At 70.0% G+C, this 56830-nt stretch carries 49 protein-coding genes (1 of these 49 cut by a window edge); 20 read left to right on the plus strand and 29 right to left on the minus strand.

Annotated elements, in window-relative coordinates:
* Window positions 1-154 precede the first annotated feature (154 nt).
* The 5 genes from AVS7_RS07165 (at window position 155) to AVS7_RS07185 (ending at window position 6013) form a co-directional block, all read left to right on the plus strand.
* On the plus strand, window positions 155-922 hold the full coding sequence (locus AVS7_RS07165) for an endonuclease/exonuclease/phosphatase family protein (protein WP_020227753.1): 768 nt from the start codon (window positions 155-157) through the stop codon (window positions 920-922).
* Window positions 919-2127 (plus strand): cardiolipin synthase ClsB, encoded by a 1209-nt coding sequence (gene clsB / locus AVS7_RS07170; protein ID WP_024001097.1) that lies wholly within the window; start codon window positions 919-921, stop codon window positions 2125-2127. Before AVS7_RS07165 ends, clsB begins: the two co-directional genes overlap by 4 nt.
* 5 nt (window positions 2128-2132) lie before the next feature.
* On the plus strand, window positions 2133-3110 hold the full coding sequence (locus AVS7_RS07175) for a lysylphosphatidylglycerol synthase domain-containing protein (RefSeq protein ID WP_020227755.1): 978 nt from the start codon (window positions 2133-2135) through the stop codon (window positions 3108-3110).
* Window positions 3111-3175: 65 nt separating this feature from the next.
* Window positions 3176-4207, plus strand: a complete 1032-nt coding sequence (locus AVS7_RS07180; protein WP_020227756.1) for a hypothetical protein — start codon at window positions 3176-3178, stop codon at window positions 4205-4207.
* Window positions 4208-4240: 33 nt separating this feature from the next.
* On the plus strand, window positions 4241-6013 hold the full coding sequence (locus tag AVS7_RS07185; protein ID WP_020227757.1) for an NAD(P)/FAD-dependent oxidoreductase: 1773 nt from the start codon (window positions 4241-4243) through the stop codon (window positions 6011-6013).
* Between the two features lie 16 nt (window positions 6014-6029).
* Here AVS7_RS07185 and AVS7_RS07190 read toward each other — a convergent pair whose 3' ends face one another.
* The 8 genes from AVS7_RS07190 to AVS7_RS07225 form a co-directional block, all read right to left on the minus strand.
* Window positions 6030-6365: a YXWGXW repeat-containing protein gene (locus AVS7_RS07190; RefSeq protein ID WP_020227758.1), complete on the minus strand. Its 336-nt coding sequence runs from the start codon at window positions 6363-6365 to the stop codon at window positions 6030-6032.
* Window positions 6366-6461: 96 nt separating this feature from the next.
* Entirely contained in the window at window positions 6462-7331 is an 870-nt protein-coding gene (gene htpX / locus AVS7_RS07195; RefSeq protein ID WP_020227759.1) for a protease HtpX, read from the minus strand.
* 105 nt (window positions 7332-7436) lie between these two features.
* Window positions 7437-8186 carry a DUF3025 domain-containing protein gene (locus AVS7_RS07200; protein WP_020227760.1) on the minus strand — a complete coding sequence of 250 codons (750 nt, stop codon included), beginning with the start codon at window positions 8184-8186 and terminating at the stop codon, window positions 7437-7439.
* Window positions 8183-8983, minus strand: coding sequence for an NYN domain-containing protein (locus AVS7_RS07205; RefSeq protein WP_020227761.1), 801 nt, complete (start codon window positions 8981-8983; stop codon window positions 8183-8185). Before AVS7_RS07205 ends, AVS7_RS07200 begins: the two co-directional genes overlap by 4 nt.
* Before the next feature lie 193 nt (window positions 8984-9176).
* Window positions 9177-10229 carry a dihydroorotase gene (gene pyrC, locus AVS7_RS07210; protein WP_020227762.1) on the minus strand — a complete coding sequence of 351 codons (1053 nt, stop codon included), beginning with the start codon at window positions 10227-10229 and terminating at the stop codon, window positions 9177-9179.
* An 80-nt stretch (window positions 10230-10309) separates the two neighbouring features.
* A complete protein-coding gene (locus AVS7_RS07215; RefSeq protein ID WP_020227763.1) occupies window positions 10310-10621 on the minus strand; it encodes a hypothetical protein in 312 nt (103 codons plus the stop codon).
* Window positions 10622-10721: 100 nt separating this feature from the next.
* Window positions 10722-11231 carry a hypothetical protein gene (locus AVS7_RS07220; RefSeq protein ID WP_020227764.1) on the minus strand — a complete coding sequence of 170 codons (510 nt, stop codon included), beginning with the start codon at window positions 11229-11231 and terminating at the stop codon, window positions 10722-10724.
* Window positions 11232-11403: 172 nt separating this feature from the next.
* On the minus strand, window positions 11404-12366 hold the full coding sequence (locus AVS7_RS07225) for a LysR family transcriptional regulator (RefSeq protein ID WP_020227765.1): 963 nt from the start codon (window positions 12364-12366) through the stop codon (window positions 11404-11406).
* 110 nt (window positions 12367-12476) lie between these two features.
* On the opposite strand from AVS7_RS07225, the gene AVS7_RS07230 reads away from it, so the two are divergent.
* Both AVS7_RS07230 and AVS7_RS07235 read left to right on the plus strand, forming a co-directional pair.
* Window positions 12477-13649: an MFS transporter gene (locus AVS7_RS07230; protein WP_020227766.1), complete on the plus strand. Its 1173-nt coding sequence runs from the start codon at window positions 12477-12479 to the stop codon at window positions 13647-13649.
* 33 nt (window positions 13650-13682) lie between these two features.
* Window positions 13683-14738, plus strand: a complete 1056-nt coding sequence (locus AVS7_RS07235) for an aldo/keto reductase (RefSeq protein ID WP_020227767.1) — start codon at window positions 13683-13685, stop codon at window positions 14736-14738.
* Between the two features lie 10 nt (window positions 14739-14748).
* Here AVS7_RS07235 and AVS7_RS07240 read toward each other — a convergent pair whose 3' ends face one another.
* The 7 genes from AVS7_RS07240 to AVS7_RS07270 form a co-directional block, all read right to left on the minus strand.
* Window positions 14749-15741 (minus strand): tripartite tricarboxylate transporter substrate binding protein, encoded by a 993-nt coding sequence (locus tag AVS7_RS07240; RefSeq protein ID WP_024001099.1) that lies wholly within the window; start codon window positions 15739-15741, stop codon window positions 14749-14751.
* A 35-nt stretch (window positions 15742-15776) separates the two neighbouring features.
* Window positions 15777-17018, minus strand: coding sequence for an alpha-hydroxy acid oxidase (locus AVS7_RS07245; protein WP_020227769.1), 1242 nt, complete (start codon window positions 17016-17018; stop codon window positions 15777-15779).
* A 62-nt stretch (window positions 17019-17080) separates the two neighbouring features.
* Window positions 17081-18022, minus strand: a complete 942-nt coding sequence (locus AVS7_RS07250) for an SMP-30/gluconolactonase/LRE family protein (RefSeq protein WP_020227770.1) — start codon at window positions 18020-18022, stop codon at window positions 17081-17083.
* An 18-nt stretch (window positions 18023-18040) separates the two neighbouring features.
* Window positions 18041-19018, minus strand: coding sequence for a tripartite tricarboxylate transporter substrate binding protein (locus AVS7_RS07255; protein WP_234449982.1), 978 nt, complete (start codon window positions 19016-19018; stop codon window positions 18041-18043).
* A gap of 52 nt (window positions 19019-19070) precedes the next feature.
* The gene (locus AVS7_RS07260) at window positions 19071-20051 is read right to left on the minus strand and encodes a tripartite tricarboxylate transporter substrate binding protein (RefSeq protein WP_024001101.1); all 981 of its coding nucleotides are present in this window, start codon (window positions 20049-20051) and stop codon (window positions 19071-19073) included.
* A gap of 38 nt (window positions 20052-20089) precedes the next feature.
* Complete coding sequence (locus AVS7_RS07265) at window positions 20090-20788, minus strand: RraA family protein (protein WP_020227773.1); 699 nt, start codon at window positions 20786-20788, stop codon at window positions 20090-20092.
* Window positions 20789-20816: 28 nt separating this feature from the next.
* Window positions 20817-21791: a hydroxyacid dehydrogenase gene (locus AVS7_RS07270; protein ID WP_020227774.1), complete on the minus strand. Its 975-nt coding sequence runs from the start codon at window positions 21789-21791 to the stop codon at window positions 20817-20819.
* 87 nt (window positions 21792-21878) lie between these two features.
* On the opposite strand from AVS7_RS07270, the gene AVS7_RS07275 reads away from it, so the two are divergent.
* The gene (locus AVS7_RS07275; RefSeq protein WP_020227775.1) at window positions 21879-22805 is read left to right on the plus strand and encodes a LysR family transcriptional regulator; all 927 of its coding nucleotides are present in this window, start codon (window positions 21879-21881) and stop codon (window positions 22803-22805) included.
* Between the two features lie 5 nt (window positions 22806-22810).
* Here AVS7_RS07275 and uvrA read toward each other — a convergent pair whose 3' ends face one another.
* Window positions 22811-28579 (minus strand): excinuclease ABC subunit UvrA, encoded by a 5769-nt coding sequence (gene uvrA / locus AVS7_RS07280; RefSeq protein ID WP_020227776.1) that lies wholly within the window; start codon window positions 28577-28579, stop codon window positions 22811-22813.
* Between the two features lie 300 nt (window positions 28580-28879).
* Between uvrA and AVS7_RS07285 the strand changes: the two genes are divergently transcribed.
* Both AVS7_RS07285 and AVS7_RS07290 read left to right on the plus strand, forming a co-directional pair.
* Entirely contained in the window at window positions 28880-29992 is a 1113-nt protein-coding gene (locus AVS7_RS07285) for an ABC transporter substrate-binding protein (protein WP_020227777.1), read from the plus strand.
* 61 nt (window positions 29993-30053) lie between these two features.
* Window positions 30054-31184 (plus strand): ABC transporter substrate-binding protein, encoded by a 1131-nt coding sequence (locus AVS7_RS07290; RefSeq protein ID WP_020227778.1) that lies wholly within the window; start codon window positions 30054-30056, stop codon window positions 31182-31184.
* A 78-nt stretch (window positions 31185-31262) separates the two neighbouring features.
* Here the strand turns inward: AVS7_RS07290 and AVS7_RS24840 are convergent, their stop codons facing one another.
* The 12 genes from AVS7_RS24840 to AVS7_RS07345 all read right to left on the minus strand — a co-directional run bounded on the left by AVS7_RS24840 (window position 31263) and on the right by AVS7_RS07345 (window position 43310).
* Complete coding sequence (locus AVS7_RS24840; RefSeq protein WP_020227779.1) at window positions 31263-31424, minus strand: hypothetical protein; 162 nt, start codon at window positions 31422-31424, stop codon at window positions 31263-31265.
* A gap of 142 nt (window positions 31425-31566) precedes the next feature.
* Window positions 31567-32571: a porin gene (locus AVS7_RS07295; protein WP_024001103.1), complete on the minus strand. Its 1005-nt coding sequence runs from the start codon at window positions 32569-32571 to the stop codon at window positions 31567-31569.
* A 243-nt stretch (window positions 32572-32814) separates the two neighbouring features.
* Window positions 32815-34485, minus strand: a complete 1671-nt coding sequence (locus AVS7_RS07300) for an MFS transporter (protein WP_034690246.1) — start codon at window positions 34483-34485, stop codon at window positions 32815-32817.
* Window positions 34486-34868: 383 nt separating this feature from the next.
* Window positions 34869-35522, minus strand: coding sequence for a 2-hydroxychromene-2-carboxylate isomerase (locus AVS7_RS07305; RefSeq protein ID WP_020227782.1), 654 nt, complete (start codon window positions 35520-35522; stop codon window positions 34869-34871).
* A complete protein-coding gene (locus AVS7_RS07310; protein WP_034690248.1) occupies window positions 35519-35773 on the minus strand; it encodes a DUF1289 domain-containing protein in 255 nt (84 codons plus the stop codon). Before AVS7_RS07310 ends, AVS7_RS07305 begins: the two co-directional genes overlap by 4 nt.
* Window positions 35770-36273, minus strand: a complete 504-nt coding sequence (locus AVS7_RS07315; protein WP_024001105.1) for a YbaK/EbsC family protein — start codon at window positions 36271-36273, stop codon at window positions 35770-35772. Before AVS7_RS07315 ends, AVS7_RS07310 begins: the two co-directional genes overlap by 4 nt.
* A gap of 3 nt (window positions 36274-36276) precedes the next feature.
* Window positions 36277-37191: a hydroxymethylglutaryl-CoA lyase gene (locus AVS7_RS07320; RefSeq protein ID WP_020227785.1), complete on the minus strand. Its 915-nt coding sequence runs from the start codon at window positions 37189-37191 to the stop codon at window positions 36277-36279.
* Window positions 37192-37213: 22 nt separating this feature from the next.
* The gene (locus AVS7_RS07325; RefSeq protein WP_020227786.1) at window positions 37214-38134 is read right to left on the minus strand and encodes a glyoxylate/hydroxypyruvate reductase A; all 921 of its coding nucleotides are present in this window, start codon (window positions 38132-38134) and stop codon (window positions 37214-37216) included.
* A gap of 37 nt (window positions 38135-38171) precedes the next feature.
* On the minus strand, window positions 38172-40196 hold the full coding sequence (locus AVS7_RS07330) for an acetyl/propionyl/methylcrotonyl-CoA carboxylase subunit alpha (protein WP_020227787.1): 2025 nt from the start codon (window positions 40194-40196) through the stop codon (window positions 38172-38174).
* The gene (locus AVS7_RS07335; protein ID WP_020227788.1) at window positions 40197-40910 is read right to left on the minus strand and encodes a DUF4126 domain-containing protein; all 714 of its coding nucleotides are present in this window, start codon (window positions 40908-40910) and stop codon (window positions 40197-40199) included.
* 2 nt (window positions 40911-40912) lie between these two features.
* Complete coding sequence (locus AVS7_RS07340) at window positions 40913-41689, minus strand: enoyl-CoA hydratase/isomerase family protein (RefSeq protein ID WP_020227789.1); 777 nt, start codon at window positions 41687-41689, stop codon at window positions 40913-40915.
* Between the two features lie 13 nt (window positions 41690-41702).
* On the minus strand, window positions 41703-43310 hold the full coding sequence (locus tag AVS7_RS07345) for a carboxyl transferase domain-containing protein (protein WP_020227790.1): 1608 nt from the start codon (window positions 43308-43310) through the stop codon (window positions 41703-41705).
* A 131-nt stretch (window positions 43311-43441) separates the two neighbouring features.
* On the opposite strand from AVS7_RS07345, the gene AVS7_RS07350 reads away from it, so the two are divergent.
* The 9 genes from AVS7_RS07350 to AVS7_RS07390 all read left to right on the plus strand — a co-directional run bounded on the left by AVS7_RS07350 (window position 43442) and on the right by AVS7_RS07390 (window position 55030).
* Window positions 43442-44485 carry an AraC family transcriptional regulator gene (locus AVS7_RS07350; RefSeq protein WP_020227791.1) on the plus strand — a complete coding sequence of 348 codons (1044 nt, stop codon included), beginning with the start codon at window positions 43442-43444 and terminating at the stop codon, window positions 44483-44485.
* A gap of 78 nt (window positions 44486-44563) precedes the next feature.
* A complete protein-coding gene (locus AVS7_RS07355) occupies window positions 44564-45229 on the plus strand; it encodes a glutathione S-transferase family protein (RefSeq protein WP_034690259.1) in 666 nt (221 codons plus the stop codon).
* Window positions 45226-46836, plus strand: coding sequence for a GMC family oxidoreductase (locus tag AVS7_RS07360; RefSeq protein ID WP_020227793.1), 1611 nt, complete (start codon window positions 45226-45228; stop codon window positions 46834-46836). The genes AVS7_RS07355 and AVS7_RS07360 overlap by 4 nt, the downstream gene beginning before the upstream one ends.
* Window positions 46837-47003: 167 nt before the next feature.
* Window positions 47004-48200, plus strand: a complete 1197-nt coding sequence (locus AVS7_RS07365; protein ID WP_020227794.1) for an ABC transporter substrate-binding protein — start codon at window positions 47004-47006, stop codon at window positions 48198-48200.
* 128 nt (window positions 48201-48328) lie between these two features.
* On the plus strand, window positions 48329-49249 hold the full coding sequence (locus AVS7_RS07370; RefSeq protein ID WP_020227795.1) for a branched-chain amino acid ABC transporter permease: 921 nt from the start codon (window positions 48329-48331) through the stop codon (window positions 49247-49249).
* Entirely contained in the window at window positions 49249-51045 is a 1797-nt protein-coding gene (locus AVS7_RS07375) for an ATP-binding cassette domain-containing protein (RefSeq protein ID WP_020227796.1), read from the plus strand. Before AVS7_RS07370 ends, AVS7_RS07375 begins: the two co-directional genes overlap by 1 nt.
* Entirely contained in the window at window positions 51035-51757 is a 723-nt protein-coding gene (locus tag AVS7_RS07380; protein WP_020227797.1) for an ABC transporter ATP-binding protein, read from the plus strand. Before AVS7_RS07375 ends, AVS7_RS07380 begins: the two co-directional genes overlap by 11 nt.
* A gap of 1 nt (window position 51758) precedes the next feature.
* Window positions 51759-53387 carry a GMC family oxidoreductase gene (locus AVS7_RS07385; RefSeq protein WP_020227798.1) on the plus strand — a complete coding sequence of 543 codons (1629 nt, stop codon included), beginning with the start codon at window positions 51759-51761 and terminating at the stop codon, window positions 53385-53387.
* Window positions 53381-55030 carry an AMP-binding protein gene (locus tag AVS7_RS07390; protein WP_020227799.1) on the plus strand — a complete coding sequence of 550 codons (1650 nt, stop codon included), beginning with the start codon at window positions 53381-53383 and terminating at the stop codon, window positions 55028-55030. Before AVS7_RS07385 ends, AVS7_RS07390 begins: the two co-directional genes overlap by 7 nt.
* A 12-nt stretch (window positions 55031-55042) precedes the next feature.
* Here AVS7_RS07390 and AVS7_RS07395 read toward each other — a convergent pair whose 3' ends face one another.
* The gene (locus AVS7_RS07395) at window positions 55043-56437 is read right to left on the minus strand and encodes a PLP-dependent aminotransferase family protein (RefSeq protein ID WP_024001111.1); all 1395 of its coding nucleotides are present in this window, start codon (window positions 56435-56437) and stop codon (window positions 55043-55045) included.
* Between the two features lie 70 nt (window positions 56438-56507).
* On the opposite strand from AVS7_RS07395, the gene AVS7_RS07400 reads away from it, so the two are divergent.
* A protein-coding gene (locus tag AVS7_RS07400; protein WP_020227801.1) for a hydroxymethylglutaryl-CoA reductase, degradative crosses the window boundary here: on the plus strand, window positions 56508-56830 show its beginning. 970 nt of this gene lie beyond the right edge of the window; the window shows 323 of its 1293 coding nt (coding positions 1-323); its start codon is at window positions 56508-56510; the stop codon falls past the right edge of the window.

Genomic DNA, 56830 nt, shown 5'->3' on the forward strand with positions numbered 1-56830 from the left:
CTTCCGCATGGCAAACCCACTCCGTCAACGCGTTGGCCCACATACTACCAACACAGATTTGTGACAGAGCCTTTCTTTTTGCGGCAGGCACAGGCACGCCTTCAGCCAGCCGTCCTACAGGCCCGTGCGGGGCGCGCCCGGAACAATCGGGGCGATGACCGCGCCACATCCTTCCAGCTCCCTCGCGTTCAAGGTGCTCACCGTGAACGTGCACAAGGGCTTCACTTCCTTCAACCGCCGCTTCATGCTGCACGAGCTGCGCGACGCGGTGCGCGAGGTGTCGGCCGACGTGGTGTTCCTGCAGGAGGTGCTGGGCACGCACCAGCGCCATGCGGACCGCGTGGCCAACTTCCCGCAGGAGCCGCACTACGAGTTCCTGGCCGACTCGATCTGGCAGCAGCACGCCTACGGTCGCAACGCGGTTTACGACAACGGCCACCACGGTAACGCGGTGCTGTCCAAGTTCCCCATCACGCGCTTCGAGAACCACGACATCTCGGTGAGCGGCCCCGAGCGGCGCGGCATGCTGCACTGCACGCTGCAGCCGCCGGGCCACCCCACGCCGGTGCACGCCATCTGCGTGCACCTGGGGCTGCAGGAGGGGCACCGCCAGCAGCAGTTGCGCCGCGTGGCCGAACTGACGCGCGGCCTGCCGGAGGACGAGCCCGTGATCCTGGCGGGCGACTTCAACGACTGGCGCGGCCGCGCGCACGACGTGCTGCGGCGCGAGGCCGGGTTGCACGAGGTCTTCGTGCACGCTGGCGGCCGCGCGGTGCGCACCTTCCCCGCGCCCATGCCGATGCTGGCGCTGGACCGCATCTACGTGCGCGGCGTGTCCGTGCACATGCCGCTGCCGCTGCCGCGCCGGCCTTGGAACCAGCTGTCGGACCACGCGCCGCTGGCCGCGGAGATCGCGCTATGACGCCCCGTCCGTCGTCACGCTGGGTGGGCGGCAACCAGTTCCGCCTGCTGGAGAACGGCGAGGAGTACTTCCCGCGCGTGTTCGAGGCCATCGCCAGCGCGCGCCGCGAAGTGTTCGTGGAAACCTTCATCCTGTTCGACGACAAGATCGGCCGCGGCCTGCATGCCGCGCTGCTGCAGGCCGCGCAGGGCGGCGCCGAGGTGCACGTGCTGGTGGACGGCTTCGGCTCGCCCGACCTGCCCGGGGACTTCGTCGCCAGCCTGGTGCAGGCCGGCGTGCGCTTTCGCGTGTTCGATCCGGGGCGGCGCCTGTTCGGCCAGCGGCTGAACCTGCTGCGCCGCATGCACCGCAAGATCGTGGTGGTGGACGGCGAGCGGAGCTTCATCGGCGGCATCAACTACTCGGCCGACCACGTGGCCGACTTCGGCCCCGAGGCCAAGCAGGACTACGCCGTGGAGGTGCGCGGCCCCATCGTCGCGCACATGCACCGCTTCGTGCAGGCCGCCGTGCTGCCGCGCGCCGAGCTGCGCCAGCGGCTGCGCGCCGCCCCGCCCGTGCCGCCGCCGGCGGGCGAGGCGGGCGCCCTCTTCGTCACGCGCGACAACCGCCACCACACCACCGACATCGAGCGCCACTACCGCATCGCGCTACGCGCCGCACGCGAGCGCGTGGTGATCGCCAACGCCTACTTCTTCCCCGGCTATCGGCTGGTGCGCGAGATGCGCCGCGCCGCGCGCCGCGGCGTGGAGGTGGCGCTGATCCTGCAGGGTCAGCCCGACATGCCCATCGTGAAGACCGCCGCCGGGCTGCTCTACGACCACCTGCAGCGTGCGGGCGTGCGCATCTACGAATACTGCGAGCGCCCGCTGCACGGCAAGGTGGCGCTGGTGGACAACGCCTGGGCCACCGTGGGCTCCAGCAACCTCGACCCCCTGAGCCTGTCGCTGAACCTGGAGGCCAACGTCGTCATCCGCGACACGCGGTTCAACGCCACGCTGCACGAGCGCCTGGCACGCCTCATGCGCGACTGCTGCAAGCAGGTGGAGCCCGCGCCGCGCACGCGCTGGGAGGGCCTGCGCCTGCTGCGCGGCTACTGCGTCTACCACCTGATGCGCTGGTTCCCCGCCTGGGCCGGCTGGCTTCCGCGCCATGCCCCCGTGATCGAAATCGTGGAGGCCGACGGGCTGCACAAGCCGGCGGCCTGATCCCCATGCACGCGCACACCGCTCCCTCACAGCACCGCCGCCGCCGCGGCGCCTGGCCCTGGCTGGCGGGCGCATTCACGGCCGCGCTGATCGCGCTGGTGGTGTGGCTGCTGCTGCGCCAGGCACGGCAGGTGGACTGGCCCGGCGTGTGGCAGGCCTTGCGCGCGCTGCCGCCGGGCACGCTGGCGCTGGGCGCGCTGCTGGCCTGGGCGAGCCACCTGGCCTATGGCTGCTTCGACCTGTTCGGCCGCCACGTGCTGCGCCATGGCCTGGGAGTGGCGCGCACCATGGGCGTCACGCTCACGGCCTATCCGTTCGCGCTCAATTTGGGCTCCATCATCGGCGGCGTGTCCGTGCGTTGGCGGCTGTACTCGCGCCAGGGGCTGCAGCCGGGGCAGATCGGGCAGGTCATCGTGCTGTCCATCATCACCAACTGGCTGGGCTACTGCGTGCTGGCCTGCGCCGTGTTCTGGGCCTGGGCACCGCCGCTGCCGCAGGGCTGGGAGATCGGCCCGCACCAGATGCGCATGCTAGGTGCCGCGCTGGCGGCCATCGGTGCAGCCTACCTGGCGCTGTGCGCCTGGCGCGGCGGGCGGCCGCTGGCCGTGCGCGGGCACGAGCTGCCGCTGCCGCGCGCGCGGGTGGCGCTGCTGCAGATGCTGCTGTCGTGCACCAATTGGGCGCTGATGGGCGGCGCGCTGTGGGCGCTGGCGGGCGGCAAGGCGCCCTACGCGGCGGCACTGGCCGCCGTGCTGCTGGGCGCGGTGGCGGGGCTGCTCTCGCGCATCCCCGCCGGCCTGGGCGTGCTGGAGGCCGTGGGCACCGCCGTGCTGAGCCCCTGGATGCCCCCCAGCCAGGCGCTGGCCGTCGTGCTGGCCTACCGGGCGCTCTACTACTTCGCGCCGCTCGCGGTCGCGGGCGTGGCGCTGCTGGCCTGGGAGTGGCGTGGGAAAATACAAGCCAAATCGGCCTCCAGCGCTTGATGCACAAGCGCAAGCAGCTATTGAATAGATAGCAATGCAGCGAATGCGGAGGCCACAATGCCCGCATGCCGCCACGCCATTCCGTCCTTCCCATCGCCACGCCCACCCATGCCGCGCCGCTGAGTGCGCAGCAGGCGCAGTTCAACGAGCACCTGCGCCGCATCGCCGCCCAGCAGGAACTGCTGGCCGCCTGGAACGAGGCCACCGCCGCCTTCCATGCGCGGTATGCGCGCGACGTGGAGCCGCTGCTGGCCACCTACCACGCGCTCTATTGCGAGCTGGCGCAGGTGCTGGACGCCGAGGCCGGCCGCAAGGGCCTGTCGAAAGCCGACCGCGCCGCGCTGGGCGAGGCCATCGCCCGCCTCGCCGCCCGCCTGGCCGCCGGCGTACGCGACGAAGCCCTGCGCGCAGCGATGCAGGCGCTGCACGACCGCTACGCCAATGCCGACGAAGCGGCACCGGACACCGCCGACCCGGATTCGCCCGAGGAAGTGCTGCGCCGCGTCGAGGCGCAGATGCACGCCGCCCAGGCCCAGGCCGAGCAGGCGCGCGCCACCCACCACGCCGCGCGCCGCGCGCGCAAGCCCGGCGCGCGCGAACGCCAGGCCCAGGCTGCCGCGCGCGAGGCCGCCCAGCCGCTGCGCGAGATCTACCGCCGCCTCGCCAGCACCCTGCACCCCGACCGCGAGAGCGACCCCGCCGAGCGCACGCGCAAGACCGCGCTCATGCAGCGCGTCAACCTCGCCTACGCGGCCGGCGACCTGACCGGCCTGCTGCAGTTGCAGCTCGAAGCCGACCAGATCGACCCCGCGCGCATCGCCGCCTTCAGCGACGCCCGCCTCGCGCCCTACAACCGCCTGCTGGCCGACCAGCTCGCCGAACTGCAGCGGCAGACCCGCGCCGCGCAGGAGGCGTTCTGCGCCGACTACGAGCTGGAGCCAGGTGCCGCCAGCAAGCCCGCCAAGCTCATGGGCCATCTGCGCGCACAGGTGCGCGACCTGCAGGAAGACATCCAGCACCTGCGGCTGCAGCTGCGCGCGTTGCGCGAGGAACCCGACGCGCTGCGGCACTGGCTGCGCCACGCGCGCGCCGCATAATCGCCACCCTCTTTTGCTTGATCGCCACAAGCCATGATCCGCCTCTCCGAACTCAAGCTGCCCCTCGCGGCGCTGCGCTACCACCCCGAGAACCACACCGAATACCCGCCCGAGGAAGCGCTGCGCACGCTCGCGGCACAGCAGCTCGGCGTGGAGGAAGGCGCCATCGCCAGCCTGCACGTGCACAAGCGCAGCTTCGACGCGCGCAAGGCCGACCTGCTGGCCGTCTACATCGTCGACGTGCAGGTGGCCGATGAAGCCGCGCTGCTCGCCCGCCACGCCGGCCACCCGCACGTGCAGCCCACGCCCGACATGGCCTGGCGCCCCGTGGGCCGTGCACCCGCCGGGGCGGCCCTGCGCCCCGTGGTCGTGGGCTTCGGGCCCTGCGGCATCTTCGCGGCGCTGGTGCTGGCGCAGATGGGTTTCCGCCCCATCGTGCTGGAGCGCGGCAAGCCCGTGCGCGAGCGCACGCAGGACACCTGGGGCCTGTGGCGCAGGCGCGAACTCAATCCGCAGTCGAACGTGCAGTTCGGCGAGGGCGGCGCGGGCACGTTCAGCGACGGCAAGCTCTACAGCCAGATCAAGGACCCGCGCCACCTGGGCCGCAAGGTGATGCAGGAGTTCGTGGACGCGGGCGCGCCGCCCGAGATCCTCTACGCCGCGCACCCGCACATCGGCACCTTCAAGCTGGTGAAGGTGGTGGAATCGCTGCGCGCGCAGATCATCGCGCTGGGCGGCGAGGTGCGCTTCGAGCAGCACGTGAGCGACGTGGTGCTCGAAGGCCGCCCCGGACAACGCCATGTGCGCGGCCTGCGCGTGCAGAACCTCGCCACCGGCGCCACCGAGGAGCTGCGTGCCGACCACGTGGTCATGGCCCTGGGCCACAGCGCGCGCGACAGCTTCGCCATGCTGCACGCGCACGGCGTGGCCATGGAGGCCAAGCCCTTCTCGGTGGGCGTGCGCATCGAGCACCCGCAGAGCGTGATCGACCGCGCGCGCTGGGGCAAGCATGCCGGCCACCCGCTGCTCGGCGCGGCCGACTACAAGCTGGTGCACCACGCGAGTGGCGGGCGCACCGTCTACAGCTTCTGCATGTGCCCTGGCGGCACCGTGGTGGCCGCCACGAGCGAGCCCGGGCGCGTGGTGACCAACGGCATGAGCCAGTATTCGCGCGCCGAGCGCAACGCCAACGCGGGCATGGTGGTGGGCGTGGAGCCGCAGGACTATCCGCGCGATCCCGCCGCGTTCGAGGCGCTGCTCGGCGCCACGCACGGCGTGGAAGCCTTGCCGCAGGACGCAGTGCACCCGCTCGCAGGCATCGTGCTGCAGCGCCAGCTCGAATCAGGTGCGTACCAACTGGGCGGCGGCAACTACAACGCGCCCGCGCAGCGCGTGGGCGACTTCCTCGCACGCCGCGCGTCCACGGAGCTGGGGGACGTGGAGCCCTCGTACAAGCCCGGCGTGACGCTGGTCAGCCTGGACGACGCCCTGCCCGCCTTCGCCACTGCCGCCATGCGCGAGGCCCTGCCCGCCTTCGGCCGCAAGATCCGCGGCTACGACATGGAGGACGCCGTGATGACGGGCGTGGAGACGCGCACCTCGTCGCCGCTGCGCATCGGCCGGGGCGAGGACTTCCAGAGCCTGAACACCCCCGGCCTGTATCCCGCGGGCGAGGGCGCGGGCTACGCGGGCGGCATCCTCTCGGCGGGCGTGGACGGCATCAAGGTCGGCGAGGCCGTGGCCTGCGCCCTCCTCGGCCTGCCGCTGCCCTCGTCGGGCACGCGCGGTTCGGGCAGCGCCGCCTGATCGGCGGCGGCGCGGCCTACCGCGGGCCCCAGCGCCCGCCGCGCGGCTGCCAGCCATGCGGGCCGTGCTGCCACTGGCGCGGCTGCCATGTGTAACCTGGGCGCGGCGGCACGGCCCAGTGCCCCGGCCGCCAGTCGTAGCGGCTGCCGCCCCAGCCCCAGTAGCCGTTGATCCATACGTGCACGGGCGACGGCGCCACGGGCACCACTTCGGTGTAGAGCGGTGGCGGCGCCATGGGGGCGTATATGGCCTCACCCGGCCCGGCCACGGGGTAGGCGGGCGCCACCACGCAGCCGCCGAGCAGGGCGCTGGCGGCGGCGGCGATCAGGAAAGAAGGTCGAAGAAGTCTCACGGCATGCTCCCGGGAACGTGATGCCCCTTCAACGAAAAAGCCCCTGCCGGGTGTTGACAGGGGCTATGTGAAGGCCGGGTAAAGACGCGGGGGCGATCAGCCCTGCTGCAGCGCGGCCACGCGCTCCTCGATGGGCGGGTGCGAGCTGAACAGCTTGCCGATGCTGCCCGTGATGCCCATGGCCTGCAGGCTCTTGGGCATCTCGCCCGGGTGCATGCCGCCCAGGCGGTACAGCGCGTTGATCATCGGCTGCTTGCGGCCCATGAGCTGCGCGGCGCCCGCGTCGGCGCGGAACTCGCGCTGGCGCGAGAACCACGCCACGATGATGGCGGCCAGGAAGCCCAGCAGGATGTCGAGCACGATGGTGGTGACGAAGTAGCCGATGCCGGGGCCGGAGCTGTTCTCGTCGTTCTTGCGCAGGAAGCTGTCCACCGCGTAGCCGATCACGCGCGAGAGGAACACGACGAAGGTGTTCATCACGCCCTGGATCAGCGCCATGGTCACCATGTCGCCATTGGCCACGTGCGCGACCTCGTGGCCGATGACGGCCTCGACCTCCTCGCGCGTCATGCCCTGCAGCAGGCCGGTGGAAACGGCCACCAGGGCCGAGTTCTTGAACGCGCCGGTGGCGAAGGCGTTGGGATCGCCCTGGTAGATGCCGACCTCGGGCATCTGGATGCCAGCCTTCTCGGAGAAGCGGCGCACGGTCTCCACGATCCAGGCCTCGTCAGCGTTGCGCGGCTCGTTGATGATCTGCACGCCCATGCTCATCTTGGCGATGGGCTTGCTCATGAGCAGCGAGATGATGGCGCCGCCGAAGCCCATGATGAAGGCGAAGCCCAGCAGCGCCCCCAGGTTCAGGCCGTTGGCGGTGAGGTAGCGGTTCACGCCGAGCAGGCTGGCGACGATGCCCAGCACCACCACGACGGCGACGTTGGTCAACAGAAAAAGCGCGATGCGTTTCATAGAGGTGGGTTCTCCACTCGGGAACAAGTGTCTGCGGGTATATGGGGAGTGCGCGGCGTTTTCCAAGCCGCGCGTGCAACGGTGGGCGGCCCTGTTGTGGTTGGCTTATGCGGGGCGCATGCTGCGGAAAACGAGAGAGTCATCATAGAAGCAAAAGTTCTCGTTTTCGGGCCACCAGCCGGGCACGCCCAGAACCGGCAGGGGATTGAACGGCTTGGCCGCCAGCACCTCGGGCGCGAGGGCGGCGGCCAACCAGGCATCGGCGCTTGCTATGCCTTCGATAGCTGCTGGCGCTTGGTGGGCATGCGCCGTGATCGGTTTTCGTGGCGCAACCAGCTTTTCGAGCAGCGCGTGGCCGAACAGCAGCAGGCGCGCCTGGCCCCAGAGCGGGCGCAGCTCCACGCACAGCCGTCGCCACTGGCGCGCGGCCAGCGCCGCGTGCAGCGCGGGCGGGGCGCAGAAGATGGCGCCGTTCTCGTCGAACACGGTGGCCGCGTCGCGCAGCGGCCCGCGCACCGCGCCCACGCCGTGCGCCGCGATGGCCCGGGCCTGGCACTGGTTGAGCCGGCGCTTGGTGGCGGGGTAGTGCAGCCAGACGAGGCCGTTGAAGAAGTCGTGCAGGTTGTCGCGCGTGGGCACCTGGCCGGTCTCGAAGATGAAGCGCTCGTAGGCCATGCCTTCCGGCAGCGCCGCCTGGGGCACGAAGCGCACGCCGGGCGCGGGGGCGAGGCCGCCGTCCGCCAGCGCGTTGAGCGCCTGCGCCACGCTGGCGCCCGCCGCCACCCGCTGCGCGCCGGCGCGGCCCAGCCGCGCCAGGGGAGCGAGCCAGGGGCGCTCCCAGTCGATGGCGTTCACGGCGTGCGCTTGTCGCGCACGGCCACGCGCGAGGTGCCCTCGTCGCGGAACTCGAAGGCCTGCGTGGCCGCGAGCAGCTTGGACAGCGTGGCGTAGCCGTAGTTGCGCGCGTCGAACGAGGTCTTGTTGCCGATCTGCGTACCCACGGCGCCGACGCGCGCCCAGCCGGTTTCGTCCTGCGAGGCCTGCACGGCGTAGCGCAGCAGGTTCATGAGCCGCGTGTCCTGGCGCAGCTGGGCCGTGGGCACACGCAGCCGGGCCGGGCATTCGGGCACGCCGGGCGCGGGCACCTCCGGCTGCTGGGGCGCTTCGGGCGCGGCCGGCTTGGCGGCCTCTCCCTGCTCCTCGCCCTCGCCCACCAGCGACTCCAGGTAGAGGAAGCGCGAGCAGGCGTTCACGAACGGCTTGGGCGTCTGCGCCGCGCCGAAGCCGTACACGGCCGCGCCCTTGGAGCGCAGGTGCATGACCAGCGGCGTGAAATCGGCGTCCGACGAGACGATGCCGAACGCATCCGGCCGCTCGCTGTAGAGCAGCTCCATCGCGTCCACCGTCATCGCCATGTCGGTGGCGTTCTTGCGCTTGGAATAGTCGAACTGCTGGATGGGCCGGATGGCGAACTCCAGCAGCCGCTCCTGCCAGCCGCCCAGGCCATGCTTGGTCCAGTTGCCATAGGCGCGGCGGATGCTGATCTCGCCCAGGGTGGACAGCTCGGTGAGGATCTCGTCGATCTTCTCGGCCGGCGCGTTGTCCGCGTCGATCAGCAGGGCGATGCGCAACTGGCGTTCAGGCGAGGTCATGAGCGGCTCCTTCAAATGAATGGCGCTGTGCACCGTTCGTGTTGCTTGAAACTGGCGCGCGTCAGGCCAGGGCCGCCGTGCAAGGGCCTTAGCCGGCCGCGCCGCCCCGCCGCACTGGCGGCGTCCCCCTGCCCGCAGCGCGCAGCGCTGCGAGAGCGGGGGGAAGGCCCGCAGGGCCTCAGGGGGGTGTTCCTCATACCAGGCGCCAGGGCAGTGCCTCGCCCGCGCGCAGGGGTTTCAGCTCGGCCTCGCCGAAGGGGAAGCTGTCCGGCGGCGTCCACGACTCGCGGCGCAGGGTGATGGTGCCCTGGTTGCGCGGCAGGCCGTAGAACGCGGGGCCGTGGAAGCTGGCGAAGCCCTCCAGTTGGTCCAACGCGCCCGCGTTGTCGAACGCCTCGGCATACATCTCGATGGCCGCGTGCGCGGTGTAGCAGCCCGCGCAGCCCGTGGCGTGCTCCTTGAGGTGCGCGGGGTGCGGCGCGCTGTCGGTGCCCAGGAAGAAGCGGTCGCTGCCGCTGGTGGCGGCCTGCACCAGCGCCTGGCGGTGCGTCTCGCGCTTGAGCACGGGCAGGCAGTAGTAGTGCGGGCGGATGCCGCCGGTGAAGATGGCGTTGCGGTTGTAGAGCAGGTGGTGCGCGGTGATGGTGGCGGCCGTGAAGCGGTCGGCCTGCGCCACGTACTGCGCGGCCTCCTTGGTCGTGATGTGCTCGAAGACGATCTTCAGCTCGGGGAAGTCGCGGCGCAGCGGGATCAGGTGCTGGTCGATGAACACGGCCTCGCGGTCGAACAGGTCGATGTCGCTGCTGGTCACCTCGCCATGCACCAGCAGCAGGATGCCGGCCTTCTGCATGGCTTCGAGCGTCTTGTAGGTCTTGCGGATGTCGGTCACGCCCGCGTCGCTGTTGGTGGTGGCGCCGGCCGGGTAGAGCTTGAGGGCGACCACGCCCGCGTCCTTGGCACGCGCGATCTCGTCCGGCGCGAGGTTGTCGGTGAGGTAGAGCGTCATCAGCGGCTCGAAGTGCACGCCGGGCGGCACGGCGGCCAGGATGCGCTGCTTGTATGCCAGCGCCTGCGCGGCCGTGGTCACGGGCGGGCGCAGGTTGGGCATGATGATGGCGCGGCCGAACTGCGCGGCCGTGTGCGGCACCACGGTGGCGAGCGGTTCGCCGTCGCGCACGTGCAGGTGCCAGTCGTCGGGGCGGGTGATCGTGAGGGTGTCGAGGGGGGTGGCGGTCATGGCCGCCATTTTCCCATCCGGGGCCGCCGCGCCTCGTCTTTCAAGCAAAAAGGGACTCCAGCACTTATCCAGCAAGCGCGAGCAGCTCTTTATTCAATAGCATCCGCCCACAGGTCGGCATCGCACCCGGCGCCCGCCGCGATCCAGCGCCGCGCAAGCACCGCAGCCGCACGGCGCCAGGGCGGCGCGCCGGCGGGCACGGCCACCGCGCCGCACAGGTAGCGCTGTGCCTCGGGCGACCAGCGCAGCGCCGCGCATGCGCCCGTGCGGCGGCGCGACAGCAGCATGCCCAGCGGGCATGGCTCGGCCAGGCAGCACAGGCCGCAGCCGTTGCAGGGCGCGCCGTGCGCGGGCTTGGGCGGCGCGGCCGGTTGGATGTGGACGATGCGTGAGGAGCCCATGGCGGCCCGCATGCTACGCCGGATGGCCCGCGCACGGAAAAGGCCCCGGCCACCGCAAGGCGGCCGGGGCAAACCCCGTGAAGGGGCGAGGGGTAATCGGTCAGCAGCCCGAGGGGCGGTTGGGCCGCATGGGGATGACGCCGGAGACAGTCACGCGCGCGCCCGAGCCGTCGGTGGCCACCAGGGTCTTGTTCAGCATGCGGATGCGGTCGGTGTCGCGCACCACGCTCACGTCGCTCCAGCCGTCGTCGGCGCGGAATTCGCGGCCCAGGAAGGTGAGGAAGGCCTCGTACACCACGCCTTCGTTCGGCCGGTAGCGGATGTCGCCAAACGCCTGCCCGCTGCCGCCCACGCGGTTGGCGCCGTCGAAGCGGAAGGTGCAGACCTCGGGGTAGGAGCCGACGGGGTTCTTCTTGTCCACGTCGGTCAGGTTGATGTTGCCGTCGCCATAGATGCCGTTGAGGCCGTCCACCGTGGAGCCCGTCACGGTCAGCACGCCGGGCTGGTCGCTCGGGCTCGGATCGTCGTCGTTGCCGCCGCCGCAGGCGGCCAGAAGGGCGACGGCTGCGCAGGTGGCGGCCAGTTGCAGTGTGCGGAAGGTCGGGCGCATGGTGGTTCTCCATCGAGAGGCGGGTGACAACTCCGCGTGCCGGGCAGGAAACCTTGTCCAACCCCGTCCCGCGGGAACGATGGGTGAATGCTATGGAGCGCCCGTGCCGCGCCCTTCGGCCCAGCGCACCCCGCCGCGTAGGACCAGGGCGCGCCGCGGCGTCGGCCCCGGGTCAGGCAGCGGCCGGAGAAACGAAGGCCCGCTCGGCCTGGCGCAGGTCCACGTGCGCCTGCAGGAAGTCCAGCACCGCGCGCGTGCGTGGCGGCAGGCGGTCGGGCTTGCCGAGGTAGACGGCGTGGATGGGCTCCAGCTCGCCGGTGTTGAAAGCCTCCAGCACCGGCACCAGCCGCCCGGCCACCAAGTCGTCCCAGGCGTGGTAAAGCGACAGCCGTGCCAGACCCGTGCCGTGCAGCGCCAGGCGGCGCATCGCATCGCCGTCGTTGACGCGCACCGCGTGGTCCGTTTCCACGTCCACGCGCCGCCCGTCGACGAGAAAGGGCCAGTGCGGCACCGCACGCTGGTAGTTCCAGCCCAGGCGCAGGTGGCCGCGCAGGTCGCCCGGATGGCGCGGCTCGCCGTGGCGCGCGAGGTAGTCGGGAGAAGCCACGACCACCTGCCGCGTGCGCCCTAGCAGGCGCGCCACCATGTCGGACGAAGGCAGGCGGCCCCAGCGGATGGCGATGTCGATGCCCGCCTCCGCCAGATCGACCACGTGGTCGGTGAAGTGCAGGTCCACGCTCAGGCCCGGGTGCTGCGCCAGCAGGCGCGGCACCAGCGGCGCCAGCAGCAGGTAGCCCGTGGCCGTGCTCGCGCCGATGCGCACCGTGCCCCGGGGCGCGCCGCGCGCGGCCACGTCGGATTCCAGCTCGTCGAGGTCGGCCAGCAGGCACTTGCCACGCTCGTAGAGCCGCGCGCCCTCGGGCGTGAGGTGCACGCGCCGCGTGCTGCGCTGGAGCAGCTGCACGCCCAGGCGCGCCTCCAGCCGCGACATGGTCTTGCTGACGGCCGAGGGCGATACGCCGAGCTGCCGCGCCGCCGCCGACAGGCTGCCGCGCTCGGCGACGAGCACCAGCACCTCCAGCTCGGCGGCGCGGTTGACGGCGGCGCCTTCGGGTTCATTGACGTGGGATGGCATGGCTCTTGGATTGATGCCTGCGAGGCACAGGCGCGTTTCCATTATTCCGTCTACACAAAGACCGGGCGCGCCGCCACAGTGATGGGCATCGTCATTTTTCAGAGCTTTCCATGCCCGTCTCCCTCCTCGCCCTGGCGGCCGGCGCCTTCGGCATCGGCACCACGGAATTCATCATCATGGGCCTGCTCACGCAGGTGAGCCAGGACCTGCACATCTCCATCCCCACGGCGGGCACGCTGATCTCGGGCTACGCCGTCGGCGTGGCCGTGGGCGCGCCGCTGCTCACCCTCGCCACGCGCCGCTGGCCGCGCAAGCAGTTGCTGTTGGCTCTGATGGGCATCTTCATCGCGGGCAACGCCGCCGCCGCGCTGGCGCCGGGCTACGGCGCGCTGATGGCCGCGCGCGTGCTCACCTCGCTCACGCACGGCACCTTCTTCGGCGTGGGCGCGGTGGTGGCGACAGGCTTGGTGCCCGCCGAGAAGCGCGCCTCGGCCATCGCGCTGATGTTCTCGGGCCTCACGCTCGCCACGCTGCTGGGCGTGCCCGCGGGCGCGTGGATCGGCCAGCACTTCGGCTGGCGCATGGCCTTCGCCGCCGTGGCGGGCGTGGGCGTGCTGGCGCTCGCCATCCTGGCCGCCTTCGTGCCGCGCGATGCCGGCCGCCCCGAGGCCACGCCGCTGCGGCAGGAACTGGCCGTACTGGCCCGCGCACAAGTCTGGCTGGGCCTGGGCGTAACGGTGTTCGGCTTCGCCGGGCTGTTCGCGCTCTACACCTACGTGGAGCCACTGCTCAAGCAGGTCACGCGCATGGGCGACGGGCTGGTGGCCGCCACGCTGCTGCTGTTCGGCGCGGGCCTGGCGGCGGGCAACCTGCTGGGCGGGCGGCTGGCCGACCGGGGCGTGGTGCGTGCGCTGCTGCTCAGCATCGCCGCGCTGATGGCGGTGCTGGCCGCCGGGCGCTGGGCCTTCGGCGATGCGGCGCTGGCGATGGCCTACGTGGTGCTGCTGGGCACCGTGGCCTTCGCCACCGTGGCACCGATGCAGATGCGCGTACTGCAGCAGGCCGGGCCGCATGGGGCCACGCTGGCGTCGAGCCTGAACATCGCCGCCTTCAACCTGGGCAACGCGCTGGGCGCGTGGGCGGGCGGGCTGGTGCTGGCGGGCGGGCTGGGCCTGACCTCGCTGGCCTGGGCGGGCGCGGGGCTCACGGCCATCGGCCTGCTGCTGGCGGGCTGGAGCGCGCGCACCGGCGGCGCGGCCCTGTGCGCGCCGGCCGCCGCATGAATCCGTCTTTCTTCACCTACAGGAGTTCTCGTCATGGAATACCGCTATCTCGGCCGCAGCGGCCTCAAAGTCCCCGCTTTAGGTTTCGGCTGCGGCACCTTCGGCGGCCAGGGGCCGCTGTTCAGCGCCTGGGGCACGAGCGGCGTGGCGCACGCGCGCCGCATGATCGACATCTGCCTGGACGCGGGCGTGACGCTGTTCGACACGGCCGACGTGTATTCCGACGGCGCCTCGGAAAGCGTGCTGGGCGAAGCGCTGGCGGGCCGGCGCGGGCAGGCGCTGATCTCGACCAAGGTGGGGCTGCGCACGGGCGAAGGCCCGTGGGCCGCCGGCAGCTCGCGCCTGCACCTGACGGCCGCCGTGGAAGCCTCCCTGCGCCGCCTCAAGACCGGCCACGTCGACCTGCTGCAACTGCACGCCTTCGACGCGCACACGCCGGTGGAGCAGGTGCTGAAGGTGCTGGATGACCTGGTGCGCGCGGGCAAGGTGCGCTATATCGGCGCGTCGAACTTCTCCGGCTGGCAGCTCATGAAGTCGCTGGCCGCCGCCGACCGCCTGGGCCTGGAGCGCTACGTGGCCAACCAGGCGTACTACTCGCTCGCGGGGCGGGACTTCGAGTGGGAGCTGATGCCGCTCGGCCTCGACCAGGGCGTGGGCACGCTCGTCTGGAGCCCGCTGGCCTGGGGCCGTCTGACCGGCAAGATCCGCCGCGGCCAGCCCATGCCCGAGGGCAGCCGCCTGCACGAAACGGCGCAGTTCGCCCCACCCGTGCCCGACGAACGGCTGTTCGCCGTGGTCGATGCCCTGCACGAAGTCGCCGAGGAAACCGGCCGCACCGTGCCCCAGGTGGCGATCAACTGGCTGCTGCAGCGCCCCACCGTCGCCAGCGTGCTCATCGGCGCGCGCGACGAGGCGCAGCTGCAGCAGAACCTGGGCGCCATCGGCTGGACGCTGACCGATGCGCAGCAGCGCAGGCTGGACGACGCCAGCGCCGTGATGCCGCCCTACCCCTACTACCCGTACTGGAACGGCCAGTTCACCGAACTGGCGCCGCCCGCGGTGCGCAGCAGCGTGCAAATGCACGGCTAGGGCGGTTCCGTCAGTCCACCTTTGCGCCCGAGCTCTCCACGATGGCACGCCACTTGGGAATCTCCTGCGCGACGAACGCGCGCAACGCCTGCGGCGAACCGGGAGAGAGCTCGATGGAGCGGCTGGCATAGAACGCCTTCTCTTCCGGCTTGCCCAGCGCATCGAGAACCGCGCGGTTGAGCTTCTGGACGATGGCCGGCGGCGTTCCCGCCGGCGCGAAGACCGCATGCCACGTCTCCACCCGATAGCCGGGCGCGACTGTTTCCGCCACCGTCGGCACGTCGGGCAGCGCGGGAATGCGGGAGGCTCCCGTCACGGCCAATGCCCGCAGCTTTCCGCTCTGGATGTGAGGCAGCGCATTGGGCGCGTTCTCGAACATCACGGGTATCTGCCCGCCCAGCAGATCGTTCATGGCGCCGGTGCTTCCCTTGTAGGGCACGTGAACCAGATCCGTCCGGGTCATGGACTTGAACAACTCCCCGGCCAGGTGCAGCGAGGATCCATTGCCCGCCGAGCCGAACTGAACCTGCCCGGGATGCGCCTTGAGGTACCCGACGAACTCCTGCACGGTCTTCACCGGCAGCTTCGCGGGATTGACGACCAGCACCAGCGAAGTCGAGCCCACCAGCGAGACCGGCTCGAAGTCCTTCACGGGGTCGTAGGGCAGCTTGGGATACAGGCTCGCGTTGATCGCGTGGGTGCTGATCGAGCCCGCCAGGATGGTGTACCCGTCCGCCGGCGCCTTGGCGACGAAGCCCGTTCCGATGACCCCGCCGGCTCCCACCCGGTTGTCGATCACGACGGGCTGGCCCAGCGCGTGCTGCAGGTTCTGGCCGAGCCGCCTGGCGATCAGATCCACCGGCGAGCCTGCCGGATACGGCGCCACATAGGTGATCGGCCTGGAAGGCCAGTCCGGCGCCGCCGAAGGCTGGGCCGTCGCCCCCCCGGCCAGCAGGCTGGCCGACAACAGGGCCGCAAGCCCCCGGGAAAAGCCGTATCGCATGTGTGTCTCCTTTCGTTGGATGGAAGAATTCGGACTCAGGCCGCGTGTTTCACCAGCAGCCCCGGATGCAGTTCGGTCACCTGGCTCACGCCGATCAGCGCCATGTTTCGCTGGATTTCCGAAGCCAGGATGCCGATGGCGTGGCGGATGCCCGCCTCGCCGCCCACGGCACCGGCGTAGTTGAACGGCCGCCCCACGAAGACGAACTTGGCGCCCAGCGCCAGCGCCAGCAATACGTCGTTGCCGCGGCGAAAGCCGCTGTCGACCATGACCGCGTAGTCCGGCCCCACGGCGTCCACCACATGCGGCAGCGTCTGCATGGGCGAGGCGGAGCCGTCCAGTTGCCGCCCGCCGTGGTTGGACAGGATGACCCCGTCCGCGCCCGCGTCGCGCGCGGCCAACGCGTCTTGCGGGTGCAGGATGCCCTTGACCACCAGGGGGCCGCGCCAGCGCTGGCGGATCAGGGCCAGGTGCTCCCAGCTCAGGTGGTCGCGCGCGCCGAAGTCGCGCGTGACGGTGGACGAGAGGATGGGCGCGCCCCGCGTGGCCTGCGAGTTCTCGAAGTGCGGCATGCCGTGCAGGGCCAGGGTACGCAAGGCCGTGCCCAGCAGCCAGCGCGGGTGGGTGACGCCCTCCCACGCCAGGCGCAGGCTGGGGCGCAGCGGGGTCGAGAAGCCCGCGCGGATGTTGTTCTCGCGGTTGCCCGAAACGGGCGTATCGACCGTAACGACCAGGGTCTTGAAGCCGGCGGCCTCCACACGGTCGAGCAGCTTGAGAATGCGCTCCTTCTCGCCCGGCACATAGGCCTGGAACCAGGCTTGCGGGTTGGCGCGCGCCACCTCCTCCATCGCGATCAGCGAGGTGCCGCTGAGGATGGCGGGGATGTTGGCCGCCCCGGCCGCGCGCGTCTGTGCCAGATCGCCGCGATAGGCGGACAGCGCGCTGATGCCCATGGGCGCGATACCGAACGGCGCGGCATAGGTCTGGCCCAGCAGCGGCGTGGCCAGCGTGCGCCGCGAGGTGTCGGCCAGCACGCGGGTCACCCAGCGGTGGCCGTCGAACGCCTCGCGGTTGCCGCGCAGGGACTTGTCGGTCTCGCAGCCGCCGCTCACGTAGGCGAAGATGGGCGCGGGCAGGTGCCTGCGGGCGGCGGTTTCGAAATCGTCCAGGGACAGGATGCCGCGCAGCTTGCGCGGCGTGGCGGACTGCTCGCCCGCGCCGGACGGTGCGGACGATGCAGGCGCGTTGAATTGCTCGACGTCGAATCGGGGTTGCATGGGGGCACCGGCTTCTTTGGGGTCAAAATGGCCTCTAGCGCTTTTGTGGCAAGCGCGGGCAGCTATGTTTTTTGATTTTTCGTAGCATCTGCGTGCGAGTACAGCGCCAGCCCCGGCGCCGGCAGATCGGCTTGCAGCAGGGTGCCGGTCTGCGACTCGACCATCACCAGTTGATGCGTTCCCGGCCGGAAGGCCAGGTTGGTCACCGTCGCGCCAACGGGGCTGCGCACGTAGTGCGTAACCTCACCCATGGCGTTGAGCACGAAGGCGCCGCGCAGGCTGGCATGCCCCACCACGAGCCGCCCGTCCACATCGACGGCCAGGCCGTCGGGGCCGCTGGTGCCGAAGAAGCCCTGGAAGTGCCCCACCTTGCTGACGCCCCCGCCCACCAGCGGCGCGCGCCAGATAGCATTGGCCCGCGTGACCGCGAGATAGAGCGCGCTCTCGTCCGGGTTCAGCGCCAGCCCGTTGGGGCTGGGCGCGTTCTGCAGCATCAGCTCCAGGCGCCCGTCCACGTCCAGGCGGTAGACCCGGCCGCTGGGCTCGTGCAGCCCGGACTGGCCCTGGTCGGTGAACCAGCAGCGCCCCCGCCCGTCGAACGTGAGGTCGTTGACGCCGCGGAACGACTCGCTGTTGCGGTGCTCCAGCACGCCCCGCGGCTGCGATGCGCCCGGCTCCAGGCGCAGCAGGCCGCGCCGGTAGTCGGCGATCCACAAGCTGCCGTCCTGGTGGAAGGCGCTGCCGTTGGGCCAGCCGTCGTACTCGGCGGCCAGCGTCCACTGCAGATCCGTGCCGATGCAGAAGATGCGGCCGTTGGGAATATCGGTGACCCACAGACGGCCCTGCCTGTCGAACGACGGGCCTTCCAGGAAGCTGTCGATCCTCTGGCCAGGCTTGTTGGCCTCGCTCCAGGCCGTCTTGCGGGGCTGGCGGAAGGCGTCCGGCAGGCGGGTCAGTACGCGGGCCTCGATGACTTCTGGGGCGGTGAAGGAGAGATTCCACATCGTTCGGATGCCCCCGCGTCACTGCGGCTGGATGTTGGCCAGTCGCGCGGCGGCCGACCATTGCTGCGTCTCGCTGCGGATCAGCCGGGCGAATTCCGCGCTTTCCATGCCGCCGGGCTGCGCACCCTGATCCGCCAGGCGTGCGCGCAGCGCCGGATCCGTTAACGCCTGCGCGACGGACTTCTGCAGGCGCTCCACGATCTGCGGCGGCGTGCCCTTCGGCGCCGCCAGGCCGAACCAGTTCATCACCGCATAGCCCTTCACCCCGGCCTCGGCAAAGGTGGGCACGTCGGGCAGCACCTCCAGGCGCGCGCCACCCGTCACGGCCAGCGCGCGCGCCTTGCCGCCGCGGATCTGCGGTATGGCCGTCGGCGTCGCGGAGATCAGCATGTCCACCTGCCCGGCCACCAGGCCCAGCATGGCCTCGCCCGCGCCCTTGTAGGGCACGTGCGTGAGGGAGATGCCCGCCTCCTTGTTGAACAGCTCGGCCTGCAGGTGCGCGGAGCTGCCCGCGCCGCCCGAGCCGAAGTTGAGCTGGCCCGGCTGCTGGCGCGCATGGGCCAGCAAATCCTGCAGCGTCTTGAACGGCGACGCAGCGGGCACCACCAGGATCACGGGCGTCTGCAGCAGCGTGGTGACGGGCACCAGATCGGTGGCGTGATCCCAGGGCAGCTTGGCGAACAGCGCCGGCAGCATGGTGTAGGCGGTGTCGTTGACCAGGAAGGTGCCGCCGTCGGGTGCCGACCTGACGACCACCTGCGTGCCGATGGTGCCCGAGCCCCCGGCCTTGTTCTCCACGAAGAAGGACTGCCCCAGCAGTTCCGTGAGTTTCTGGGCGATCTGCCGCCCTGCGAAGTCGGTCGTGCCGCCTGCGGCATAGGGCACGACTAGGCGCACCGGCTTGCTGGGCCAGGCCGGTTGCGCCATGGCCAGACCGGATGCCAGTAGAAGCAGCCATGCGCTCACGGCGCGCCGCATGAAGGAAAAAGTTTTCATGATGTTTGTCTCCACCGTTGTCGAGTGCGTTGTCTGGAAACCGGCCGGGGGGTCAGTTGAGCTTGATGTCCGCCTCGCGGATCAACTTGCCCCACTTGGCATGCTCGCTCTTGATCCATTGGCCGAACTTCGCGCCGTCGGCCGGCGTGGGCATGCTGCCTTCCTGTGCCAGCTTGTCCTGCACCTCCTTGGTGGCCAGCAGCTTCATGGTGACGTCGCCGATGCGCTTGACCACGTCGGCGGGCATGTTGGCCAGCCCCACCAGGCCCAGCCAGGTCGAGGCTTCGAAATCGGGATAGCCCTGCTCGGCCACCGTGGGCACGTTGGGCAGCGAGGACACGCGCTGGGCCGACGTGACGGCCAGGGCGCGGATCTTGCCGGCGGTCAGCTGGGTCATCACGGACACCGTGTTGCCGAAGTACAGCGCCACCTGGCCGCCCATCAGATCCGTCAGCGCGGGGTTGGCGCCCTTGTAAGGCACCTGCAGGATCTGGATGCCCGCGCGGCGCGCCAGCATCTCGCCCGCCAAGTGCCCCACCGTGCCGTTGCCGGCCTGGGCAACGCCGTAGAAGCCCGGCCTGGCCTTCGCGGCCTGGATGAAGTCGCCCAGGGTCTTGAACGGCGAGTCGGCGCGCACCGTCAGCACCACCGGCTGCAGGGCCACGCTGGCGATGGGCGTGAAGTCCTTCAACGGGTCGAAGGGCATCTTGGCGTACAGGCTGGGGTTGATGGCCAGGTTGGCGGCCTGCCCCATGCCGATGGTGTAGCCGTCCGGCGCGGCCTTGGCCACGGCATCCAGGCCGATGTTGCCGCCGGCGCCCGGCTTGTTGTCGACCACCATCGTCCAGCCCATGCCGGTGTTGAGCTTGTCGGCCACCAGGCGCGATGTCGCGTCGGTGCCGCCGCCCGGCGGAAAGGGCACCACCAGCCGCACGGGCCGCTGCGGCCAATCAGCATCGGCGTGGGCCAGGCCCTGGAAGCCCAGGGCAGCGGTGGCGGCCATCGCCACGGCAAGCAGGTTGCGTCTACGCATGTCGTTGTCTCCTGAAAATGGGGATGAAGAACGGGGGGCTATACCGGCAGGCCCTTGGCGCGCAGCACGGCGTCGAAGCGCTCGGGGTCGGCGGTGCCGGTGCGGTTGGTTTCGCGGATGGCGGCTTCCTTCGCCAGGTGCGCCTGGCTGCGCCGCAGCACGTCGGCGGCCTCGGCGGCGGGCACGGCGATCACGCCATCGGCGTCGCCCACGATCAGGTCGCCCGGCAGCACGGCCAGGCCGGCGCAGGAGACGGGCACGTTGATCTCGCCCGGGCCGTCCTTGCTCGGGCCGCGGTGGGTGTGGCCGCGCGCGAAGACGGGCATGCCGTCCTCGGCCCATTCGCACAGGTCGCGGATGGCGCCGTCGATCACCAGTCCCGCCAGCTGACGGGCCACGCAGGTGGTGCGCATCAGGCCGCCGACCAGGGCCTGCGACACGTCGCCGCCGCCGTCGATGACCAGCACGTCGCCGGGCTGCACCATCATCAGCGCCTTGTGGATCATCAGGTTGTCGCCGGGGCGCACGCGCACCGTGACGGCGGGGCCGCAGAGCACGGCGTCGAGCCGCGCGTGGTACTGCCGCAGGCCGACGGTGCCGACGTTGCGGCTCATGGCATCGCCGATGGCGGCCACGGGGATGTGCTTGAAAGCTTCGATGACGCTGGCATCGGGGCCTGCGGCGCACGGGTTGATGCGGTAGCCGGCGGGCCACTGCGGTGCGGGGTTGCTGCTCATGCTCGTTCTCCAGAAAAAAGGGGGCGGGTCAAAGAACCTCGGGGTTCACGCAGCGGCTGGCGTCCACGGGCTGGCCCTGCAGCCAGCCCAGCACATTGGCGGCCGCGCCGCTGGCCATGGCGGCCAGCGCGGCGGGCGTGGAGCCGCCCACGTGCGGCGTCAGCACCACGTTGGGCAGGGTGGCCAGCGGGTGGCCCGCCGGCAGGGGCTCCACGGCCATGGTGTCCAGCCCCGCCGCATGCAGCCGGCCGCTGCGCAGCGCGTCGATGAGCGCGGGCTCGTCCACCACTTCGCCGCGCGCGGTGTTGATGAGGATGGCGCCCTGCGGCATGCGGGCGAACTGCGCCGCGCCCAGCATGCCGCGGGTGTGCTTGTTCAACGGCACGTGCAGGCTGAGCACGTCCGCCAGCGGCAGCAGCGCATCCAGGGACGCCACCAGCTTCACGCCCGGCACGGGGCTGGACTGCAGCGCCGGATCGAACGCCGCCACCTGCATACCGATCGCCTGACAAGCCAGCGCCACGCGCTGCCCGATCTGGCCGAAGCCGACCAGGCCCAGCGTCTTGCCACGCAGCTCGATGCCGTCCTGCGCGCGCGACCAGCGGCCAGCGCGCAGCTCCGCATCCATCCAGGCGATGCGGCGGGCCGCGGCGAACAGCAGGCCCAGCGCCATCTCGGCCACGGACGGGGCGTTGGCCCCCGGCGTCACGTACACCGGAATGCGGCGCGCGCTGGCGGCGGCCACGTCGATATTGCTCACCCCCACGCCATGCTTGGAGACGACCTTGAGCGTGGGGCAGGACGCGATGGCCCGGGCCGACAGCTCCGCCGTGCGGGAGATCACGGCGTCCACAGGCTCGCTGGCCATGATGCGCTCGACCTGCGCAGCGTCATCGCCGCGCTCCAGATAGATCACCCGCGCGCCGGCCTTGGCGAGCAGATCCGCGCCGCTGGAGGCCAGCTTGGGCGCGGTGACGAATACGGTAAAGGCTTGTGTTGACATGGGTGCTCCGATGGGCCCGGATTCTTGTCAGCGCCACTCATTCCGTCTATTCGATAATATTCATTCAATCATCACTTTTATTCATCAATGGATCTGCACCTGCGCGACCTGCGTTTCTTCGAAATCGTTGCCGAACTGGGCCACCTGGGCCGGGCGGCGGAGCAGCTAGGACGCACCCAGCCCGCGCTGACCAAGTGCATACAGCGGCTGGAGCAGGCCGTGGGCGGCCCGCTGTTCGAGCGCGCCGGGCGCGGCATCCGGCTCACGCCCGTGGGGCAGGTGCTGCTCACGCGCGCGCGCATGCTGCGCAATGCCAGCCAGGAGGCGCTGCGCGAGGTGCGCGATTTCAACGAAGGCATCTCGGGCCACGTGCGCATCGGCAGCGGCCCGGTCGCCGCGGATCACCTGCTGCCCGAGCTGTGCAGCAAGGCGCTGGCGGGCGGGCGCAAGATCACCATCAGCATCGTGATCGGCCCGAGCTGGGAGCTGCGCGACCGCCTGCGCGAGGGGCAGCTCGACCTGCTGATCGGCCTCACGGCCGAGGGCGACGGCGAACTGCTCTCCTACCCCATCATCGAAGACGTGGTGGTGGTGGCGGCCAGCCAGACGCATCCGATCTTCCAGCGCTCGCGCATCACGCTCGCCGCGTTGCTGCAATACCCTTGGGCGCTGCCGAACGCCAACATTCCGAGCCGCCAGTGGCTGGATCAGGCCTTCACCTCGCGCGGCATGTCGCTGCCCACGGTGCAGGTCGAAGCCGGCTCGATTCCGCTGCTGCCGCGCATGGTGGCCAAGACGGATCTGCTGACCTTCGTATCACGCCACACGCTGCGGCTGGAGCGCAGCAGCACGCTCAAGGAAGTCCGCCTGGCCGCCACCACGCTGCGCCGCCACCTGGGCGTCACCTGCCGCAAGGACGGCTATCTCTCGCCCGCCGCGCAGCAGATGCTGCGGATACTGCGCGCCGATGGGCGCACGCTGTTCGGTGGCGAGGCGCCTTTCAACGACGCCTGAACGCCCTATCCCCGCGCCAGCACCGGCGCCAACGCGCGGCCCGTGTGCGTGCCCAGGCGCACCACCTCCTCGGGCGTGGCCGCCGCCACGATGCGGCCGCCGTCCTTGCCACCCTCGGGGCCCAGGTCGATGATCCAGTCGGCCTCGGCAATTACGTCGAGGTCGTGCTCGATCACCACCACGCTGTGGCCGCCATCGACGAGGCGGTGCAGCACCTGGATGAGCTTGTGCACGTCGGCCATGTGCAGGCCGACGGTGGGTTCGTCGAGCACGTAGAGCGTTTGCGGCGCCTTCTGGCCGCGGCGGCCCACGTCGTCGCGCACCTTGGTGAGTTCGGTGACGAGCTTGATGCGCTGGGCCTCGCCGCCGCTCAGGGTCGGGCTGGGCTGGCCGAGGGTGAGGTAACCCAGGCCCACGTCCTTCAACAGTTGCAGCGGGTGGGCGATGCTGGGCATGCTGGCGAAGAATTCCACCGCCTCATCGACTTCCATCTGCAGCACGTCGCCGATGCTCTTGCCGCGCCAGGTGACGGCCAGGGTCTCGGGGTTGAAGCGCGCGCCGTGACAGACCTCGCAGGGCACTTTCACGTCGGGCAGGAAGCTCATCTCGATGGTGCGCACGCCCTGGCCTTCGCAGGCGGGGCAGCGGCCTTCGCCGGTGTTGAAGCTGAAGCGGCCGGCCGCATAGCCGCGCGCCTTGGCTTCGAGCGTTTCGGCGTAGAGCTTGCGGATGGTGTCCCAGAAGCCGATGTAGGTGGCGGGGCAGGAGCGCGGGGTCTTGCCGATGGGGGTCTGGTCGACTTCGAGCACGCGGTCGATGGTCTCGAAGCCCGACAGGCCCGTGCAGCCCGCGAGCGGCGGGGCCTTGCCTGCGTCCATCGCGTCGCGGCCGGCCTTTGTGGAGCGCTGCTGCACCCAGGCCTGCACGTTGGCGAGCAGCACGTCGCGCGCGAGCGTGGACTTGCCCGAGCCGCTGACGCCGGTGACGGCGACGAGGCGCTTGAGCGGCACGCGCGCGGTCACGTCTTGCAGGTTGTGCAGGCGCGCGCCGTGGACGGTGAGCCAGTGAAAGGGCGCATCATATTTTGGGTCCTTTTGGCCTTCAGCGCTTGCTGGACGAGCGCCAGCAGCTATTTTTTCAGGAGCATCGACCGGGCGGCGCGCGCGCAGCGGATGGCGCATGGCGTGCAGCAGGTAGCGGCCGGTCTGCGAATCCTCGGCTGCCGTGATGTCGGCCACGCTGCCCTGCGCGACGAGGCGCCCGCCGCGCTTGCCCGCGCTGGGGCCGATGTCGATGATGTGGTCGGCGCGGCGGATGGTGTCCTCGTCGTGCTCCACCACCACCAGCGTGTTGCCCTTGTCGCCAAGCTTGTGCAGCGCGTCGAGCAGGATCTGGTTGTCGCGCGCATGCAGGCCGATGGTGGGCTCGTCGAGTACGTAGCACACGCCCTGCAGGTTGCTGCCGAGCTGCGCGGCGAGGCGGATGCGCTGGGCCTCGCCGCCGGAGAGCGTCGGCGCGCCACGGTCGAGCGTGAGGTACGACAGGCCCACTTCCTCCAGGAATTCGAGGCGGCTGCGGATTTCGGGCACCAGGTCGCGGGCGATGTCCGCCTCGCGGCCCGTGAGTTGCAGCCCCTCGATCCACTGCCGCACTTCCGATACCGACAGGCGCGCCACCTCGGTGATGGGCGTGCCCGCGAACAGCACAGCGCGCGCCACGGGGTTCAGGCGCGTGCCCTGGCAGCTCGGGCAGGCCACGTCGGCCACGTCTTCCACCTCGGGTTCGGCGAAGGTCTGCTCGCGGCCTTTTTCCTTGTCATCCAGCACGGAGTCGTCGAGCGCCTTGCGCTGCTCCTTCGTGAGCTTGACGCCCGTGCCCACGCAGTCCGGGCACCAGCCGTGCTTGCTGTTGTACGAGAACAGGCGCGGGTCGAGTTCGGCGTAGCTCGTCGCGCAGACGGGGCAGGCGCGCTTGGTGGAGAACACCTGCAGCGCGCCGATGTGCGCCGTGGGGCGGCCCTCCTCCATCGCCTCCTTCAGCCCATCGAGCCCGCTCAGCACGTGCACCACGCCCTTGCCCAGGTCGAGCGCCTTGGCGAGCTGCGTGCGCAACTCGTCCTCGTGCTGCGCGCTGACGTGCAGGCTGGCCACGGGCAGTTCGATGGTGTGTTCCTTGAAGCGGTCGATGCGCGGAAAGCCCGAGGTGGGCAGGAAGTCGCCATCCACGCGCAGGTGCGTGTAGCCGCGCGGGCGCGCCCAGTCGGCCAGCTCGGTATAGACGCCCTTGCGGTTCACGACGAGGGGCGCGAGCAGCCCGATGTGCCGGCCCTTGAATTGCGCGAGCAGTTGCGCGGCGATGCGGTCGGGCGTCTGCGGCTGCACGGCCGCGCCGTCGTGGATGCAGTGCTGCACGCCGAGCTTGACGTACAGCAGGCGCAGGAAGTGCCACACCTCGGTGGTCGTGCCCACCGTGCTCTTGCGCCCGCCGCGCGAGAGGCGCTGCTCGATCGCCACCGTGGGCGGGATGCCGTAGACCGCGTCCACCTCGGGCCGGCCGGCCGGCTGCACGATGCTGCGCGCGTAGGCATTCAGGCTTTCGAGGTAGCGGCGCTGGCCTTCGTTGAACAGGATGTCGAACGCCAGCGTGGACTTGCCCGAGCCGCTGACGCCGGTGATCACGTTGAACTTGCCGCGCGGAATGTCCACGCTCAGATGCTTGAGGTTGTGCTCCTTGGCGTTGACGATTTCAATGGCGTTTTTGGCCTCTGGCGCTTGTCCACCAAGCGCGAGCAGCTTCTCTTTTCGTAGCACGGCCGCGCGCTCGTGCACCGAGTGGCCGCCCGCGCCCAGCGCCTGCTCGTACTCGCGCAGCGCCTCGCCGGTGTGCGACTGCGGGTGCTGGCGCACGTCCTCGGGCGTGCCCTCGGCCACCACGCGGCCGCCCGCGTCGCCGCCTTCGGGGCCGAGGTCGATCACCCAGTCGCTGGCGCGGATCACGTCGAGGTTGTGCTCGATGAGGATCAGCGAGTGGCCCGCGTCCAGCAGCTTGCGCAGCGCGCGCATGAGCTTGGCGATGTCGTCGAAGTGCAGGCCGGTGGTGGGCTCGTCGAACAGGAACAGCGTGCCCTTGCGCGCCACGGGCTGGCGCGATTTGCTTTGCGTGCGCGCGGCTTCGGCGAGGAAGCCTGCCAATTTGAGCCGCTGCGCCTCGCCGCCCGAGAGCGTGGGCACGGGCTGGCCGAGCTTCACGTATTCCAGGCCCACGTCCACGATGGGCTGCAGGGCGCGGATCACGTCGCGGTCTTGCGCGAACAGCGTGGCGGCCTCGCTCACCGTGAGGTCGAGCACGCTGGCCGCGTTGAGCAGCCTGCCCGCGCGCTCGATGCGCACTTCCAGGATCTCGGGCCGGTAGCGCTTGCCGTCGCAGTCGGGGCAGCGCAGGTACACGTCGGAGAGGAACTGCATCTCCACGTGCTCGAAGCCCGAGCCGCCGCAGGTGGGGCAGCGCCCATCGCCGCTGTTGAAGCTGAACTTGGCGGCGGTGTAGCCGCGCTCCCTGGCGAGCGGCGCCACGGCGAACAGCTCGCGGATGGCGTCCCAAGCGCCCACGTAGCTCACGGGGTTGGAGCGCGCGGTCTTGCCGATGGGGGACTGGTCGACGAACACCACGTCGCCCAGGTGGTCCGCGCCCAGCAGCCGGCCGTGCGCGCCCGCCGCCTCGGTGGCCTTGCCGAAGTGGCGCATGAGCGCGGGCGCGAGCACGTCCTGGATCAGCGTGGATTTGCCCGAGCCCGATACGCCGGTGACGGCGACGAGGCGCTGCAAGGGGAATTCGACGCTCACGTCCTTCAGGTTGTGCTCGCGCGCGCCTTCGAGCACCAGGCGCGGCGTGCTTTGCGTGACCATGCGCTTCAAGCCCGTGCCGATCTGCTTGTGCCCGCCCAGGTACTGGCCCGTGAGCGTGTCTGCCTTGCGCAAGTCGGCCACCGGGCCGTCGAACACGATGGAGCCGCCGCGCTCGCCAGGGCCGGGGCCGAAGTCGATCACGCGGTCGGCCGCGAGCATCACGGCCGGGTCGTGCTCCACCACCACCAGCGTGTTGCCCGCGTCGCGCAGGCGCAGCATGGCCTCGGTGATGCGGTGCATGTCGCGCGGGTGCAGGCCGATGCTGGGCTCGTCGAGCACGAACAGCGTGTTGACCAGGGACGTGCCTAAAGCGGTGGTGAGGTTGATGCGCTGCACCTCGCCGCCGCTCAGGGTGCGGCTCTGCCGGTCGAGCGTGAGGTAGCCGATGCCCACGTCGCACAGGTATTTGAGGCGGGTGGTGATTTCCTCGTGCAGCAACTTCAGCGCTTGCGCTTCGCCGGCCGCACCGTCCTGCGGCAACGCCATGTGCGAGAAGAAGCGCCGCAGCCGCTCGATGGGCAGCAGCATCAGGTCGTGCAGCGTGAGGCCGGGCAGCGCTTCGAGCTGCGCGCGCGACCATTGCACGCCCTGGGGCATGAAGCGCTTTGCGGGGTCGAGCACCGCGTCGGCATCGTCCTTGCCACCGATGCGCCAAAGCAGGCTCTCGGTCTTCAGGCGCGCGCCCGCGCACACGGGGCACGGCGTGTAGCTGCGGTATTTGGACAGCAGCACACGGATGTGCATCTTGTACGCCTTGCTCTCCAGGTACGCGAAAAAGCGGCGGATGCCGTACCACTGCTTGTTCCAGTTGCCTTCCTTGAAGCCAGGCGTGCCGTCGATGACCCATTTGCGCTGGTCGTCGGTCAGCTTGTACCAGGGCGTGTCGCGCGGAATGCCCGCGCTTTCCGCGTGGCGCATCAGGTCGTCCTGGCACTCCTTCCACGCGGGCGTCTGGATGGGCTTGACAGCGCCCGCGCGCAGCGTGAGCTTGTGGTTGGGGATGACGAGGCCCCAGTCCACGCCGATCACGCGCCCGAACCCCCGGCAGGCCTCGCACGCGCCCACGGCGGAGTTGAACGAGAACATCGACGGGATGGGCTCGCTGTAGCGCAGGTCGCTGTCGGGGCAGTGCAGGCCGGTCGAAAAACGCCACAGCTCCGGCTCACCCTCCTCGCGCAGCCGGTAGACGTTGAGCCGCCCGCCGCCGCGCTTCAAGGCCACTTCGATGGCCTCGACGGCGCGCACGCGCTCGGTGTTGCCCATGCGGAAGCGGTCGGCCACCACGTCGAGCAGCTTGCGGCTGCCCTCCTCGCGCTCGGCCTGCACCCTGGTGAAGCCGCTGGCCGACAGCCACTGCTCGACCTGCTCGGGCGACGTGTTCGCGGGCAGCTCCACGGGGAAGGTGAGCACGATGCGCGGGTCGCCCTCGGCCTCGCAGCGCTGGCGCAGGGCGCCATAGATGGTGTCGGGCGAATCGTGGCGCACGGGCTGCGCGGTCTGCTTGTCGAAGAGCTGCCCGGCGCGCGCGTACAGCAGCTTCAGGTGGTCGTTCAGCTCCGTCATCGTGCCCACGGTGGAACGCGAGCTGCGCACGGGGTTGGTCTGGTCGATGGCGATGGCCGGGGGCACGCCCTCCACCTTGTCCACGGCCGGCTTGTCCATGCGGTCGAGGAACTGGCGCGCGTAGGCGCTGAAGGTCTCCACGTAGCGGCGCTGGCCCTCGGCGTAGAGCGTGTCGAACACCAGGCTGGACTTGCCCGAGCCGCTGGGGCCCGTGACCACCGTCAGTTCGCCAGTGCGGATGTCCACGTCGAGGTTCTTGAGGTTGTGCTGGCGCGCGCCGTGGATGCGGATCAGTCCCTGGGTCATACCGGTGGTCTTTCTGGGGTGGGGCGGGACATTCTAGAAGGCAGGGATAACCCCGGCAGGCGTGCGTCATGCGCGGTGTGCGTTGCGTCAGCACAACGCGCAAGGGGCTTTCCCATGCGACCCGTCAGGTCAATGCCACAGCTGCCCCGGCAGCACTTGCCACGAAGCCGGTAGCACGCAATAGTGGGCGTTCCTGCCTGCTCCCGCTGCCGCGGGAGCCGCGTCACCGCAGCCCCGGCAGGAGCCCCTGCCTCGGTCCACGGGGGCAAATCCCATAACACCATTCAACGGAGACATTCCATGAGGAGATGGCACAAGGCCGCCGCGCTGGCCGCGCTCGCCACCATGCTGGGCCTGCCTGCCCAGGCACAGATCCTGGTCGGCCAGACCGCAGGCTTCAGCGGTATCGTGGCCGCCGGCGTGAAGGAGACGGCGGACGGCGCGCAGCTGTACCTGGACATGGTCAACGCACGCGGGGGCGTGAACGGCCAGAAGATCGAGGTGATCTCGCTGGACGACAAGTTCGATCCCAAGCTCGCCGCCGAGAACGCCCGCAAGCTCATCGAGGAGCACAACGTCACCGCCCTCTTCCTCACGCGCGGCACGCCGCACAACGAGGCCATCGTGCCGCTGCTGGACAAGCACGGCGTGCCGCTCGTCGGCCCGTCCACCGGCGCCATGGTGCTGCACAAGCCCGTGCGCAAGCACGTGTTCAACGTGCGCGCCACCTACCAGCGCGAGGCGGAGAAGGTCGTCTCCCACCTGGCCTCCATGGGCATCACCCGCATCGGCGTGGTGCTGGCCGACGACAGCTTCGGCGCCGACGGCCTGGCCGGTGCGCAGCGCGGGCTGGAGCAGGCCAAGCTGCAGCCCGTGGTGCTGGAGAAGTTCGACCGCGCCAAGCCCAACTTCGCGCCCATCGCGGCCAAGGTCGTGCAGTCGCAGACACAGGCCGTACTCATGCTGGCGTCGGGCTCCGCCGTGGTGGACGGCTACGCGGCCTTCCGCAATGCCGGATCGACCGCACAGATCGTCACGCTGTCGAACAACGCCTCGTCGGGCTTCGCCAAGAGCCTGGGCGCCAACGCGCGCGGCGTGATCGTCACCCAGGTCTTCCCCAACGAGCGCTCCAGCCACTACCCGCTGGTGCGCGAGGCGCACGACCTGGCCAAGGCCAAGGGCCAGGAGATCAGCCCCGCCATGCTGGAGGGCTACACCGCCGCGAAGGTGCTGGTGGAAGGCCTGCGCCGCGCCGGCCCCAAGCCCACGCGCGAGAAGGTCCAGGTGGCGCTGGAGTCCCTGCAGAAATTCGACCTGGGCGGGCTGGAGATCACCTACGGCCCCGACGACCACACCGGGCTGGATTTCGCCGACCTCTCCATCATTGGCACGGACGGCAAGTTCCGCCGCTGACGCGCCCGCGCCTCCACCGTACACTCCGGCACACCGCCGGGGTGCGGACTGGAGGCGAGGCATGACAGCACTTTGGAAGACATGGGGCGCCCGCTGCGCCCTGGCGTTCGGCATCGCTGCGGCAGCGCTGCCCGGGGCGCAGGCCCAGCTCCTCGTGGGGCAGACCGTAGGCATCACCGGCTCCGCCGCCATCACGGTCAAGGAATCGATGCTGGGCGCGTCGCTGTACCTCGACCACGTGAACGCCACCGGCGGCGTGCAGGGGCAGAAGATCGAGCTCCTCGCGCTGGACGACAGGTTCGACCCCCAGCTCACGCTGGAGAACGCCCGGACGCTCATCGAGGACAAGGGCGTGCTGGCCCTCTTCATGACGCGCGGCACGCCGCATACGCAGGGCATCATCCCGCTGCTGGACAAGCACGGGGTGCCGCTCGTGGGCCCCTCCACCGGCGCCATGGTGCTGCACCAGCCTGTGCCCCGGAACGTCTTCAACATCCGCGCGCCCTACCAGCGCGAAGTGGAAAAGGCCATCGCCCACTTGGCGCTGCTGGGCGTGCAGCACATCGGCGTGGTCCACGTGGACGACACCTTCGGCGAGGACGGGCTGGCCGGCGCGCAGAAGGGCTTCCAGGCCAACCAGCTCAAGGCGCTGTTCGTGGAGAAGTTCGACCGCGCCAAGCCCGACTTCTCCGCCATCGCGCCGCGGGTACGCAGCCGCGAGCCCCAGGCCGTGATCTTCATCGGCACGGGCGCGGCCGTGGTGAGCGGCATCCAGGCGCTGCGCGCCGCGGGGGTCGGCGGGCAGATCCTCACACTGTCCAACAACGCCTCCGGAGGCTTCGTGAAGGCGCTCGGCGAGCAGGCCCGGGGCGTGGTGGTGACGCAGGTGTTCCCGTCGGAGCGCTCGCTGAACTATCCGGTGATAAAGGAAGCCCAGGGCCTGGCCAAGGCCCGCGGCCTGAAGGAACTCACGCCCGCCATGGTCGAAGGCTTCGTCAACGCCAAGGTACTGGTGGAGGGCCTGCGCCGTGCGGGCCCCCGGCCCGACCGCGTGCGCCTGCATGCCGCGCTGGAAGGCCTGAGCAAGTTCGACGTGGGCGGCCTGGAGCTGTCCTACAGCAGCACGGACCACACGGGCCTGGACTTCGCCGACCTGTCCATCATCAGCACGGACGGCCGTTTCCAGCGCTGAAGCGGCGGCCCGCCAAGCAAAAAGCCCGCGAAAGCGGTGCTCTCGCGGGCTTTTCCATGGGAATGGCGCTTGGCGCGCTTACTGCGAGGCGCCGGACGCCGGCGCCGCTGCGGGCTCGGGCGCATGCACGGCATCCACGCCGTGCTTTTCCCCGCTCATGTCCACCTGGTCGCCGGCCTTCATGATCACGAACAACGCAATCGCCGCGAACACCACGAATCCCACCACGATCTTCCACATGCTCATCTCCTGATCAAAGTATTGTCGAAACACAAGGCCGCCAATGAAAAGGCCTCACACGGAAGGTGTGAGGCCTGTTGTGGCTCAAGCCCCACCACATTGGATCAGGCTTGGATTGCAGGCAGCTTACGCTGCCGCGCCATCAGAAGTTGTGGCGCACGCCCAGGGCGATGGAGCTGAAGTCGTCGCCAGCACGGGTGACGTTGTAATTAGCGCCGCTACTGTTGCTCACGCGGGTGTAGTAGCCGTACACCTTGGTGCGCTTGCTCAGGTTGTAGTTGTAGCCCAGCGTGTATTGCGTAGCGCTGGAATTGGGCACATCGCTCCACTTGCTGGCACGGCCCACGTTCACGTGAAACTCGGAAGCGCCAAGGGCGTACATGCCGGCCAGACGGAAGTTGTTGCGGGTGCCAAGCAGCTTCTCATCATTGCGCTGATAGTAACCACCAACGGTGAACTGGCCAAAGGTGTACAGACCACGCAGGCCCAACTGCTTGTTGCCGTCGAACTGGCTATAGCCAGCGCCCAGATGCATAGATCCAACGTTGTAGTTGGCCGCCAAGTCGTAGCTGTTCTTCCCACCGGCGCCGGACACCTTCTCATGCAAGGCCACCGAGCCTTCCATCGTAAAGCCACCGAGGTTGGGGGTGCGGTAGGCAATCTTGTTGCCAGTACCCAGTCCATTGGCGCGGCCACCCTGGTTCACGGCACCAACGCCCATCCAACCCGGATCGACGTAGAACGCATCGGAAGAAGAGCCCGTGTCATGGTTGTGCATGCTTACATAGTCGGCCGTGGCGTAATACGACTCAGGGTAGAAGTTGCCCAAGCGAATCATGCCGAAGCCGCCCGACAGGTTCACTTCGCTCTGACGACCGAAGTAGGTAGCCGCTGCAGCGCCCGTGTCAGATGCGAAGCCGCTTTCCAGCGCGAAGCCGGCTTTCAGGCCACCACCCAGGTCTTCCGTGCCACGAATACCCCAACGGGAATTATTGTTATACAGGCCCGTCGTGGAAACGTCGCCAACTTTCTGACGCTCAACGGTGGTGTTCACGCGGCCATAGAGAGTCACGCTGCTTTGTGCGAAGACAGCGGAGGTGCCCAGCAGAGCCAGGGTTGCGAGCAGCAAACGACTTGGTTTTTGCATGTGATTTCCTTGAATGCTTGTGTCCATCGGGTGGGTAGGCACAGTCCGCCGCCTGCGTTTGGCCGGTGAGCCCTTGTGCGACTACGAACTCAAATTCTAGGTGTAACGATCTGGTTAAGACACACGATTGTCACTTTCGGAACCCCCCTGACGTTTTGCCGCCACACTTTCCATTCGATGGAAAGTGTGGCGGCAACGGCCCGGGCTTGCAGGCCCGGACAGGGAGGCAGAAGCCGCAGGGCTTCAGTCGTCGGCGTAGATGTCCACGTCCTTGGTTTCGCGGATGAACAGCGTGCCGATCACCGCGGTCATGCCGGCGATGACGATGGGGTACCACAGGCCGTTGTACATGTTGCCGGTGGAGGCCACGATGGCGAACGAGGTGGTGGGCAGCAGGCCGCCGAACCAGCCGTTGCCGATGTGGTAGGGCAGGCTCATGGAGGTGTAGCGGATGCGCGTGGGGAACAGTTCCACCAGCATCGCTGCGATGGGGCCGTACACCATGGTCACCAGGATCACGAGGTAGGTCAGGATGACCAGCATCATGATCTTGTTCATCTTGGCAGGGTCGGCCTTGGCGGGGTAGCCGGCGGCCTTCAGGTCGTCGCTCATCTCCTTCTTGAAGGCGGCGATGGCCTTGGTGCTTTCCTCGTCGAACTTGTGGTTGACCACGTTGCCGGTGGGCGCGGTGACGGTCTTGTCGCCGATCTTCACGACGGCCGGGCTGCCGGCGGGGCCGGCGGCGTTCTCATAGCTGACCGAGTTCTGCACCAGGTAGCGCTTGGCGATGTCGCAGGAGCTCTTGAAGTCGATCTCGCGCGCCACGGGGTTGCCCTGGAACGAGCAGGTGGCGGGATCGGCCGTCACCACCACGCCGGCGGTGGCCTGGGCGTTGGCGAGGTCGGGGTTGGCGGCGCCGGTGAGGGCCTTGAACACGGGGAAGTAGGTCAGCACGGCCAGCACGCAGCCCAGCATGATGATGGGCTTGCGGCCGATCTTGTCGGACAGCGTACCGAAGATCACGAAGAACGGCGTGCCGATCAGCAGCGCAGCGGCGATCAGCAGGTTGGCCGTGACGGCATCCACCTTGAGCTGCTGCGTGAGGAAGAACAGCGCGTAGAACTGGCCCGTGTACCACACGACGGCCTGGCCGGCGGTCAGGCCGATCAGCGCCAGGATCACGATCTTGAGGTTCTTCCACTGGCCGAAGGATTCGGCCAGCGGCGCCTTGGAGGTCTTGCCCTCGGCCTTCATCTTCTGGAAGGCGGGCGACTCCGACAGCGACAGGCGGATCCACACCGAGATGCCCAGCAGCAGGATGGACACCAGGAACGGGATGCGCCAGCCCCAGTCGTTGAACACCGCCTCGCCCAGCGCGGTGCGTGTGCCCAGGATCACCAGCAGCGACAGGAACAGGCCCAGCGTGGCGGTGGTCTGGATCCAGGAGGTGTAGGCACCGCGGCGGCCGTGCGGCGCGTGCTCGGCCACGTAGGTGGCCGCGCCGCCGTACTCGCCGCCGAGCGCCAAGCCCTGCAGCATGCGCAGCGCGATCAGGATCACGGGAGCGGCCACGCCGATGCTGGCGTAGTTGGGCAGGATGCCGACGATGAAGGTCGACACGCCCATGATCAGGATGGTGACCAGGAAGGTGTACTTGCGGCCGATCATGTCGCCCAGGCGGCCGAACACCAGCGCGCCGAAGGGACGCACCAGGAAGCCCGCGGCGAAGGCCAGCAGCGCGAAGATGAACGCGGCGCCGGCGTCCAGCCCGCTGAAGAACTGCTTGGCGATGATGGCCGCGAGCGAACCGTAGAGATAGAAGTCATACCACTCGAAAACGGTGCCGAGCGATGACGCGAAGATCACCTTCTTTTCTTCCGGCGACATGGGCCGGTGTGCAGTGCTGGTAGCCATGTGTGCTGTCTCCTGCTTGTTGGGATGGGAAATCGGATGCGCGGAAAAATGCGCGAAAACCAAAGGGCCTGTAAGCACTTCTGCGGTGCCTGCTGCGCAATATCCGATCGCCGTCTGACCGAAAGCTGACATGCGCCGCGGGCCTGCGGAGCAGGCCGCTTACGCATGCCTGACAAACTCAGGTGCAACCCTCGCATTCCGTTTCTTGATGTGAGAGTCCGGGGCCCACGGCGGTGCCGCACCGCTTCGGTCTGGGGAGAAGCTCAGGGTTAACCCGGTGTTTTAACGCAGGGTTTGCCCTTGCTAGGACAAACCCTTGATTCCTGACAAGGCGTTGTAAGCACCCCTCCCCCCGTACCGGCAGGCCCGGGCAAGCGGGGCGTTCAGCCCTTGGCGGGCAGGCCAGAGGGCACGCGCGGCACGGCATCCCAGGCGGGGCCATCGAACCAGCTGTCTCCATCCAGATAGGCGCGCAGCATGGGCAGGCCGTCCAGCCCCCAGAACAGCCGTCCGTCGACCTCGTAGGCCGGAACGCCGAACACGCCGTGCGCCGTGGCGGCGTCGGTGTTCGCACGCAGGAGCGCCTTGGCCTGCGCGCCCGTGCCTTCGGGGTCGGGGCGCAGTTGCTCGGCCAGCGCCCCGGCCAGTGCGTCCAGGCGCGCGGGGTCCAGGGCATCGTGCCCGCCCAGCCACACATGGCGCAGCACCGTGCCGGCGACGAAGCGGTTCACGGTGCCGTCTTCGCTGCAGGCCAATGCCTGGCGCAGCAGCGGCAGCGGGTTGAACGGATGGCGCGCCGGCATGTCCAGGCCGCAGCCCTGGGCATGGCCCAGCCAGGACACGTGGCGGTAGGTCCAGTCCCGCTTCGGGGGAATGCCCGCCGGGCCGGGGTTGCCGTGCTGCTGCAGCAGCGCGCCCAGCAGCACGGGGCGGTAGTGCAGGTGGTAGCTCAGGCCCTCCAGCACCTGCGGCAGGCGCTCGAAGGCCAGCCAGGCGTAAGGGGAGACGAAGTCCAGGTAGAACGTGATGTGCTTCATGCCAGCTCCTCGGGTGGGGTGACGCCCGCGCGGCGCAGCAGCGCGGCCCAGATGACGCGCCGCTCCGCGCCGCTGGCCTTGGACCAGGCGCGGATCTCGTCCAGCGTACGGAAGCACCCTTCGCAGTGGCTGCGGTCCGGCGTCATGCGGCACACGGACACGCAGGGCGAAGGCACTTCGGATTCAATGCTGAATTGGCCTGCAGCGCTTATTTGACAAGCGCAAGCAGCTATCAAACTTGCAGCACTCATACCGCAGGCGCCTGCACCACGTCGGCCACGGGCGCGCCGGTGAGCGCCTCCAGGTCCTGCGGGCGCAGCTGGAACACGCCGTGCGGGTGCCCCGCGGCAGCCCAGATCACGTCGAAACGGAACAGCTCGCGGTCGATCAGCGTGACGGGCGCGGTGGCATGGGCCACGGGCGAGACGCCGCCGATGGTGAAGCCGGTCTTGGCCTTGACGAACTCGGCGTCGGCGCGGCCGGTCTTGCCGACGAGGGCATCGACCTTCTTCTCATCGACGCGCCGGTCGCCCGAGGCGATAACGAGCACCGCCGCGTCGTCGCTCTTGCGGCGGAAGATGATGCTCTTGGCGATCTGGCCCACGGCGATGCCCAGCGCGTCCGCGGCCTGCTGGGCGGTGCGCGCCGCGTCGTCGAGCATGACGGGCGCATGCGGATGGCCCCGGCCCGCGAGCGCCGCGGCCACGCGCTGCACGCCCTCGGGCAATGCCTTCAACTCAGCCCCGCACATGGCTCACCCCGCCCGCTTGTTCAGCAGCGCCACGGCCACGCGCGAGTTGGGCTTGCGATCCAGGAAGCCGCTGATGTAGGCGCCCGCATCGACGAGCTTGTCCAGATCGATGCCGGTGTCGATGCCCATGCCGTGCAGCATGTAGACCACGTCTTCGGTCGCCACATTGCCCGTGGCGCCCTTGGCGTAGGGGCAGCCGCCCAGTCCGGCGACGGACGACTGGAAGTTCCACACGCCCAGTTCCAGCGCGGCCAGCGTGTTGGAGAGCGCCTGGCCGTAGGTGTCGTGGAAGTGGCCCGAGACTTCATGAAGCGCGAAGTGGGCCAGCGTGGCCTCGATGGCGCGCTGCACCTTGCGCGGCGTGCCCACGCCGATGGTGTCGGCCACATCCACGCGCTGCACGCCGATGCCCTTGAGCAGCCCCGCGAGGTAGCCCACGCGCTCGGGTGCCACCTCGCCCTCGTAGGGGCAGCCCACGGTGCAGCTCATCGCGCCGCGCACGCGGATGCCCGCGGAGCGCGCGGCCTCGACCACGGGCGCGAAGCGCTCGATGCTCTCGGCGATGGAGCAGTTGATGTTCTTCTGGCTGAACGCCTCGCTGGCCGAGCCGAAGACGACGATCTCGTCGGGCCGGTCCTGCACGGCGGCCTCGTAGCCCTTGAGGTTGGGCGTGAGCACCGAGTAGTCCACCCCGGGGACGCGCGCGATGCCGCTCATCACGTCGTGGTTGTCGGCCATCTGCGGCACCCACTTGGGAGACACATAGCTCGTGACCTCGATTTCCTGGAGGCCCGCCTCCTGCAGGCGGTGCACCAGGCCGATCTTGATCTCGGCCGGCACGGGCATCTTTTCGTTCTGCAGTCCGTCGCGCGGGCCGACGTCGATCAGCCTGACGCGGGCGGGAATGTTCGGGTTCATCGGGAGTCTCCTGGCTGGGTTGTCAATAGCCGCGCGCGGTATCGACGGCGCCCGCGACGGCCTCGCCGCGCTCCATCGCCGCTATCTTGCCGGCGATCTGCGCGATGCTCTCGTCGCGCAGGGTGCGCGCCGAGGTATGGGGGGTGATGGTGATCTTCGGGTGGTTCCAGAACGGATGGCCGGCCGGCAGCGGCTCGGTGCGGAACACGTCGAGCGTGGCGCCCGCCACGTGGCCCTCCTCGATCAGCGCGAGCAGGTCTTCCTCGACCAGGTGTGCGCCGCGCGCCACGTTGATGACGTAGGCGCCAGGCTTCAGGCGCGCGAGCGTGTCGCGGCGCATGATGCCGTGCGTCTCGGGTGTGAGCGGCAGCAGGTTGACGAGCACGCGCGTGGCGGCCAGGAATTCGCCGAAGCCCTCGGCGCCGCTGTACGTGCGCACGCCCGCGACGGCCTTGGGCGAACGGCTCCAGCCGAGCACGGGAAAGTCGAACTGCGCCACCGTACGCGCCACGCGCTCGCCCAGCACGCCCAGGCCCATCACGCCCACGGGGAAGTCCTGGCGCCGCGGCGGCTTGAGATAGCCCCAGCGGCCGGCGCGCATCTGGGCCTCGTACTGGTCCAGCTCGCGGAAATGGCGGATCAGCGCATGGCTCACGTATTCGGCCATCTGCACCGCCATGCCCGCGTCGTCGAGCCGCACCACGCGCATGGACGGCGGCAGGCGCAGGCGCAGCAGCCCGTCCACCCCCGCGCCGATGTTGCACAGCGCGCGCAGGGCGGGCTGCTCGTCGATGAACTGCTGGGGCGGCGCCCAGACCACGGCGTAGTCCGACTGCGGCGCACCCGGCTGCCAGACGCTGATGTCCGCCTGCGGCAGCGCGGCCGCCAGGCCCTGCAGCCAGGGCTCGGCCTTGGTATCGGTACAGCAAAAAGTGATCTTCATGGCGCCCGAGCGTACCGCGCCTGGCCGGCGCGCGCCGTCACTCCGAGGAAAGCCTGAGCAGCTCCGCGCCGTCCATTACCTGGTCGCCCGGCGCGTAGAGCAGCTCGGCCACCACGCCGTCGGCAGGCGCGGCGATGGTGTGCTCCATCTTCATCGCCTCCATCACGGCCAGGGCCTGGCCCTTCTTGACCGCGTCGCCCGCCTTCACGGCGAACGACACCACCTTGCCCGGCATGGGAGCCGTCAGGCGGCCACCCTCGCCCTGCGTGTCGCCCGCGTGGGCCAGCAGGTCCAGCGCCTCGATGCGCGTGGCGCCGCGCGGGGTGAAGACGTGGTCGCTCTCGCCCTGCGCGTACACCACGGCGCGCGTGCGCCGGCCGGCGTAGCGCAGGTCGATGGCGCCGCCGCCCAGCGGCGTGAAGGACAGCGGCCCTTCGACGGCGGCGTCGCCCTCGCCCACGCTCAAGTGGTGGTCACCGCCCTGGGCGCCGTACGTGAGCCATGCCTTGGCGTGCGCGCCGCCGAAGTCGAATTCGAAACGGCGCCGGCAGGCGACCAGCGAACGCCAGCCGTCGCGGCGGCTGAAGGGGCTGGCGCCCTCCTCGGCCCGCTCGCGCAGCAGCGCACACGCCACGGCGGCGGCAGCTGCCAGCGGCAGCCCCACCGGTTCCTGGCGGAACAGCGCGGCCTCCTCGCGCTGGATCAGCGCGGTGTCGAGCCGGGCGGAGGCGAACGCATCGCTGCGGCACACGTAGCGCAGGAACTGCACGTTGGTCGCCAGCCCCACGATGTGGGTCTGCGCCAGCGCGTCGTCCAGCCGTGCCAGGGCCTGCGCGCGCGTATCGCCATGCACGATGAGCTTGGCGATCATGGAGTCGTAGAACGGGCTGATCGCGTCGCCTTCGCGCACGCCGTCGTCGATGCGCACCATGCCTCTTTCAAAGCTGGTGCACGCGGGCTTGCGGTAGACCGCCAGCGTCCCGGTGGCGGGCAGGAAGTTGTTGTCGGGGTTCTCGGCGCAGATGCGCGCCTCGATGGCATGGCCGATGATCTTCAGCTCGTCCTGGCGCTTGGGCAGGGGCTGGCCGCTGGCCACGCGCAGCTGCCACTCCACCAGGTCCTCGCCCGTGATGGCCTCGGTCACCGGGTGCTCCACCTGCAGGCGGGTGTTCATCTCCATGAAGTAGAACTTCATCTGGTCGGGCGCGTCGTAGCCGCCCGGCTGCTCCACGATGAACTCCACCGTGCCCGCGCCCACGTAGCCCACGGCCTGGGCCGCTGCCACGGCGGCCTCGCCCATCTGGCGGCGCAGGGCCTCGGTCATGCCGGGCGCGGGGGCCTCCTCCAGCACCTTCTGGTGGCGGCGCTGCACGGAGCAATCGCGCTCGAACAGGTAGACGCAGTTGCCCTGCGTGTCGCCGAACACCTGGATCTCGATATGACGCGGGCGCAGCACGTATTTCTCGACCAGCACCGCGTCGTTGCCGAAGCTGTTGATGGCCTCGCGCTGGCACGAGGCCAGCGCGGCCGCGAAGTCCTCGCTCTTTTCCACCAGCCGCATGCCCTTGCCGCCGCCGCCCGCGCTGGCCTTGATGAGCACGGGGTAGCCGATGCGGTCGGCCTCGCGCTGCAGCAGCTGCGGGTCCTGGTCCTCGCCCTGGTAGCCAGGCACCAGCGGCACGCCCGCCTTGGCCATCAGGCGCTTGGATTCGGCCTTGAGCCCCATGGCGGAAATGGCCGAGGCCGGCGGGCCGATGAAGACCAGCCCGGCCGCCGCGCAGGCCTGGGCGAAATCCTCGTTCTCGCTCAGGAAGCCGTAGCCGGGGTGGATAGCCTGCGCGCCCGTAGCCTGCGCGGCCTCGATGATGCGCTCCCAGCGCAGGTAGCTGTCCTTGGGCGCGCTGCCGCCGATGTGCACAGCCTCGTCGCACACGGCCACGTGCTTGGCCTGGGCGTCGGCGTCGGAATACACGGCCACGGTCTTCACGCCCATGCGGCGCGCGGTGGCGGCGACGCGGCAGGCGATCTCACCACGGTTTGCGATCAGGATTTTGGAAAACATCTAGGCCACCTTGGGGGAAAAGAAAGACGACAGGCGCCGCACCACGGCGCGCAGGAACTTGAACAGCACGACCAGCAGCAGCACGGATACCGCCAGCACCGCCACGAGCACGACGGCGAACAGCACCGGGTGGTTCGTGGCCAGCCACACCATGCCGACGACGAGGCCGTCCTCCAGGAACGACAGGCCCCAGTTGGAAAACGGCTCGGGCGAGGTGTTGGCCGCCGCGCGCGTGGTCATCTTGGTGGCCAGCGCCGTGGCCGAGAGCGAGCCGCCCAGCAGGCCCGCCACCACGGCCATGGCGGCGTTGTCGAAGCCAAAGACGCTGGCCGCCAGCAGCGCGCCGGCGGGCACGCGGATGAAGGCGTGCAGCGCGTCCCAGGCGCTGTCGAGCCAGGGCACCTTGTCGGCGAAGAACTCCACCAGCAGCATGAAACCGCTCACCAGGAGCACGGCCGGGTGCTGCAGCACGGCCAGGCCGGGCGGCAGCGCGATCCAGCCGGCCACGCCCATCAGTCCGACGAGGAAGACCACCGCATAGAGGCGCAGCCCGCTGGCCCAGCCCAGCGCGGCGGCCAGCGCGACCAGGCTGGGCATGTCGAGCTGCTGCGTGGCGCGCGCGGCTCCGTCGGCCACCGCCTGCGCGGTGCCCGCATCGACGTGCAGGCCCACGGTGTGGAGCCACTGCACGATCTGGAGCCACAAAGCGTCCATGCTCAGAGCCAGTTCGGCTTGCGCTTGTTCAGGAAGGACTGCACGCCCTCGCGGCCGTCGGCGCTCGCGCGGATGTCGGCGATGCCTTCCACGGTGGCGGCGATCAGGCCGGCATCGATCTCGCGCTCCGCCACGTCCTGCACGAGCTGCTTGCAGGCGCGCACGGCATGGGGGCTCGCGCTGGCGAGGGCCTTGGCGAGTTCATCGACCTTGGCGTCGAGCTGCTCGGCCACCACCACCTCGTGCACGAAGCCGATGCGCAGCGCCTCCGCCGCGCCGAAGCGCTCGGCCGTGAGGAAGTAGCGGTGCGCCGCGCGCGCGCCCATGGCGCGGATCACGTAGGGGCTGATGGTGGCTGGGATCAGGCCGATCTTCACCTCCGACAGGCAAAAGCCCGCCGTCTCCACCGCCACGGCCATGTCGCAGCAGGCCACGAGGCCCATGCCGCCGGCATACACGTCGCCCTGCACGCGCGCGATGGTGGGCCTGGGGCATTCGTAGATCACGCGCAGCATCTCGGCGAGCTTGCCCGCGTCGGCCATGTTTTCCTCGCGCGTGTAGTCGGCCATGCGGCGCATCCAGTTGAGGTTGGCGCCCGCGCAGAAGGCCGGGCCCTCGGCGGCGAGCACCACGGCACGCACGTCGGCGCGCGCGCCTACCTCGAGGAAGGCGGCGGTGATCTCGGCGATGACCTCGTCGCTGAAGGCATTGCGCACCTCGGGCTGGGTCAGGGTGATGGTGGCGCGGTGGCCTTCGTAGCGGATGGTGAGGGCGCTCATGGGTGCGGTCTCCTTACATGCGGAACACGCCGAACTTCATGTCCGGGGTGGGCGCGTGGTGCGCGGCGGCCAGGCCCAGGGCGAGCACGCGGCGCGTGTCGGCCGGGTCGATGATGCCGTCGTCCCACAGGCGCGCGGTGGCGTAGTAGGGATGGCCCTGATCTTCGTACTGGCGGCGGATGGGCGCCTTGAAGGCCTCTTCCTCCTCCATGCTCCAGGTGCCGCCCTTGCCCTCGATGCCGTCGCGCTTGACGGTGGCCAGCACGCTCGCGGCCTGCTCGCCGCCCATCACGCTGATGCGCGCGTTGGGCCACATCCAGAGGAAGCGCGGGCTGTATGCACGGCCGCACATGCCATAGTTGCCCGCGCCGAAGCTGCCGCCGATGATGACGGTGAACTTGGGCACGTTGGCCGTGGCCACGGCCGTGACCATCTTGGCGCCGTGGCGCGCGATGCCCTCGTTCTCGTACTTGCGCCCGACCATGAAGCCGGTGATGTTCTGCAGGAACACCAGCGGGATCTTGCGCTGGCAGCACAGCTCGATGAAGTGCGCGCCCTTTTGCGCGCTCTCGGAAAACAGGATGCCGTTGTTGGCCACGATGCCCACGGGCATGCCCTCGATGCGCGCGAAGCCGCAGACCAGGGTGTTGCCGAAGCGGGCCTTGAATTCGTCGAATTCGCTGCCGTCCACGATGCGGGCGATGATCTCGCGCACGTCGAAGGGCTTGCGCGTGTCCACGGGAATCACGCCGTAGAGTTCTTCAGCTGCATATTTAGGAGCTGCCGGCGCTTGCCCGGCGGGCGCTGGAGCCTGATTTCTATTCAAATTCGCCACGGCCGCGCGCGCCAGCGCCAGGGCGTGCATGTCGTTCTGCGCCAGGTGGTCGGCCACGCCCGACAGGCGCGTGTGCACGTCGCCGCCGCCCAGGTCCTCGCTGCTGACCACCTCGCCCGTGGCGGCCTTCACCAGCGGCGGGCCGCCCAGGAAGATGGTGCCCTGGTTCTTGACGATGATGGTCTCGTCGCTCATCGCGGGCACGTAGGCGCCGCCCGCCGTGCACGATCCCATGACCACGGCGATCTGCGCGATGCCCTGGGCGCTCATGTTGGCCTGGTTGTAGAAGATGCGGCCGAAGTGGTCGCGGTCGGGGAAGACCTCGTCCTGGTTGGGCAGGTTGGCGCCGCCCGAATCGACGAGGTAGATGCAGGGCAGCCGATTCTGCTGCGCCACTTCCTGCGCGCGCAGGTGCTTCTTCACCGTCATGGGGTAGTAGGTGCCGCCCTTCACCGTGGCGTCGTTGCACACGATGAGGCAGTCCACGCCGTTCACGCGGCCGATGCCGGCGATCAGGCCCGCGCCGGGCGCGTCGTTGCCGTACATGTTCAGCGCGGCCAGCGGCGCCAGCTCCAGGAAAGGCGTGCCGGGGTCCAGCAGCATCTCCACGCGCTCGCGCGGCAGCAGCTTGCCGCGCGCCACGTGCTTGGCGCGCGCGGCCTCGCCGCCGCCCAGGGCCATGCGGCCGATATGGTCCTTCAGGTCTTGCACCACGGCGCGCATGGCGGCGGCATTGGCGGCGAAGTCCGCGGAGCGGGGGTTGAGCTGGGATTCCAGGATCGGCATGGGTGGGCTTCCGGCAAGGTACGAGTTCCACGATTGTGGTGCGATGCGCGGCGCGAGTCACCCGTGCTTCCCCGCCAGGCAGGTTGCAAATCGCGCCACGCATTCACCCGATATGCGGCACACTCCGTGCCATGCAGCCGCAACCCGCCCAGCCCCTCGTCGCCGCCACGCCCATCGCCTTCGTGCAGGCCATCATGCGTGCCTACGACCGCCACGGACTGCCACGCGAGGCCGCTCTCCTGGCGCTGGACAGGGCACGGATTGCGCCAGAGCAACTGGCCGACCCCGGCGCACGCATCACCGCCTGGCAGATGCAGCAGCTGTCCGAGCACGCCATGCGCGCGCTGGACGACGAGGCACTGGGCTGGTTCAGCCGCCGCCTGCCCTGGGGCAGCTACGGCATGCTCGCGCGCGCCAGCCTCAGCGCGCCCACGCTGCGGGTGGCGCTGGCGCGCTGGTGCCGGCACCACGGCCTGATCGCGCCCGACATCGCCCTCGCGCTGCGCTGCGAGGGTGGCGTGGCCCACATCGAGATCACCGAGCTGGCCAGCCTGCCGGCCGGCATGCGCGAGTTCTGCCTCGTCTCGGTGCTGCGCAACATCCACGGGCTGGCCTGCTGGTACATCGACTCGCGCATCCCGCTGCTGGGCGCATGTTTTCCCTTCGCCGCGCCCGCGCACGCGCCGGCCTATGCGGTGCTGTTCCCCGGTGGCACCACCTTCCAGGCCGCGCACGCGGCCCTGTCCTTCGACGCGCAGTACCTGCAGCTGCCGCTGAGGCGCGACGAGCGCGCGCTGCGCCAGATGCTGCAGAACGCCCTGCCGCTCACGGTGCTGCAGTACCGGCGCGACCGGCTGCTGGTGCAGCGCGTGCGCCAGTTGCTGCAGGACGAGCCCGGCGCCATGCACAGCGCCGAGGCTCTGGGCGCGCGCATGCACATGTCGCCGCGCACGCTGCACCGCCAGCTCAAGGACGAAGGCGCCACGCTGCAGGCGCTCAAGGACGAGGTGCGCCGCCACCGCGCCACCGAGCTGCTGCTGCGCAGCCGCCGCCCCGTCAAGCAGGTGGCCGAGGCGGCGGGCTTCCAGAGCGAGAAGAGCTTCATCCGCGCCTTCCGCGGCTGGACGGGGCACTCGCCGGCGGAGTTCCGCCGCCAGGGCACGCCCACGGCCTGATCCGCGACCTGCGTGGCGCGCGGCGCACCCCCGCCCGGTTGACAGCCGCCCGCCCCGGCGGCCACGATGCACGCCACCATGATCGTTCTACACCACTGCGTCAGCGCCCGTTCGTTCCGCCCCCTGTGGATGCTGGAGGAGGCGGGCGTGCCCTACCGCCTGCGCATGCTGCCCTTTCCGCCGCGCGTGCAGGCCCGCCAGTTCCTGGAAGACAACCCGCTGGGCACCGTGCCGCTGCTGGAGGACGGCGCTGCGCGCATGACCGAGTCGGCCGCCATGTGCCAGTACCTCGCGGCGCGCCATGGCGAAGGGCGCCTCGACGTGGCCGTGGACGACCCGGCCTATGGCGCCTACCTGAACTGGCTGCACATGAGCGACGCCACGCTCACCTTCCCGCAGACACTGGTGCTGCGCTATACCCACTTCGAGCCCCCGGAGCGCCGCCAGCCCCAGGTGGCGCAGGACTATGCACGCTGGTTCCTCGCGCGCCTGCGCGCCGTGGACGCCGCCCTGCAGCAGGGCGAATTCCTCTGCGCCGGCCGCTTCACCGCCGCCGACGTGGCCGTGGCCTACGCGCTGCACCTGGCGCAGCACCTGGGCCTGGACGCGCAGTTCACGCCCGCCGTCGCCGGCTACTGGCAGCGGCTGCAGGCGCGCCCCGCGTTCCAGCGCGCGCTGCAGGCACAGCACCGCGCCGCGCTGGAGCAAGGCGTGGACCCCACCCCTTCGCCCGACCTGAGATGACCACCGACACCTTCGACTACGTCATCGTGGGCGCCGGCATGGCCGGCTGCCTGCTGGCCCACCGCCTGAGCGAGGACGGTCGCCACACCGTGTGCCTGCTCGAATCGGGGCCGCCCGACAGCCACCCCTTCATCCACATCCCGGCCGGCTTCATCAAGGTGGGCTACGACCCGCGCTACACGTGGCCCTTCGAGACCGCGCCCAGCGAGGGCACGGCGGGCCGGCGCGTGACCACGCGGCTGGGGCGCACGCTGGGCGGCTCCAGCGCCATCAACGGCTTCAACTACGCGCGCGGCACCGCGCGCGACTACGACGGCTGGGCGGCCCAGGGCAACCCGGGCTGGAGCTATGACGAGGTGCTGCCTTACTTCCAGCGCACCGAGCGGCGCATCGGTGGCAGCGACGAACCTCACCGCGGGCGCGACGGCCTGCTGCCCATCACCGACTGCGACTGGCGCCACCCGCTGTGCGACGGCTTCATCGCCAGCGCGCACGCGCTGGGCATCGGCCCAGCCGGCGACTACAACCTGGGAGTGCAGGCGGGCGCGGGCTACTACCAGCGCTGGATCCACAAGGGCCGCCGCGTGAGCGCGGCCACGGCCTTCCTCAAGCCCGCGCGCGGGCGCGCCAGCCTGGACGTGCGTACCGGCGCGCATGCCGCGTCCATCGTGTTCGAGAGCCGCCGCGCCGTGGGCGTCGAAGTGCTGATGCAGCCGGGCAACGCGCGCCGCACGGTGCGCGCGCGGCGCGCGGTGATCCTGTGCGCGGGCGCCATCAACAGCCCCAAGCTGCTCCAGCTCTCGGGCGTGGGGCCGCTCGGCTGGCTGCAGGCGCTGGGCATTCAGCCAGTGCATGCACTGGAGGGCGTGGGCCAGCGGCTGCAGGACCATTTCATGGTGCGCTCCGTGGTGCGCGTGCAGGGCGTCACCACCATCAACAGCACGGCGCGCGGCTGGCGCCTGGGGCTGGAGATCGCCAAGTGGGCGCTGGGCCGGCCCAGCGTGCTGGCCATCAGCCCGTCGGTGGCCTATGCGTTCGCCGCCTCGCGGCCGGGGCTGGACGCGGCGGATCTGCAGTTCCACTTCTCGCCGGGCAGCTATGCCTCGGGCATCGCGGGCAGGCTCGACGGCTTTCCGGGCATGACGCTGGGCTTCTACCAGATGCGGCCCGCGAGCTGTGGCCACGTGCGCGCGCTGTCGGCCGACCCGTTCGCGTCGCCCGAGATCCAGCCCGCCTACCTGGCGCGCGAGGAAGACCGCCGCGTGGTGATCGACGGCCTGCGGCTCACGCGCCGCATCCTGCACGCGCCCCCGCTGCAGCCCTACGTGCTGCGCGACGAGGCACCGCCCGCCGAGGCGGTGAGCGACGAAGACCTCCTGGACTACGCGCGCCAGCGCGGCGGCACCGCCTGGCACTTCATGGGCACCTGCCGCATGGGGCCGGCGCACGACGCATCGGCGGTGGTGGATGCGCAGCTGCGCGTGCACGGCCTGGAGGGCCTGCGCGTGGCCGACGCCTCGGTGATGCCGGCCATGCCCTCTGGCAACACCGGCGCTCCGACCATGATGATCGCGGAGAAGGCAGCGGACCTGCTGCTGCGGGCCTAGCCGGGGAAGGCACAACTGTCAGCGCGAACTGTACCTATCCCAATAGGTACAGCGGGCTTACAGTAGACATTCGCATGCTGTCCCGCTCCACGGGCGCGGCCAGCGGCGGGTACAGATGGATCGCGAGATCCGCACCGCCAGCAATGGCGTCAAACAGGAGACAAGCCATGACAGGAATCCGCCAGATCGCCCAAGCGGCCGCCGCCGCACTCACGGTGGCATACGCCTTCGCCGCCCACGCGCAGGACATCAAGATCGGCTACACGGCCGACCAATCCGGCAGCGGCGTGGCCGAGCTGGGCATCGCCGGCCGCTGGGGCTTCGAGGCCGCCATCGAGGACGTCAACAAGGCCGGCGGCATCCTGGGCAAGAAGGTGGTCGGCGTGATCCGCGACGACCAGGGCACACCGCCGAAGGCCATCCAGACGGTGCAGGACCTGCTCGACAGCGAGAAGGTGCAGGCGCTGGTCGGCCCCGCCAACTCGGGCAACGCGCTGGCCTGGCTGCACATTCCGCAGCAGAAGAAGATTCCCGTGGTGGTGCCCATCGGCACGGCCACCGAGATCACCACGCGCTACGCCAAGGAGCCGCAGAACTACCTGTTCCGCGTGTCGATGGTGGATCGTGAGCAGGTGTCGCTGCTGGCCGCGTATGCGGTCAAGGCGTCCAAGGACAAGAAGATCGCCGTGCTGGCCGACTCCACCGGCTACGGCCAGGGCGGCATCAAGGACGCGACCGAGGTGCTGGCGCTGCACGGCGTGAAGCCCGTGGCCGTCGAGAAGTACGGCCCCAAGGACACGGACATGACCTCGCAGCTCAACAAGATCAAGGCCGCGGGGGCCGACACCGTCATCATCTACGGCATCGCCGACGGCGCCGCGCAGGTGGTGCGCAGCATGGAGAAGATCAACTACATGCCCGTCACGCTGGGCACCTGGGGCAACCTGAGCTCGCTGTTCCCGAAGATGACCGGCCCCAAGCTGTCCGAGCACCTGATCCTGGCCGCGTCCACCACCGAGGACACCTCCGCCAAGACCAAGGCCCTGGGCGAGCGCGTGCGCAAGAACTTCCCCGCGCTGACCTGCTTCCCCTGCGCCGCGCAGGCCTACGACTCGGTGATGCTGCTGGCCGCCGCGATGAAGCAGGCGAACACCACCGACGGCGAGAAGGTCGCCGCCGCGCTGGAGAACGTCAGCGGCGTACAGGGCGTCATCAAGACCTACGACAAGCCCTTCAGCAAGACCATGCACGAGGGCCTGCACGTGGGCGACTTCTACCTCGCGCGCTGGAAGAACGGCACCGAGGTGCAGCGCTTCCAGGACGACGTGTACAAGTCCCTCACGCCTGCCGATCTCAAGCAGTGAGCTGAAAAACAGGAGCTGCTTGCGCTTGCTACAAGCCGGTTTCAGATGGATTTCATACTGAAACCGTTGTATGACAAGCGCCAGCAGCTCACTTTTTTGATATCTCCAGCGTCAGCGGAAGGCAGCGCATGGCCGAATCGATACTCCAGGCGATCTTCAGCGGCCTGGCCCTGGGCAGCATCTACGCGCTCGTGGCCGTGGGCTTCAACATCACCTTCAACACCACCAAGACGCTGAACTTCGGCCAGGGCGAGTTCCTGGTGGCCGGGGCCTTCGTCGCCGTCTCGGTGCTGCTGCTGCTCGCCGGCAAGCAGATGACCGATGCGCTGCTGCCCGAAGAAGTGACGATGACGCGCTACCTGCTGAGCCTCGCCGGCTCCATGGCGGTGCTGGCGCTGCTGGGCGTGCTGCTCTACTACGCGGCCGTGCGGCCCTTCGTGGGCCAGGGCGGCATGGCCTGGGTGATGAGCACCATCGGCTTCGGCATCATCATCCAGAACACGGCGCTCGCCATCTGGGGGCCGTCGCCGCTGGTCATGCCCTCGCCGCTGGGCAGCGACGTGATCCGCATTGGCGGCGCGGGCGTGCTGCCGCAGGAGGTGCTGGTGCTCGTGGCCAGCGTGGCCGTGCTGCTCACGCTGGACTGGGTGATGCGCCGCACGAAGATCGGCAAGGCCGTGCGCGCGGTGGCGCAGAACGGCGCCGCCGCCACGCTGATGGGCATCAACGTCAGTGCCATCGTGGTGCTGGCCTTCGTCATCAGCTCCAGCCTGGCGGGCCTGGCCGGGCTGCTGATCGCGCCCATCACCACCGCGTCCGTCTTCATGGGCATGACGCTGGCGCTGAAAGCCTTCTCGTCGGCCATCCTGGGCGGGCTCACCAGCCCGCGCGGCTGCATGCTGGGGGGCTTCATCCTCGGCGTGATCGAGGCGCTGGTGGGCCTGTGGCACGCGGAGCTGCGCGAGATCAGCATCTTCGTGCTCATCATCGTCGTGCTCGTGGTGCGCCCGCAGGGGCTGCTGGGCCAGCGCATCGTGGAGAAGGTGTGATGGGCAGCGAAAGCAAACACACCCTCTGGCTCGCCATCGTCGCCGCGCTGGCGGCGGCCGTGCCGCTGTTCACCGACAACGACTTCTACCTGCGCGTGCTGTTCCTCATCGGCGTCAACTACATCGCCGCCGCGGGCATGAACGTGCTGGTGGGCTACACCGGGCAGAAGTCGCTGGGCCACGCCGGCCTGTTCGCCGTGGGCGCCTACACCGTGGCGCTGCTCACCGCGCGCTGGGGCTGGAACCCGTGGCCGGCATTCGCCGCGGCGGGCGTGATGGCCGGCATCTTCGGCATCGTCATCGCGCTGCCCGCGCTGCGCGTGAAGGGCCCGGCGCTGGCGATGGTGACCATCGGCTTCGGCATCGTGGTGGAGAAGATCGTCTCCGAATGGCAGGACGTGTTCGCGGGCCAGCAGGGCATCTACGGCGTGCTGCCGCTGTCACTGGGCGGCACCATGTTCAGCTCCAAACATTGGGTGTGGTTCGTGCTGCTGCTGGGCGTGGCGCTGCACGTGATGCTGCGCCTGCTGCTGCGCGGGCGGTTCGGGCGCGCCTTCATGGCCGTGAACACCGCCGAGGTGGCGGCCGAGAGCGTGGGCATCAGCGTCTACCGCTTCAAGGTGCTGGCCTTCGTGATCAGCGCCGTCACCTGCGGGCTGGCGGGCGCGCTGATCGCGCAGCAGAACCAGTACATCAACTCCGACTTCATCACCTTCAACCTGTCGGTCTTCATCCTGCTGATGGTGCTGTTCGGCGGGCATTCGGTCTACGGGCCGCTGCTGGGCGCGGTGGTGCTCACGCTGCTGGACGCGTTCCTCTCGCGCTGGCCCGGCGTGCAGCATTTCACCTACGGCGCGCTGTTGCTGTTCGCGCTCTACGCCATGCCCGACGGGCTGGCCGGCTTCGTGAAGAAGATGGCGCGCCAATGGGCGCCGGGCCTGCTGCCGCCCGAGCCGCTGCCGCAGCAGCTCGCGCCCTGGCGTCCGCGCGGCGAGGCCGCCGCCGAAGAGATGCTGCTCGAAGCCCAGGGCCTCTACAAAGCCTACGGCGGCGTGGTGCCCACGAACAACGTGGACGTGCGCATCCGCGCGGGGCACGTGCACTCGCTGATAGGGCCCAACGGCGCGGGCAAGACCACGCTGCTCAACATCCTCTCGGGCATCGTGCCGCCCGACAAGGGCAGCATCCGCTTCAACGGCCGCGACGTGACCGGCCTGCCGCCCTACAGCATCGCCCGCGCGGGCCTGGGGCGCACCTTCCAGAACCTCAAGCTGTTCGCGGGCATGTCGGTGCTGGACAACGTCAAGCTCGGCCTGCACGCGCACATCCCCACGGGCTTCTTCGGCAGCCTGCTGGGGCGCGGCGGCGCGGCCGAGCGCGCCGCGCGCGACGAGGCGCTGCAAATCCTGGACGCCCTGGGCCTCAAGGACAAGGCGCAGGAGATCGCGGGCAGCCTGCCCTACGGCGTGCAGCGCCGGCTGGAGCTGGCGCGGGCGCTGGCCACGCACCCGCGCCTGCTGCTGCTCGACGAACCCGCCGCCGGCCTGAACCCGCAGGAGACGCAGGAGCTGGCGCAGGTGATCCTGCGCATCCGCGACCTGGGCATCACCGTGCTGCTCATCGAGCACCACATGGATCTGGTGATGGCCGTCTCCGACCACGTGATCGTGCTCGACTACGGCCAGAAGATCGCCGAGGGCGCGCCCGCCCAGGTGCAGAACGACCCGCGCGTGATCGCGGCCTACCTGGGCACCGACGATGGCGAAGCCGACGAGGAGGACACCGATGTCCGATGAACTGCTGCGCATCGACGACCTGCACGTGCACTACGGCGCCGTGCAGGCGCTCAAGGGCGTCTCGCTGCACGTGCGGGCGGGCGAGGTGGTCACCATCATCGGCGGCAACGGCGCGGGCAAGAGCACGCTGATGCGCTGCATCTCGGGCCTGGAGCCCGCGAAGGCCGGGCGCGTGCTCTTCCAGGGCCAGGATCTTGCCGCCACGCCCGGCCACCGGCGCGTGGCCCTGGGCATCGCCCAGTCGCCCGAAGGCCGGCAGGTGTTCGCCGACCAGACCGTGCGCGACAACCTGCTGCTGGGCGCCTACCACCGCAATGCCAGCGCGGCGGAGATCGAGGCCGACATCCAGGCGCAGTACGAGCGCTTCCCGCGCCTGGGCGAGCGCCAGCAGCAGATGGCGGGCACCATGTCCGGCGGCGAGCAGCAGATGCTGGCCATCGCCCGTGCCCTGATGGCACGGCCCCAACTGCTGCTGCTCGACGAGCCCTCGCTGGGCCTGGCGCCGCTGATCGTTAAGGAAATCTTCGACACCATCCGCAGCCTGCGCACGCTGGGCGTGACCATCCTGCTGGTGGAGCAGATGGCCAACCAGGCCCTGGCCGTGGCCGACCGGGGCTATGTGCTGGAGACCGGGCGCATCACGCTGGAAGGCCCAGGCCGCGAACTGCGCCGCGACCCGAAAGTGCGCGCCGCCTACCTCGGGGGACATTGACATGGACTTCGCGGAGAGCTTCGACTACGTGGTGGTCGGCGCGGGCGCGGCCGGCGCCATCGTGGCGCGGCGGCTGGCCGAAGACCCGGCCGTGAGTGTCTGCCTGCTCGAAGCCGGGCCGCCCGACCGCCACCCCTACCTGCACCTGCCGGCCGGCTTCATCAAGATGCTGTTCGACCCTGGCTATACGTGGACGTATGGCTCGGAGCCCGATGCGCGCACGCTGGACCGGCGCGTGCCGCTGCCGCAGGGCAAGACCCTGGGCGGGTCGAGCGCGATCAACGGCCTGATCTACAACCGGGGCCAGGCCGAGGACTACGACGGCTGGGCCGCCCTGGGCAACCCGGGCTGGTCGTTCGCCGAGGTGCTGCCGTACTTCCAGCGCAACGAGCGCTGGCTGGGCCCAGCCGGGAGCACGCGGCGCGGCACGGCGGGCCGGGTGCCGGTCACGCCCATCGACTGGACGCACCCGATCTGCGAGGCCTTCATCGCGGGCGCGCAGGAGCAGGGCCTGCCGCGCAACCCCGACTACAACGGCGACACGCAGGCGGGCGTGGGCTACTTCCAGCGCACCATCCACCGTGGCTGGCGCCAGAGCACGGCGCGCGGCTACCTGCGCCAGCCCCCTGCCAACCTGGCGGTGCGCCCCCATGCGCAGGCCACGCGCATCGTGTTCGACGGCACGCGCGCCGTGGGCGTGGCCTACGCGCACGGCGGCCCGCAGGGGAATGCCAAAGCGGTCGGCGCGCGGCGCGAGGTGATCGTCTGCGCGGGCGCGATCAACACGCCCCGGCTGCTGCAACTCTCGGGCATCGGCCCGGCCGAGCAGTTGCAGGCGCTGGGCCTGCCCGTGGTGCATTCCCTCGCAGGCGTGGGCGCGCATTTGAAAGACCACTTCTCGGTGCGCGTCGTCGGGCACGTGCGGCGCGGCAGCGCCGTCACCATCAACGAGCTGGCGCGCGTGCCGCGCCTGTGGGCGCAGGCGGCGCGCTGGCTCGCGGGCAAGCCCAATATCCTCGCGTTGAGCCCGTCGCTCGTGCACTTCTTCTGGCACTCCGGTTTGGGCGACGGCGTGCGGCCCGACCTGCAGGGCGTGTTCACCCCGGCCAGCTACCGCGAGGGCTACGTGGGCCAGCTCGACACCTACCCCGGCATGACCTGCGGCGTGTGGGCGCACCGCCCGCGCAGCGAGGGCGAGGTGCGGCTGCGCTCCAACGACCCGTGGGCCGACCCGCTGATCCGCCCCAACTACCTGTCGCACGAGGAAGACGTGCGCGTGCTCACCGCCGGCGTGCGCCTGGCGCGCGGCCTGCTGCGCACCCAGGCGCTCGCCCCCTTCTTCGAGGCCGAGGCCATGCCGGGCAAGGATGCCCAGAGCGACGCGGACATCCTCGCCTACATCCGCCGCTACGGCGTCTCGTCCTACCACCTGTGCGGCACGGCGCGCATGGGGCCCGCCGCCGACGCGGGCGCCGTGGTCGATGCGCGGCTGCGCGTGCACGGCCTGCAAGGGCTGCGCGTGGCCGATTCGTCGGTCATCCCGGCCATCCCCTCGGCCAACATCTGCGCCGCGTCGATGATGATCGGCGAGAAGGCGGCCGACCTTATTCTGGGAAGAAACCCATGCTGACTCCGCATGAAAACGCCACCATCGGCGGCGTGCTGCAGGAGGCCGCCGCCGAATTCGGCGACCGGCCCCTGCTGGTGGCCCCACCCAACCCCGCGCGCGCCTACGACCCCGAGGGCCGCACCATCACCTATGCGCAAGCAGCACAGGCGGTGCAAGGGCTCATGGACCGCTACCGCACGGCGGGCTACGGCAAGGGCCACCGCATCGCCCTGCTGCTGGAAAACCGCCTGGAGCACATGCTGCACAAACTGGCGATGAATGCGCTGGGCATCTGCTGCGTGCCCGTCAACCCCGACTACCGCCCGCGCGAGCTGGCCTACCTGATCGACCACGCGCACGTGGACCTGGCCGTGGTGCTGCAGTCGCGCCAGGCCGACTGGCAGGCCGGCGCGCGCGAGGCCACGTGGCAGCCGCCCACCGTGGTCTTCGAGCAGTTCGACGCCGCCCTGCCTCCATCTCCCTCGCCAGCGACGGACTGGACGCCCGAGGCCGACACGCCCGCAAGCATCCTCTACACCTCGGGCACCACGGGCCGGCCCAAGGGCTGCGTGCTCTCGCACCGCTACGAGCTGGCCGCTGGCGCCTACTACGCCACGCGCGGTGGCCTCGTTGATTTCCGGCCCGAGGGCGAGCGCATCTACAACCCGCTGCCGCTGTTCCACGTCAACGCGTCCATCCTCTCGTTCCAAGCGGCGCTGCTCACGGGCAGCTGCCAGATCCAGACCGACCGCTTCCAGCCCACGCGCTGGTGGAGCGAGGTGCGCGATACGCGCGCCACTATCGTCCACTACCTGGGCGTGATCGCGCAGATGCTCTGCGTGCAGCCGCCTTCACCCGGCGACAAAGACCACTGCGTGCGCTTCGGCATGGGCGCGGGCGTGGAGCCGCAACTGCACGCGGCGTTCGAAGAGCGCTTCGGCTTCCCGCTGCTCGAACTCTGGGGCATGACCGAGAACGTGCGCATCCTCATCGACTGCCAGCCCCCGCGCCAGGTGGGCACGCGCGCCTTCGGCCGCGCCACGCCCGGCATCGACGTGCGCGTGGCGGACGATGCGGGCAACGACGTGCCCGACGGCACGCCCGGCGAAATGCTCATCCGCCATTCAGCCGCAACGCCGCGCAAAGACTTCTTCTCGGGCTACCTCGACGACGAGCCCGCCACCGAGGCCGCGTGGCGCGGCGGCTGGTTCCACACCGGCGACGTGGTCACGCGCGACGCCACGGGCATGCTGCACTTCGTGGAGCGGCGCAAGAACATCATCCGCCGCTCGGGCGAGAACATCGCGGCGGCCGAGGTCGAAGCCTGGCTGCTGACGCACCCCGACGTGGAGATGGCCGCCGTCATGGCCGTGCCCGACGACATCCGCGAAGAGGAAGTGCTGGCCTGCATCGTGCTCAAGCCCCATGCACGCAAGGCACCAGACACGCAGGCCCTGCTGCGCTCGTTGTTCGCGCATTGCGAGGCGGGGCTCGCGTACTTCAAGACACCGGGCTGGGTCTGGTTCAGCGAGCAGATCCCGACCACAGGCACGCAGAAGATCCAGAAGCACAGCATCTTCGGCCCGGGCGTGGACCCGCGCACGCTGCCGGGCATGCACGACCTGCGTGCGTGGAAGAAGCGCCAGAAGAAGGCCCAAGGCTGAAACGCCATGCCCTCATCCGCGAAGCCGCTCCAGCGCGCGCGCGAAGCGCGGATCCTGCACCGCGTGCGGATTGCAGCGCGACCAGGGGCTGACCCGCTCGCTGTCCACGCTGAAGATGTTGCCGGGCGCCATCACGATGTCCAGGTCCAGCATGGACTGCGCGAGCGCCTGGGCATCGTCGAAGCCGGGCCAGCGCGCCCAGATGAACAGCGAGTGCGCGGGGCGCACGAACACCTCGGCCCCCATGCGGTCGAGCAGCGCGTAGGCGTTGTGGGTGGCCTCGGCCAGCTGGGCCCGCAGCTGCTCCAGGTGCCTGGCATGGCGCCGCTCGGCCAGCAGCGTCTCGACGGCGCGCTCGGCGTATTCCGAGCTGCTGACGGCGGTGAGGATCTTGAGGTCGGCCAGATCCTGCGCCAGGTCCGCGCTGCAGGCGACGTAGCCCACGCGCAGCGCGGCCGACAGCGACTTAGAGAAGCTGCCGAGGTAGAGCGTGCGCTCCAGCCCGTCCAGCGCCGACAACCGCGGCGCCGTGGCGGGGCGGAAGTCGCTCAGCGCATCGTTCTCGACCAGCAGCAGGTTGTGCTGTTCGGCCAGGCGCAGCACCGCCTGCGCCTTGGCTTGAGACAGGTCCGAGCCCGTGGGATTGTGGGCCAGCGACTGCGTGAAGAAGAGGCGCGGGCGCTCGGCCTGAAGCACGTGTTCCAGCGCCTGCAGGTCGGGGCCGTCCGCCAGGCGCGGCACGCCCACGATCCGGGCGCCGGCCAGGTGCAGCTTGCCCAGCAGCGGGTAGTAGCCGGGGTCGTCGATCAGCACCACGCCGCCGGGCGGAACGAAGTAGCGCACGATCAGGTCCATGGCCTCGTTGGCGCCGTGGGTCAGCACGATCTGCTGGGGGTGGGCATCGATGCCCACATCCGCCAGGCGCCGCACGAGGCGGTGGCGCAGCGGGGCGTAGCCCAGCCGGTCGCCGTAGCGGAACAGCGCGCCCAGTCCGCCGCGCGCCACCTTGTGGTGCGAGCGATCCAGCCGCGCCCCGGCCAGCCATTCGGACGGCGGGAACGCATCGCCCACCGCCAGTTGCCCGGGCTCGTTGCGCAGCTGCATGCGCATGAGCCAGACGATGTCCATGGCCCGGCGCCGCGACGGGTTGTCGGCGCTCTCACCGGCCTGGTGGACCTGGTGCACGGCCTCCTTGACGAAGAAGCCCGCGCCGCGCCGGGGCTCCACCAGCCCCCGGGCCACCAGCAGCTCGAAGGCCGAGACCACCGTGTTCTTGCCGTAGCCGCGCGATGCCGCGATCTCCCGCAGCGAGGGCAGCTTGTCGCCGCTGCGGTATGCGCCGCCCCGGATCTGCCGCTCCAGCGAATCCGCCAGCACGATGAACAAGGGGTCAGGTGTGGCGCTCATGTGCCCGCACTGTACCTGTGCCCGCCCGCCGCCCGTCCCGATTCCCTCACCCGCCATTGCCCTATCCACCATGACCACCATTGACTCCCGCCTGCCCCGCTTCCGCTCCATGACCGTCCCGCAGCGCCTGCAGCACCTCGTGGCCGCCGCGCACCTGAGCGACGACGACGCCCGGCGGCTCGCCCACGCCGGCGCGCTGGACCCCGCCGTGGCCGACGGCATGATCGAGAACGTCGTCGGCACCTTCGAGCTGCCGCTGGGCGTGGCCGGCTACTTCCAGCTCAACGGCAAGGACGTGCTCGTGCCCATGGCGGTGGAGGAGCCCTCCGTCGTGGCGGCCGCCTCGTTCATGGCCAAGCTGGCGCGCGAGTGCGGCGGCTTCGAGACGTCGAG

It is taken from the genome of Acidovorax sp. MR-S7, from assembly GCF_000400995.2.
GTDB lineage: Bacteria > Pseudomonadota > Gammaproteobacteria > Burkholderiales > Burkholderiaceae_C > MR-S7.

Excerpts from the sequence above, each read along its gene's own strand:
- AVS7_RS07215 (WP_020227763.1), bottom strand. The coding sequence starts at position 10,621 with ATGGGCTCCTCACGCATCGTCCACATCCAACCGGCCGCGCCGCCCAAG.
- AVS7_RS07295 (WP_024001103.1), bottom strand. The coding sequence starts at position 32,571 with ATGCAAAAACCAAGTCGTTTGCTGCTCGCAACCCTGGCTCTGCTGGGC.
- AVS7_RS07370 (WP_020227795.1), top strand. The coding sequence starts at position 48,329 with ATGGCCGAATCGATACTCCAGGCGATCTTCAGCGGCCTGGCCCTGGGC.
- AVS7_RS07285 (WP_020227777.1), top strand. The coding sequence starts at position 28,880 with ATGAGGAGATGGCACAAGGCCGCCGCGCTGGCCGCGCTCGCCACCATG.
- AVS7_RS07180 (WP_020227756.1), top strand. The coding sequence starts at position 3,176 with ATGCCGCCACGCCATTCCGTCCTTCCCATCGCCACGCCCACCCATGCC.
- AVS7_RS07245 (WP_020227769.1), bottom strand. The coding sequence starts at position 17,018 with ATGCAACCCCGATTCGACGTCGAGCAATTCAACGCGCCTGCATCGTCC.
- AVS7_RS07300 (WP_034690246.1), bottom strand. The coding sequence starts at position 34,485 with ATGGCTACCAGCACTGCACACCGGCCCATGTCGCCGGAAGAAAAGAAG.
- AVS7_RS07260 (WP_024001101.1), bottom strand. The coding sequence starts at position 20,051 with ATGCGTAGACGCAACCTGCTTGCCGTGGCGATGGCCGCCACCGCTGCC.
- AVS7_RS07340 (WP_020227789.1), bottom strand. The coding sequence starts at position 41,689 with ATGAGCGCCCTCACCATCCGCTACGAAGGCCACCGCGCCACCATCACC.
- AVS7_RS07220 (WP_020227764.1), bottom strand. The coding sequence starts at position 11,231 with ATGCGCCCGACCTTCCGCACACTGCAACTGGCCGCCACCTGCGCAGCC.
- AVS7_RS07320 (WP_020227785.1), bottom strand. The coding sequence starts at position 37,191 with ATGAACCCGAACATTCCCGCCCGCGTCAGGCTGATCGACGTCGGCCCG.
- AVS7_RS07185 (WP_020227757.1), top strand. The coding sequence starts at position 4,241 with ATGATCCGCCTCTCCGAACTCAAGCTGCCCCTCGCGGCGCTGCGCTAC.
- AVS7_RS07230 (WP_020227766.1), top strand. The coding sequence starts at position 12,477 with ATGCCCGTCTCCCTCCTCGCCCTGGCGGCCGGCGCCTTCGGCATCGGC.
- AVS7_RS07235 (WP_020227767.1), top strand. The coding sequence starts at position 13,683 with ATGGAATACCGCTATCTCGGCCGCAGCGGCCTCAAAGTCCCCGCTTTA.
- AVS7_RS07240 (WP_024001099.1), bottom strand. The coding sequence starts at position 15,741 with ATGCGATACGGCTTTTCCCGGGGGCTTGCGGCCCTGTTGTCGGCCAGC.
- pyrC (WP_020227762.1), bottom strand. The coding sequence starts at position 10,229 with ATGGCGGCCATGACCGCCACCCCCCTCGACACCCTCACGATCACCCGC.
- AVS7_RS07365 (WP_020227794.1), top strand. The coding sequence starts at position 47,004 with ATGACAGGAATCCGCCAGATCGCCCAAGCGGCCGCCGCCGCACTCACG.
- AVS7_RS07325 (WP_020227786.1), bottom strand. The coding sequence starts at position 38,134 with ATGAAGATCACTTTTTGCTGTACCGATACCAAGGCCGAGCCCTGGCTG.
- AVS7_RS07350 (WP_020227791.1), top strand. The coding sequence starts at position 43,442 with ATGCAGCCGCAACCCGCCCAGCCCCTCGTCGCCGCCACGCCCATCGCC.
- htpX (WP_020227759.1), bottom strand. The coding sequence starts at position 7,331 with ATGAAACGCATCGCGCTTTTTCTGTTGACCAACGTCGCCGTCGTGGTG.
- AVS7_RS07305 (WP_020227782.1), bottom strand. The coding sequence starts at position 35,522 with ATGAAGCACATCACGTTCTACCTGGACTTCGTCTCCCCTTACGCCTGG.
- AVS7_RS07270 (WP_020227774.1), bottom strand. The coding sequence starts at position 21,791 with ATGTCAACACAAGCCTTTACCGTATTCGTCACCGCGCCCAAGCTGGCC.
- AVS7_RS24840 (WP_020227779.1), bottom strand. The coding sequence starts at position 31,424 with ATGTGGAAGATCGTGGTGGGATTCGTGGTGTTCGCGGCGATTGCGTTG.
- clsB (WP_024001097.1), top strand. The coding sequence starts at position 919 with ATGACGCCCCGTCCGTCGTCACGCTGGGTGGGCGGCAACCAGTTCCGC.
- AVS7_RS07390 (WP_020227799.1), top strand. The coding sequence starts at position 53,381 with ATGCTGACTCCGCATGAAAACGCCACCATCGGCGGCGTGCTGCAGGAG.
- AVS7_RS07355 (WP_034690259.1), top strand. The coding sequence starts at position 44,564 with ATGATCGTTCTACACCACTGCGTCAGCGCCCGTTCGTTCCGCCCCCTG.
- AVS7_RS07250 (WP_020227770.1), bottom strand. The coding sequence starts at position 18,022 with ATGTGGAATCTCTCCTTCACCGCCCCAGAAGTCATCGAGGCCCGCGTA.
- uvrA (WP_020227776.1), bottom strand. The coding sequence starts at position 28,579 with ATGACCCAGGGACTGATCCGCATCCACGGCGCGCGCCAGCACAACCTC.
- AVS7_RS07395 (WP_024001111.1), bottom strand. The coding sequence starts at position 56,437 with ATGAGCGCCACACCTGACCCCTTGTTCATCGTGCTGGCGGATTCGCTG.
- AVS7_RS07175 (WP_020227755.1), top strand. The coding sequence starts at position 2,133 with ATGCACGCGCACACCGCTCCCTCACAGCACCGCCGCCGCCGCGGCGCC.
- AVS7_RS07310 (WP_034690248.1), bottom strand. The coding sequence starts at position 35,773 with ATGAGTGCTGCAAGTTTGATAGCTGCTTGCGCTTGTCAAATAAGCGCT.
- AVS7_RS07385 (WP_020227798.1), top strand. The coding sequence starts at position 51,759 with ATGGACTTCGCGGAGAGCTTCGACTACGTGGTGGTCGGCGCGGGCGCG.
- AVS7_RS07165 (WP_020227753.1), top strand. The coding sequence starts at position 155 with ATGACCGCGCCACATCCTTCCAGCTCCCTCGCGTTCAAGGTGCTCACC.
- AVS7_RS07290 (WP_020227778.1), top strand. The coding sequence starts at position 30,054 with ATGACAGCACTTTGGAAGACATGGGGCGCCCGCTGCGCCCTGGCGTTC.
- AVS7_RS07315 (WP_024001105.1), bottom strand. The coding sequence starts at position 36,273 with ATGTGCGGGGCTGAGTTGAAGGCATTGCCCGAGGGCGTGCAGCGCGTG.
- AVS7_RS07265 (WP_020227773.1), bottom strand. The coding sequence starts at position 20,788 with ATGAGCAGCAACCCCGCACCGCAGTGGCCCGCCGGCTACCGCATCAAC.
- AVS7_RS07335 (WP_020227788.1), bottom strand. The coding sequence starts at position 40,910 with ATGGACGCTTTGTGGCTCCAGATCGTGCAGTGGCTCCACACCGTGGGC.
- AVS7_RS07360 (WP_020227793.1), top strand. The coding sequence starts at position 45,226 with ATGACCACCGACACCTTCGACTACGTCATCGTGGGCGCCGGCATGGCC.
- AVS7_RS07345 (WP_020227790.1), bottom strand. The coding sequence starts at position 43,310 with ATGCCGATCCTGGAATCCCAGCTCAACCCCCGCTCCGCGGACTTCGCC.
- AVS7_RS07380 (WP_020227797.1), top strand. The coding sequence starts at position 51,035 with ATGTCCGATGAACTGCTGCGCATCGACGACCTGCACGTGCACTACGGC.
- AVS7_RS07375 (WP_020227796.1), top strand. The coding sequence starts at position 49,249 with ATGGGCAGCGAAAGCAAACACACCCTCTGGCTCGCCATCGTCGCCGCG.
- AVS7_RS07205 (WP_020227761.1), bottom strand. The coding sequence starts at position 8,983 with ATGACCTCGCCTGAACGCCAGTTGCGCATCGCCCTGCTGATCGACGCG.
- AVS7_RS07225 (WP_020227765.1), bottom strand. The coding sequence starts at position 12,366 with ATGCCATCCCACGTCAATGAACCCGAAGGCGCCGCCGTCAACCGCGCC.
- AVS7_RS07275 (WP_020227775.1), top strand. The coding sequence starts at position 21,879 with ATGGATCTGCACCTGCGCGACCTGCGTTTCTTCGAAATCGTTGCCGAA.
- AVS7_RS07330 (WP_020227787.1), bottom strand. The coding sequence starts at position 40,196 with ATGTTTTCCAAAATCCTGATCGCAAACCGTGGTGAGATCGCCTGCCGC.
- AVS7_RS07255 (WP_234449982.1), bottom strand. The coding sequence starts at position 19,018 with ATGAAAACTTTTTCCTTCATGCGGCGCGCCGTGAGCGCATGGCTGCTT.